This is a genomic window from Staphylococcus saccharolyticus, from assembly GCF_900458815.1.
In the GTDB taxonomy this organism is placed as follows: Bacteria; Bacillota; Bacilli; order Staphylococcales; family Staphylococcaceae; genus Staphylococcus; species Staphylococcus saccharolyticus.
On sequence record NZ_UHDZ01000001.1, the window covers coordinates 1 to 57,671 of the forward strand.

At 33.0% G+C, this 57,671-nt stretch carries 41 protein-coding genes, 2 tRNA genes, 7 pseudogenes, 1 riboswitch and 1 other annotated feature (1 of these 52 running past the window's edge); of the genes and pseudogenes, 34 read left to right on the forward strand and 16 right to left on the reverse strand.

Going from position 1 to position 57,671, the window contains the following annotated elements; all coding sequences use genetic code 11:
* Positions 1–12 precede the first annotated feature (12 nt).
* From dnaA to gyrA, 6 genes are all read left to right on the forward strand, one after another.
* Positions 13–1,368, forward strand: coding sequence for a chromosomal replication initiator protein DnaA (gene dnaA, locus DYE57_RS00005; RefSeq protein WP_115314095.1), 1,356 nt, complete (start codon positions 13–15; stop codon positions 1,366–1,368).
* Positions 1,369–1,678: 310 nt separating this feature from the next.
* Positions 1,679–2,812 carry a DNA polymerase III subunit beta gene (dnaN, locus tag DYE57_RS00010; RefSeq protein WP_115312431.1) on the forward strand — a complete coding sequence of 378 codons (1,134 nt, stop codon included), beginning with the start codon at positions 1,679–1,681 and terminating at the stop codon, positions 2,810–2,812.
* 357 nt (positions 2,813–3,169) lie between these two features.
* Complete coding sequence (gene yaaA, locus DYE57_RS00015) at positions 3,170–3,415, forward strand: S4 domain-containing protein YaaA (RefSeq protein WP_115312432.1); 246 nt, start codon at positions 3,170–3,172, stop codon at positions 3,413–3,415.
* Entirely contained in the window at positions 3,412–4,527 is a 1,116-nt protein-coding gene (gene recF / locus DYE57_RS00020) for a DNA replication/repair protein RecF (RefSeq protein WP_115312433.1), read from the forward strand. The genes yaaA and recF overlap by 4 nt, the downstream gene beginning before the upstream one ends.
* A gap of 10 nt (positions 4,528–4,537) precedes the next feature.
* A complete protein-coding gene (gene gyrB / locus DYE57_RS00025) occupies positions 4,538–6,463 on the forward strand; it encodes a DNA topoisomerase (ATP-hydrolyzing) subunit B (protein WP_115312434.1) in 1,926 nt (641 codons plus the stop codon).
* A 35-nt stretch (positions 6,464–6,498) separates the two neighbouring features.
* The gene (gene gyrA / locus DYE57_RS00030) at positions 6,499–9,102 is read left to right on the forward strand and encodes a DNA gyrase subunit A (protein WP_115312435.1); all 2,604 of its coding nucleotides are present in this window, start codon (positions 6,499–6,501) and stop codon (positions 9,100–9,102) included.
* Positions 9,103–9,260: 158 nt separating this feature from the next.
* Here the strand turns inward: gyrA and DYE57_RS00035 are convergent, their stop codons facing one another.
* Positions 9,261–10,076: an NAD(P)H-hydrate dehydratase gene (locus tag DYE57_RS00035; RefSeq protein ID WP_115312436.1), complete on the reverse strand. Its 816-nt coding sequence runs from the start codon at positions 10,074–10,076 to the stop codon at positions 9,261–9,263.
* A gap of 348 nt (positions 10,077–10,424) precedes the next feature.
* On the opposite strand from DYE57_RS00035, the pseudogene hutH reads away from it, so the two are divergent.
* A pseudogene (gene hutH, locus DYE57_RS00040) lies at positions 10,425–11,927 on the forward strand (histidine ammonia-lyase).
* An 83-nt stretch (positions 11,928–12,010) separates the two neighbouring features.
* Positions 12,011–12,225: a binding site (T-box leader), on the forward strand.
* A gap of 84 nt (positions 12,226–12,309) precedes the next feature.
* On the forward strand, positions 12,310–13,596 hold the full coding sequence (serS, locus tag DYE57_RS00045) for a serine--tRNA ligase (protein WP_115312437.1): 1,287 nt from the start codon (positions 12,310–12,312) through the stop codon (positions 13,594–13,596).
* A gap of 564 nt (positions 13,597–14,160) precedes the next feature.
* Here the strand turns inward: serS and sph are convergent.
* A complete protein-coding gene (sph, locus tag DYE57_RS00050) occupies positions 14,161–15,141 on the reverse strand; it encodes a sphingomyelin phosphodiesterase (RefSeq protein ID WP_115312438.1) in 981 nt (326 codons plus the stop codon).
* 418 nt (positions 15,142–15,559) lie between these two features.
* On the opposite strand from sph, the gene DYE57_RS00055 reads away from it, so the two are divergent.
* The 19 genes and pseudogenes from DYE57_RS00055 (at position 15,560) to DYE57_RS00145 (ending at position 33,984) form a co-directional block, all read left to right on the forward strand.
* Positions 15,560–16,252 (forward strand): AzlC family ABC transporter permease, encoded by a 693-nt coding sequence (locus tag DYE57_RS00055; RefSeq protein WP_115312439.1) that lies wholly within the window; start codon positions 15,560–15,562, stop codon positions 16,250–16,252.
* Positions 16,249–16,582 (forward strand): annotated as a pseudogene (locus DYE57_RS00060) (AzlD domain-containing protein). Before DYE57_RS00055 ends, DYE57_RS00060 begins: the two are co-directional and overlap by 4 nt.
* Positions 16,583–16,708: 126 nt before the next feature.
* A riboswitch (SAM riboswitch) is annotated at positions 16,709–16,812 on the forward strand.
* 66 nt (positions 16,813–16,878) lie between these two features.
* A complete protein-coding gene (gene metX, locus DYE57_RS00065) occupies positions 16,879–17,847 on the forward strand; it encodes a homoserine O-acetyltransferase MetX (RefSeq protein WP_115314096.1) in 969 nt (322 codons plus the stop codon).
* A 117-nt stretch (positions 17,848–17,964) separates the two neighbouring features.
* Positions 17,965–18,891, forward strand: a complete 927-nt coding sequence (locus tag DYE57_RS00070; RefSeq protein ID WP_115312440.1) for a YybS family protein — start codon at positions 17,965–17,967, stop codon at positions 18,889–18,891.
* A gap of 28 nt (positions 18,892–18,919) precedes the next feature.
* Positions 18,920–20,887, forward strand: coding sequence for a DHH family phosphoesterase (locus DYE57_RS00075; protein ID WP_115312441.1), 1,968 nt, complete (start codon positions 18,920–18,922; stop codon positions 20,885–20,887).
* Positions 20,884–21,330: a 50S ribosomal protein L9 gene (gene rplI / locus DYE57_RS00080; protein ID WP_115312442.1), complete on the forward strand. Its 447-nt coding sequence runs from the start codon at positions 20,884–20,886 to the stop codon at positions 21,328–21,330. Before DYE57_RS00075 ends, rplI begins: the two co-directional genes overlap by 4 nt.
* Positions 21,331–21,493: 163 nt before the next feature.
* Positions 21,494–22,894 carry a replicative DNA helicase gene (gene dnaB, locus DYE57_RS00085; protein ID WP_115312443.1) on the forward strand — a complete coding sequence of 467 codons (1,401 nt, stop codon included), beginning with the start codon at positions 21,494–21,496 and terminating at the stop codon, positions 22,892–22,894.
* Positions 22,895–23,171: 277 nt separating this feature from the next.
* Positions 23,172–24,455: an adenylosuccinate synthase gene (locus tag DYE57_RS00090; RefSeq protein WP_115312444.1), complete on the forward strand. Its 1,284-nt coding sequence runs from the start codon at positions 23,172–23,174 to the stop codon at positions 24,453–24,455.
* A 440-nt stretch (positions 24,456–24,895) separates the two neighbouring features.
* A tRNA-Glu gene (locus tag DYE57_RS00095) sits at positions 24,896–24,970 on the forward strand.
* Between the two features lie 5 nt (positions 24,971–24,975).
* Positions 24,976–25,048 (forward strand) — tRNA-Asp (locus tag DYE57_RS00100).
* A 510-nt stretch (positions 25,049–25,558) separates the two neighbouring features.
* Positions 25,559–26,260: a response regulator YycF gene (gene yycF, locus DYE57_RS00105; protein ID WP_002434481.1), complete on the forward strand. Its 702-nt coding sequence runs from the start codon at positions 25,559–25,561 to the stop codon at positions 26,258–26,260.
* A gap of 12 nt (positions 26,261–26,272) precedes the next feature.
* Positions 26,273–28,105, forward strand: coding sequence for a cell wall metabolism sensor histidine kinase WalK (gene walK / locus DYE57_RS00110; protein ID WP_115312445.1), 1,833 nt, complete (start codon positions 26,273–26,275; stop codon positions 28,103–28,105).
* The gene (gene yycH, locus DYE57_RS00115; protein ID WP_165417849.1) at positions 28,098–29,435 is read left to right on the forward strand and encodes a two-component system activity regulator YycH; all 1,338 of its coding nucleotides are present in this window, start codon (positions 28,098–28,100) and stop codon (positions 29,433–29,435) included. Before walK ends, yycH begins: the two co-directional genes overlap by 8 nt.
* Positions 29,436–30,224, forward strand: a complete 789-nt coding sequence (locus DYE57_RS00120; protein WP_115312447.1) for a two-component system regulatory protein YycI — start codon at positions 29,436–29,438, stop codon at positions 30,222–30,224.
* Between the two features lie 608 nt (positions 30,225–30,832).
* Complete coding sequence (locus DYE57_RS00125) at positions 30,833–31,633, forward strand: MBL fold metallo-hydrolase (RefSeq protein ID WP_115312448.1); 801 nt, start codon at positions 30,833–30,835, stop codon at positions 31,631–31,633.
* A 400-nt stretch (positions 31,634–32,033) separates the two neighbouring features.
* Positions 32,034–32,513, forward strand: coding sequence for a 23S rRNA (pseudouridine(1915)-N(3))-methyltransferase RlmH (rlmH, locus tag DYE57_RS00130; RefSeq protein ID WP_115312449.1), 480 nt, complete (start codon positions 32,034–32,036; stop codon positions 32,511–32,513).
* Between the two features lie 106 nt (positions 32,514–32,619).
* A complete protein-coding gene (locus DYE57_RS00135; RefSeq protein ID WP_115312450.1) occupies positions 32,620–32,757 on the forward strand; it encodes a restriction endonuclease subunit R in 138 nt (45 codons plus the stop codon).
* Positions 32,750–33,388, forward strand: a complete 639-nt coding sequence (locus DYE57_RS00140) for a restriction endonuclease subunit S (RefSeq protein ID WP_115312451.1) — start codon at positions 32,750–32,752, stop codon at positions 33,386–33,388. Before DYE57_RS00135 ends, DYE57_RS00140 begins: the two co-directional genes overlap by 8 nt.
* Before the next feature lie 41 nt (positions 33,389–33,429).
* The gene (locus DYE57_RS00145) at positions 33,430–33,984 is read left to right on the forward strand and encodes a restriction endonuclease subunit S (protein ID WP_115312452.1); all 555 of its coding nucleotides are present in this window, start codon (positions 33,430–33,432) and stop codon (positions 33,982–33,984) included.
* 89 nt (positions 33,985–34,073) lie between these two features.
* Here DYE57_RS00145 and DYE57_RS00150 read toward each other — a convergent pair whose 3' ends face one another.
* The 7 genes and pseudogenes from DYE57_RS00150 to ccrA all read right to left on the reverse strand — a co-directional run bounded on the left by DYE57_RS00150 (position 34,074) and on the right by ccrA (position 39,508).
* Positions 34,074–34,481, reverse strand: coding sequence for a DUF2992 family protein (locus DYE57_RS00150; protein ID WP_115312453.1), 408 nt, complete (start codon positions 34,479–34,481; stop codon positions 34,074–34,076).
* A 260-nt stretch (positions 34,482–34,741) separates the two neighbouring features.
* A complete protein-coding gene (locus DYE57_RS00155) occupies positions 34,742–34,963 on the reverse strand; it encodes a hypothetical protein (protein WP_115312454.1) in 222 nt (73 codons plus the stop codon).
* Between the two features lie 14 nt (positions 34,964–34,977).
* Complete coding sequence (locus tag DYE57_RS00160; RefSeq protein WP_115312455.1) at positions 34,978–35,478, reverse strand: DUF1643 domain-containing protein; 501 nt, start codon at positions 35,476–35,478, stop codon at positions 34,978–34,980.
* A 15-nt stretch (positions 35,479–35,493) separates the two neighbouring features.
* A complete protein-coding gene (locus tag DYE57_RS00165; RefSeq protein WP_115312456.1) occupies positions 35,494–35,805 on the reverse strand; it encodes a DUF960 family protein in 312 nt (103 codons plus the stop codon).
* An 86-nt stretch (positions 35,806–35,891) separates the two neighbouring features.
* The gene (locus tag DYE57_RS00170; protein ID WP_115312457.1) at positions 35,892–36,242 is read right to left on the reverse strand and encodes an SAUGI family uracil-DNA glycosylase inhibitor; all 351 of its coding nucleotides are present in this window, start codon (positions 36,240–36,242) and stop codon (positions 35,892–35,894) included.
* A gap of 521 nt (positions 36,243–36,763) precedes the next feature.
* Complete coding sequence (locus DYE57_RS00175) at positions 36,764–38,152, reverse strand: recombinase family protein (protein WP_115312458.1); 1,389 nt, start codon at positions 38,150–38,152, stop codon at positions 36,764–36,766.
* Positions 38,149–39,508, reverse strand: a pseudogene (ccrA, locus tag DYE57_RS00180) (cassette chromosome recombinase CcrA). Before ccrA ends, DYE57_RS00175 begins: the two are co-directional and overlap by 4 nt.
* Positions 39,509–39,676: 168 nt before the next feature.
* On the opposite strand from ccrA, the gene DYE57_RS11755 reads away from it, so the two are divergent.
* Positions 39,677–39,814 carry a hypothetical protein gene (locus DYE57_RS11755; RefSeq protein WP_165417820.1) on the forward strand — a complete coding sequence of 46 codons (138 nt, stop codon included), beginning with the start codon at positions 39,677–39,679 and terminating at the stop codon, positions 39,812–39,814.
* Positions 39,815–39,995: 181 nt separating this feature from the next.
* Here the strand turns inward: DYE57_RS11755 and DYE57_RS00185 are convergent, their stop codons facing one another.
* The 4 genes and pseudogenes from DYE57_RS00185 to DYE57_RS00200 form a co-directional block, all read right to left on the reverse strand.
* Positions 39,996–40,514, reverse strand: a complete 519-nt coding sequence (locus DYE57_RS00185; protein ID WP_115312459.1) for a type 1 glutamine amidotransferase domain-containing protein — start codon at positions 40,512–40,514, stop codon at positions 39,996–39,998.
* A 155-nt stretch (positions 40,515–40,669) separates the two neighbouring features.
* Positions 40,670–41,821 carry a zinc-dependent alcohol dehydrogenase gene (locus DYE57_RS00190; protein ID WP_115312460.1) on the reverse strand — a complete coding sequence of 384 codons (1,152 nt, stop codon included), beginning with the start codon at positions 41,819–41,821 and terminating at the stop codon, positions 40,670–40,672.
* A gap of 1,152 nt (positions 41,822–42,973) precedes the next feature.
* Positions 42,974–43,333: a hypothetical protein gene (locus DYE57_RS00195; protein ID WP_115312461.1), complete on the reverse strand. Its 360-nt coding sequence runs from the start codon at positions 43,331–43,333 to the stop codon at positions 42,974–42,976.
* A 447-nt stretch (positions 43,334–43,780) separates the two neighbouring features.
* A pseudogene (locus DYE57_RS00200) lies at positions 43,781–44,466 on the reverse strand (transposase); the annotation flags it as partial.
* 90 nt (positions 44,467–44,556) lie between these two features.
* Between DYE57_RS00200 and DYE57_RS00205 the strand changes: the two are divergent.
* Positions 44,557–47,271 (forward strand): annotated as a pseudogene (locus DYE57_RS00205) (type I restriction endonuclease subunit R).
* A 153-nt stretch (positions 47,272–47,424) separates the two neighbouring features.
* Here the strand turns inward: DYE57_RS00205 and DYE57_RS00210 are convergent.
* A complete protein-coding gene (locus tag DYE57_RS00210) occupies positions 47,425–48,405 on the reverse strand; it encodes a tRNA dihydrouridine synthase (protein WP_115312462.1) in 981 nt (326 codons plus the stop codon).
* A 210-nt stretch (positions 48,406–48,615) separates the two neighbouring features.
* On the opposite strand from DYE57_RS00210, the gene lqo reads away from it, so the two are divergent.
* Positions 48,616–50,100, forward strand: a complete 1,485-nt coding sequence (gene lqo, locus DYE57_RS00215) for an L-lactate dehydrogenase (quinone) (RefSeq protein ID WP_165417848.1) — start codon at positions 48,616–48,618, stop codon at positions 50,098–50,100.
* A 544-nt stretch (positions 50,101–50,644) separates the two neighbouring features.
* Here lqo and DYE57_RS00220 read toward each other — a convergent pair.
* Positions 50,645–51,137, reverse strand: a pseudogene (locus DYE57_RS00220) (isoprenylcysteine carboxylmethyltransferase family protein).
* Positions 51,138–51,707: 570 nt separating this feature from the next.
* Between DYE57_RS00220 and DYE57_RS12660 the strand changes: the two are divergent.
* The 4 genes and pseudogenes from DYE57_RS12660 (at position 51,708) to DYE57_RS00235 (ending at position 56,740) form a co-directional block, all read left to right on the forward strand.
* Positions 51,708–54,806 (forward strand): annotated as a pseudogene (locus DYE57_RS12660) (CDP-glycerol glycerophosphotransferase family protein).
* A gap of 328 nt (positions 54,807–55,134) precedes the next feature.
* Positions 55,135–55,986, forward strand: a complete 852-nt coding sequence (locus DYE57_RS00230) for a trypsin-like serine peptidase (RefSeq protein ID WP_115312464.1) — start codon at positions 55,135–55,137, stop codon at positions 55,984–55,986.
* A 34-nt stretch (positions 55,987–56,020) separates the two neighbouring features.
* Positions 56,021–56,176: a hypothetical protein gene (locus tag DYE57_RS11760; RefSeq protein WP_165417847.1), complete on the forward strand. Its 156-nt coding sequence runs from the start codon at positions 56,021–56,023 to the stop codon at positions 56,174–56,176.
* A gap of 411 nt (positions 56,177–56,587) precedes the next feature.
* Complete coding sequence (locus tag DYE57_RS00235; RefSeq protein WP_115312465.1) at positions 56,588–56,740, forward strand: beta-class phenol-soluble modulin; 153 nt, start codon at positions 56,588–56,590, stop codon at positions 56,738–56,740.
* A 115-nt stretch (positions 56,741–56,855) separates the two neighbouring features.
* On the opposite strand, the gene deoB is transcribed toward DYE57_RS00235, so the two are convergent.
* On the reverse strand, positions 56,856–57,671 hold the 3' portion of the coding sequence (gene deoB / locus DYE57_RS00240; protein WP_115312466.1) for a phosphopentomutase. The gene runs 363 nt beyond the window's last position; only the last 816 of its 1,179 coding nucleotides appear in the window; its start codon lies off the right edge, out of view — the gene reads right to left on this strand; its stop codon occupies positions 56,856–56,858.

The window sequence follows — 57,671 nt, forward strand, 5'->3', positions numbered from 1 at the left end:
ATGGAGTTATTTATGACAGAGAAGGAAATTTGGGATAACGTTTTAGAAATCGCCCAAGAAAGAATTTCACATACCAGCTATCATACATTTATAAAAGATACGCAACTCTATTCACTTAAAAATGACGAAGCCATTATATTAGTAAGTCTGCCTTTTAATGCGAGTTGGCTCAATCAGAGATACTCAGAAATTATGCAGGCTATTATATATGACGTCATCGGTTACGAAGTGAAACCACATTTTATTTCGGAAGATGAACTTGCAAGATATAACAATGATACAACTAAAGAAACTCTAGAACCTCAAACACATACTTCCTCCATTGAAGATAATGATTGGGGTAAAGAACAATTTAATATCCACAATACATTTGATACATTTGTAATTGGTCCAGGCAACCGCTTCCCACATGCTGCTAGTTTAGCAGTAGCTGAAGCACCAGCTGAAGCATACAATCCATTATTTATTTATGGAGGCGTAGGTTTAGGAAAAACTCATCTTATGCATGCGATAGGTCATCATGTGCTTAGTAATAAACCAAATGCTAAAGTGATATACACTTCAAGTGAAAAGTTTACAAATGAATTCATTAAATCAATTCGTAATAATGAAACCGAAGCTTTTCGTGAGAAGTATCGTAATATTGATGTTTTACTTATTGATGATATTCAGTTCATCCAAAATAAAGAACAAACACAAGAAGAATTCTTCCATACTTTTAATGAATTGCATCAAAATAATAAACAAATTGTTATCTCTAGTGATCGACCTCCTAAAGAAATTGCTAAACTAGAAGATCGTTTACGTTCTCGTTTTGAATGGGGATTAATCGTTGATATTACACCACCAGACTATGAAACCAGAATGGCTATTCTACAAAAGAAAATTGAAGAAGAAAATCTTGATATTCCACCTGAAGCTTTGAATTATATTGCTAACCAAATTCAATCAAACATTCGAGAGCTAGAAGGAGCATTAACAAGACTTTTAGCTTATTCCAAACTTCAAGGTAAACCTATTACTACGGAATTAGCAGCTGAAGCATTGAAAGATATCATTCAAGCACCTAAATCTAAAAAGATTACAATTCAAGATATTCAAAAGGTTGTTGGACAATACTACAGTGTAAGAATTGAAGATTTTAGCGCGAAAAAGCGTACTAAATCCATTGCTTATCCACGCCAAATAGCAATGTATTTATCAAGAGAGCTTACTGATTTTTCACTACCAAAAATCGGTGAAGAATTCGGAGGGCGTGATCATACAACTGTTATCCATGCACATGAAAAAATTGTTAATGATATTAAAGCTGATCCAACATTTAAGCAAGAAGTTGAAGATTTAGAAAAAGAAATTAGAAATCAATAGTGGGAAATAATTATATCTAAATAAACACAGTTAATTAGCAGATTTAAAAAGCGTATTAATGGGAATAATTACAATGGAAATTGTATTAGTTATTTTCTTAAAATGTAAAAGACGACTTAACTTATAAACCGAGTAATTGTGGATAATGTTTAAAAGTAATACACAACATACACATTTTATCCACATGTGTATAACTTTATTTTTACAAGCTTTTTAAGACTTATCCACCAATCCACAACGCTTACTACTATTACTATGAATTTAAAACCTATATAATTATATATAAACGACTGGAAGGAGTTTAAATTTAATGATGGAATTCACAATTAAACGAGATTATTTTATCAATCAACTTAACAACACATTAAAAGCAATTTCCCCAAGAACAACATTACCAATTTTAACGGGTATCAAAATTGATGCTAAAGAGAATGAAGTGATTTTAACTGGATCAGATTCTGAAATCTCAATAGAAATCACAATTCCTAAACAAGTTGATGGAGAAGATATCGTTGAAATCGAAGAAATAGGATCAGTTGTACTTTCTGGTCGTTTCTTTGTAGATATAATTAAAAAATTACCTGGTAAAGATGTTAAATTATCTACAAATGAACAATTCCAAACGCTTATTACATCAGGTCATTCAGAATTTAATTTAAGTGGTTTAGATCCAGATCAATATCCATTATTACCAGAAGTTTCAAGGGATGATGCAATTCAATTATCAGTGAAAGTTCTTAAGAATATCATTGCGCAAACAAATTTCGCAGTGTCCACCTCAGAAACACGCCCAGTACTTACGGGTGTAAACTGGTTTATACAAGATAATAAATTAATATGCACAGCTACCGATTCACACCGCTTGGCTTTAAGAAAGTTACAACTAGAAGATGAATCTGAAAATAAAAATGTCATCATTCCTGGTAAAGCTCTATCTGAATTAAATAAAATTATGAGTGACAATGATGAAGAAATTGATATTTTCTTCGCATCTAACCAAGTGCTATTTAAAATAGGAAACGTTAACTTTATTTCACGTTTACTTGAAGGTCATTATCCTGATACAACACGCTTATTCCCAGAAAATTATGAAATTAAATTAGGAATTAGTAATGATGATTTCTATCATGCCATTGATCGTGCATCTTTATTAGCACGCGAAGGTGGTAATAATGTTATTAAATTAAGTACAGGTAATGAGCTAGTAGAATTATCTTCAACATCACCTGAGATTGGTACGGTGAAAGAAGAAGTAACTGTAAATGATGTTGAAGGTGGAAATCTAAAAATATCATTCAACTCAAAATACATGATGGATGCACTAAAAGCTATTGATAATGATGATGTTGAAGTGGAATTCTTTGGCACAATGAAACCATTTATTTTAAAACCTAAAGACGATGATTCAGTAACGCAATTGATTTTGCCAATCAGAACTTACTAGTTGATAGTTAATATTTTTAATAAATTTTAGTTAAATATTCTAATAAAAAAGAGACTGTCTAAATGGCAATCTCTTTTTGTTATTTTAAATTTCATTTTAAAGTCAGTAAGCACTTGTTTTAGAAACAAAAATAAAATTTTGGTAGGAATTTATCCTAACTAGGAAAATTGAGCAAAATGCCCCTCTAAATTTAAATATCATTGATATCATGAAGAATGAGCCAATAATATTTATAAAATTTAGAGCAGTTTTTGATAAAATAAAATATATATCAAAGTAAACGATTTCATTCTTTATTTTAAATGAAATTCAAAGTAAAAAACGGTATAATATACTAATGACACATAAAGAAACGGAGTGATAATTTTGGTTCAAGAAGTTGTTGTTGAAGGAAACATAACTTTAGATCAATTTCTTAAAACTGAGAGCATTATAGAATCTGGGGGACAAGCAAAATGGTTTCTACAAGATTTCGAAGTTTTAATTAATGGAGAACGAGAAACACGTCGTGGCAAAAAATTAGAACATAATGACCGAATTGATATTACAGATATACCTGAAGATACGGGTTCTTTTTTAATCATCCATCAAGGTGAACAATGAAACTCAATACACTCCAATTAGAGAACTATCGTAACTATGAACAAGTTACACTAGATTGTCATCCTGAAGTGAATATTCTTATTGGTGAGAATGCGCAAGGAAAGACAAATTTACTTGAATCAATTTATACATTAGCACTCGCTAAAAGTCATCGTACCTCCAATGATAAGGAACTCATACGTTTTAACTCTGATTATGCTAAAATAGAAGGTGAGCTAAGTTATAGACATGGTACGATGCCACTTACAGTGTTTGTAACTAAAAAAGGTAAACAAGTTAAAGTGAATCATCTTGAGCAGAGTAGACTAACTCAATATATAGGACATTTAAATGTAGTGCTTTTTGCACCGGAGGATTTAAATATTGTTAAAGGTTCTCCGCAGATACGACGTCGTTTCATAGATATGGAGTTAGGACAAATCTCAGCCGTTTACTTAAATGATTTAGCTCAATACCAGCGTATTCTTAAACAAAAGAATAATTATTTAAAGCAATTACAAATTGGACAAAAGAGCGATACAACAATGTTAGAAGTTTTGAATCAACAATTTGCTGAATATGCTTTAAAGGTAACGTTACGTCGAGAGCATTTTATCAAAAAATTAGAAGAACTCGCTCAACCGATTCATTCAGGTATAACTAATGAACGCGAGACATTAGCATTAAAATATTTAGCAAGTTTAAAGTTGAATAGTGATGAGAAGGATGAAAATTCTTTACTCGAAGAAGTCTTAACGTTGTTAAATGAAAATCTACAAAGAGAAAAAGAGAGAGGCGTGTGTCTTTATGGTCCGCATCGTGACGATTTAGGATTTAACGTTGATGGCATGGATGTACAAATATATGGATCTCAAGGTCAACAACGTACGACTGCTTTATCTATTAAGCTAGCAGAAATTGAATTGATGAATATTGAAGTTGGAGAATATCCAATCTTGCTTTTAGATGATGTGCTAAGTGAACTAGATGATTCACGTCAAACACATTTATTGAGTACGATTCAACGTAAGGTACAAACATTTGTAACAACGACATCTGTTGAAGGTATAGATCATGAAATTATGACTAATGCAAGGGTATACCGCATTAGTCAAGGTGAAATACTAAAGTAACGAGAAAGTGATGGTGAATACATTGTCAGATGTAAACAACACAGAAAATTATGGTGCTGGACAGATACAAGTTTTAGAGGGTCTTGAAGCAGTACGTAAAAGACCAGGTATGTATATTGGTTCAACTTCCGAAAGAGGTTTGCACCACTTAGTATGGGAAATTGTTGATAATAGTATTGACGAGGCATTAGCCGGTTATGCTAATCATATAGAGGTCGTAATTGAGAAAGACAATTGGATAAAAGTTACTGACAATGGCCGTGGAATTCCTGTTGATATTCAAGAAAAGATGGGACGTCCTGCTGTCGAGGTTATCTTAACTATACTCCATGCCGGAGGTAAATTCGGAGGTGGCGGATACAAAGTATCTGGGGGTCTTCATGGTGTTGGTTCTTCGGTAGTTAACGCACTTTCACAAGATCTTGAGGTTTATGTACACCGAAATGGTAAGATTCACCATCAAGCTTACAAACAAGGTGTACCGCAATTTGATCTTAAAGTAATCGGAGATACAGATAAAACAGGCACAGCGATACGTTTTAAAGCTGACTCAGAAATCTTTACAGAAACAATTGTCTATAATTATGAAACCTTACAAAAACGTATACGTGAACTTGCTTTCTTGAATAAAGGCATTCAAATTACTTTAAAAGATGAACGTGATGAAGAAGTACGTGAAGACTCTTATCATTATGAGGGCGGTATTAAATCTTATGTAGATTTATTAAATGAGAATAAAGAACCTCTACATGAGGAGCCTATCTACATACATCAATCTAAAGATGATATCGAAGTTGAAATTGCACTTCAATACAATAGTGGCTACGCAACAAACTTATTAACTTATGCTAACAATATTCATACCTACGAAGGCGGGACACATGAAGATGGCTTTAAACGTGCTTTAACACGTGTTCTTAATAGCTATGGTATCCAAAGTAAGATTATCAAAGAAGATAAATTATCTGGTGAAGATACACGTGAAGGATTAACAGCAATTGTATCTATCAAACATGGCGACCCACAATTCGAAGGACAAACTAAGACTAAATTAGGTAACTCTGAGGTACGTCAAGTTGTAGATAGATTATTTTCTGAGCATTTTGAACGTTTCTTATACGAGAATCCACCCGTTGGTCGCATTATTGTAGAAAAAGGGATTATGGCATCTCGTGCACGTGTGGCTGCTAAAAAGGCACGTGAAGTAACACGTCGTAAATCAGCATTGGATGTTTCAAGCTTACCAGGTAAATTAGCTGATTGTTCTAGTAAAAATCCTGAAGAAAGTGAGATTTTCTTAGTAGAGGGTGACTCTGCCGGGGGGTCTACAAAATCGGGTCGTGATTCAAGAACGCAAGCAATATTACCTTTAAGAGGGAAAATCTTAAACGTGGAAAAAGCACGTCTTGATCGTATATTAAATAACAATGAAATTCGTCAAATGATTACGGCGTTTGGTACAGGTATTGGTGGCGAATTTGATATTACTGAAGCACGTTATCATAAAATTGTAATTATGACAGATGCTGATGTAGATGGCGCACATATTCGTACGTTGTTACTGACATTCTTCTATCGTTTTATGAGACCATTGATTGAAGCGGGTTATGTATACATTGCTCAACCGCCTTTATACAAACTTACTCAAGGTAAACAAAAATATTATGTCTTTAACGATAGAGAGTTAGACAAACTTAAACAAGAATTAAATCCGACACCTAAATGGTCAATCTCTCGTTACAAAGGTCTTGGAGAAATGAATGCGGATCAGTTATGGGAGACAACAATGAATCCTGAATACCGTTCAATGTTACAAGTAAGACTTGAAGATGCGATTGATGCAGATCAAACATTTGAAATGTTAATGGGTGACGTTGTAGAAAATCGTAGACAATTTATCGAGGATAATGCAGTTTACGCTAACCTAGATTTCTAAGCATTATGAACTGAACATTTGAAGGAGGACTCTTGATGGCTGAATTACCTCAATCAAGAATTAATGAACGAAATATAACCAGTGAAATGCGTGAATCATTCTTAGACTATGCCATGAGTGTTATTGTTTCTCGTGCATTACCTGATGTTAGAGATGGATTAAAGCCAGTACATCGTCGTATCCTGTATGGTTTAAATGAACAAGGTATGACGCCTGACAAACCTTATAAGAAATCGGCACGTATTGTTGGGGACGTCATGGGTAAATATCACCCTCATGGTGACTCTTCAATCTATGAAGCAATGGTAAGAATGGCTCAAGATTTTAGTTATCGTTATCCACTTGTTGATGGGCAAGGTAACTTTGGTTCAATGGATGGTGATGGTGCCGCAGCTATGCGTTATACCGAAGCCCGTATGACTAAAATTACTTTAGAACTTTTACGTGATATTAACAAAGATACAATTGATTTTATTGACAACTATGATGGTAATGAAAGAGAGCCGTCAGTTTTACCTGCACGTTTCCCTAACTTATTAGTAAATGGTGCCGCAGGAATTGCCGTTGGTATGGCTACTAATATTCCTCCTCACAATTTAACTGAAGTCATTGATGGAGTACTTAGTTTAAGTAAGAATCCTAATATTAAAATTAATGAATTGATGGAAGATATTCAAGGTCCTGATTTTCCTACGGCAGGTTTAATTCTAGGGAAAAGTGGTATTCGTCGTGCTTATGAAACAGGTCGCGGTTCAATTCAAATGCGTTCACGTGCTGAAATAGAAGAACGTGGTGGTGGACGTCAACGTATTATAGTTACTGAAATACCTTTCCAAGTTAATAAAGCACGAATGATAGAAAAGATTGCGGAACTTGTAAGAGATAAAAAAATTGAAGGTATTACAGATTTACGTGATGAAACAAGTTTACGTACAGGTGTTAGAATAGTTATTGATATACGAAAAGATGCAAATGCGAGTGTTATATTAAACAATTTATATAAACAAACACCATTGCAAACGTCATTCGGTGTGAATATGATTGCATTGGTGAATGGTAGGCCTAAGTTAATTAACTTAAAAGAAGCACTCATTCACTATTTAGAGCATCAAAAAACAGTTGTAAGACGTCGTACTGAATATAATTTAAGAAAAGCTAAAGACCGTGCGCATATATTAGAAGGTCTACGTATTGCCCTTGATCATATCGATGAAATTATTACTACAATTCGTGAATCAGAAACAGATAAAATTGCGATGGAAAGCTTACAAGAGAAATTTAAACTTTCTGAACGACAAGCTCAAGCAATTTTAGATATGCGTTTAAGACGTTTAACAGGCTTAGAACGAGATAAGATTGAATCTGAATATAAAGAGCTTCTTGAATATATTAAAGAGTTGGAAGAAATTTTAGCTGATGAGGAAGTTCTACTTCAATTAGTTCGAGATGAACTCTCTGAAATTAAAGAACGTTTTGGAGATGAACGTCGTACTGAAATTCAATTAGGTGGCTTAGATGATCTTGAAGATGAAGATTTAATTCCTGAAGAACAAATTGTCATAACATTAAGTCATAATAATTATATTAAACGCTTACCAGTATCTACATATCGTTCTCAAAACCGTGGTGGTCGTGGCGTACAAGGTATGAATACATTGGAAGAAGACTTTGTAAGTCAATTAGTAACGCTAAGTACACATGATCATGTTCTCTTCTTTACCAATAAAGGTCGTGTCTACAAACTCAAAGGTTACGAAGTACCTGAACTTTCACGACAATCTAAAGGTATTCCCGTTGTTAATGCGATAGAACTTGAGAACGATGAGAATATTAGTACGATGATTGCCGTTAAAGATCTTGAAAGTGAAGATGATTACCTTGTATTTGCGACAAAACGAGGTATCGTAAAACGTTCATCATTAAGTAACTTTTCTCGTATCAATAGAAATGGTAAAATAGCGATTAATTTCAAAGAAGATGACGAATTAATTGCGGTACGTTTAACTAATGGTAATGAAGATATTTTAATTGGTACAGCGCATGCATCACTTATTAGATTCCCAGAATCTACATTGCGTCCTTTAGGTCGAACTGCAGCAGGTGTTAAGGGTATCACACTACGCGAAGGTGATATCGTAGTAGGTCTTGATGTTGCACTTGCAGAAAGTGAAGATGAAGTCTTAGTTGTTACTGAAAATGGTTATGGTAAACGTACACCAGTAAGTGAGTATCGATTATCTAATCGTGGTGGTAAAGGTATTAAGACAGCTACAATCACAGAACGTAATGGAAATATCGTTTGTATTACAACCGTTACTGGCGAAGAAGACTTAATGGTTGTAACTAACTCGGGTGTCATTATTCGAATTGATGTTCATGACATTTCTCAAAATGGACGTGCTGCTCAAGGTGTCCGTCTAATGAAACTAGGCGATGGTCAATTTGTTTCAACAGTTGCTAAGGTTAAAGAAGAAGAGCTACAAGATGAAGATAGTGATGAACAATCTTCTAATGAAGAAACAACGGTAAATGTAGAAACAAGTGATAATGATGGTCACATTGATTTAAGACAAGACTTCATGGATCGTGTGAATGAAGATATCGAAAGTGCATCTGATAATGAAAATAGTGATGAATAACATATAATATAAAAAGCAAGTTCTGACATCATAAGGTGTGAGAACTTGTTTTTTTAGACTTACCTATTTTCTAAGGATGTCTAAATTATTTAAAGAAACACACGCTTAACATGCTTTAAAATGAAAAAAGCTATGCTAGGCATGTTTTTTAATAACTATTAACCTTCTAATTCTTTCATTACATATGGAATCTCACTGATTAATCGAGAAGGTGGTACTACATACATTTTATCAGAAAGTTTTTCACCAATGTAGCTATGCATGTATGTAGCACTTGTCACTGCATCTTTAAAATTATCAAATTGTCCAACGAAACTTGTAATCATACCAGCAAGTGTATCCCCCATACCACCAGTAGCCATCGCAGGTGTACCAATAGGTAGTTTGTAGACTTCATCATTATTAAAGTAGATTTCTGTACCATGCTTTTTTAGTACAACGGTAGCACCTAAACGCTCAACCGCTTCAAGATTGTGCTCATAAGTTTGTTCTTCAATTGAAATGCTACTTAAACGTTCCCATTCTTTCTGATGTGGTGTGAAAACAACACGACACGTTGGAATTTGAGGTTTCAACTTACTAAATATAGTGATGGCATCCCCATCAACAATTAAGTTTTGATGTGGCTGTATATTTTGAAGTAAAAATGTAATGGCATTATTACCTTTAAAATCGATACCTAGACCTGGTCCAATTAGAATACTATCAGTCGCTTCAATCATTTTTGTTAGCATTTTCGTATCATTAATATCAATAACCATTGCTTCAGGACAACGAGAGTGTAACGCAGCATGATTATTAGGATGAGTTGCTACAGTAATTAAACCACTGCCACTATAAACGCAAGCACGTGCAGCAAGCATAATCGCGCCACCCATATTAGCAGAACCACCAATTAATAAGATTTTGCCATAATCACCTTTATGCGTTTCATCTTTTCTTATAGGAATGTTAACTGAGTTTAACGTTTCCATAATACTTAACCTCCCTAAAAAGTAATGTTTTAAATAGTTGTAAAAGTTATTAGATTAAAAGCTAAAACTCGCATGAGGAGTTTTTGTTTTAACTATATTTAAATAAACAGTCATTTTACTTACTTTGAGTCTTCTCTTATATAAATACAATAGAAAATACTATACCTGTAAATGACTTTCGTCAATAGTTTATTCAAACTCTTTATATTGAGATGACTAAGTTACTTATTTTATCCGTCAAATCCTATATTATATATACTTTAATTCATTAAAATAGCACATTAATAATATATTATTAAATTTTAAAAATATATTATTATTAAAATTTCATATAAAGGGATTGTTTCAATGATATTATTTTTAGATAGGGAGTCATTAACGATTAAAGAGATTAAGAAACTTTTAAATCAAGATTTACATATTGATATTAGAGAAGAAGCACTTGAGTGCGTAAGGAATAGTTGTCAAGTTGTTGAACGTATTATTGAAAAAAAGGAAACGATGTATGGTATCACTACAGGCTTCGGTTTATTTAGTGATGTTCGCATTGATTCAGGACAATATAATGAATTACAAGTCAACCTAATACGTTCGCATGCATGTAGTATAGGGGAGCCATTTTCAGAAGAAGTTGCATTAGTCATGATGATATTACGCCTAAACACATTGTTGAAGGGTCACTCTGGGGTAACACTAGAATTAGTAGAACAATTGAAATACTTTATTAATGAACGCATCATCCCAGTCATTCCTCAACAAGGTTCTTTAGGGGCATACGGAGATCTTGCATCCTTATCTCATCTGGCACTCGGACTTATAGGAGAAGGTGATGTTTATTATGACAGTCAACAACTAACAAGCTTTGATGTCTTAGATAAATTAGGACGTAAGCCACTAAAATTACAAGCTAAAGAAGGGTTAGCGCTTATCGATGGTACCCAAGCGATGACAGCGCAAGGAGTGATTAATTGTATTGAAGCAGAAGACCTGGCGTATCAGGCAGAATGATTGCCTCGCTAACGCATCAATCACTTAACGGCATAATTGATGCGTATGATGAATGCGTGCATAAAGATAAGAAACTTTCAAGAACAAATTGAAGTAGCACAACGTATGCGACAATGACTTAAAGATTCTCAATTAACGACACATCAAGCTGAGTTACGTGTTCAGGATGCATATACCTTACGTTGTATACCGCAAATTCATGGCGCAAGCTTTCAAGTTTTTAATGATGTTAAAGAGAAGTTAGAATTTGAAATGAACGCTGCCAATGATAATCCGCTTATCTTTGATGAGGGAGATAAAACATTCGTTATTTCTGGTGGGAACTTCCATTGTCGATCAATAGCATTTACATTAGATCATCTAAAACTCGGTGTAAGTGAATTAGCAAATGTGTCTAAACGGTGTCTAGAACGTTTAGTTAATCCACAGTTAAATGGTGATTTACCTGCATTTTTAAATCCAGAGCCTGTATTACAGAGTGGTGCAATGATTATGCAGTATGCAGCAGCTAGTCTTGTTTCGGAAAATAAAACCCTTATACATCCCGCAAGTGTGGACTCCATTCCGTCTTCAGCAAATCAAGAAGACCATGTGTCAATGGGAACTATCGCTTCAAGACACGGGTATCAAATGATTGAGAATACAAGACGTATGATTGCCATGGAGTATATTGTCGTATTACAAGCTGTTGAAGAAAAAGGTATCAATCAACTTTCACCAAAAACCTATGAAAAATATATTGAATACCGTAAAATTGTACCTTCAATCACAAAAGATCGACAATTCCATAAAGATATTGAAGTGGTCTCTCAATATTTAAAAGCCCATGCATATTATGAATGAAATTTAAATATGAAAGAATGGTTGCAATTTTAAAATAACTTGAAATGTTATAATGACTTTGCTATATTAAAATTAACTTAATAAAACATTGTTCGTAGGCTAAGTAACATGGATGACACGGTTTCAGAGAGCTTGTGGTGAGTGAGAACAAGTAATCGACATTAATGCGAATCTACCTACTATATAAGAACAATCGGCAATAACCGTTATTTTAGTTAAGTGCAATTTAGAGTAAATATTCTAATTATTTATTTTAAATTGTTAAATAGGGTGGCAACGCGTAGACCACGTCCCTTGTCGGGGATGTGGTCTTTTTTTATTATTTTTTTCACGTGAGTTACCCATATTATATATATTTCATTTGGGAAAGGATGAAGGTTACATGTTAGACATTCGTTTATTTAGAAATGAACCTGAGAAAGTTAAGAGCAAAATTGAATTAAGAGGCGACGATCCTAAAGTTGTTGACCAAGTTTTAGAATTAGATGAACAACGCCGTGAATTGATCAGTAAAACTGAAGAAAGGAAGGCGAAAAGAAATAAAGTGAGTGAAGAAATCGCTCAAAAAAAACGTAACAAAGAAAATGCTGATGATGTTATTGCAGAAATGCGTAACTTAGGTGACGAAATTAAAGACATCGATACTCAACTTAATGACGTTGATAATAAAATAAGAGACATTTTAATTCGTATCCCTAACTTAATTAATGATGACGTACCTCAAGGTGCTTCTGATGAAGAAAATGTTGAATTAAAAAAATGGGGCACCCCTCGTGAATTTGACTTCGAACCAAAAGCACACTGGAATTTAGTTGAAGAATTAAAAATGGCAGACTTTGAACGTGCTGCGAAAATATCAGGTGCTCGTTTCGTATACCTTACTAAAGATGGTGCATTATTAGAACGTGCCTTAATGAACTACATGTTAACTAAACATACAACGCAACATGGTTACACTGAAATGATGACACCTCAATTAGTTAATGCTGATACAATGTTTGGTACAGGCCAATTACCTAAATTCGAAGAAGATTTATTTAAAGTTGAAAAAGAAGGTCTATACACGATTCCAACTGCTGAAGTACCTTTAACAAACTTCTACAGAGATGAAATTATTCAACCAGGTGTACTTCCAGAATTATTTACAGCTCAAACTGCATGTTTCCGTAGTGAAGCAGGATCAGCTGGTAGAGATACAAGAGGATTAATTCGTTTACACCAATTTGATAAAGTTGAAATGGTTCGTATTGTAGAGCCTGAAGATTCTTGGAATGCTTTAGAAGAAATGACACAAAATGCTGAAGCTATCTTAGAAGAGTTAGGCTTACCTTATCGTCGTGTAATCTTATGTACTCGTGACATTGGTTTCAGTGCTAGTAAAACATATGACTTAGAAGTTTGGTTACCAAGTTACAATGATTATAAAGAAATTAGTTCTTGTTCAAACTGTACTGATTTCCAAGCACGTCGTGCAAATATTCGCTTCAAACGTGATACTTCTTCTAAACTGGAATTAGTACATACATTAAATGGTAGTGGTTTAGCTGTTGGTCGTACATTCGCAGCTATCGTTGAAAACTATCAAAACGAGGATGGCACAATCACAATTCCTGAAGCATTAGTACCATTCATGGGTGGTAAAACTAAAATTGAAAAACCAATTAAATAATGTGATTTAAATACACAAGTGAGTAGATTGGAATCTTTAAGATTCTTGTCTACTCTTTTTATTTAGAGGAATAGATCTTATCAAACAATAAGTTATACCACCTATTTAAGTTTAGAAAAGTTATTAGAATTTGAGACATGTTAGTTTTTGTAAAAGAAAGTCTAGAGTAATTCTTGAAATTCTGTATGTTTTAAAACGTTGTTAGGAAAGAAATATAATTGAGATGTTTGTCTAACCGAATACAAACGGTAGTCTAAAACAAATGTATAATCTTAATAGTTACAACACGACAGTATTTATTTTTTAGCCATGTGACAATTTGAGTCTATTAAAATGTCTAGGTGTTGGAAATACTTTTTTTAATTATAAGCGTGATTGCTATGATGCTACTTTTTAGAATAGTACTGCCTTCATAATGTAGCATTATAATATTTACAATGATAAATGCATGTTTAAGTATATTGAAAGTAAAAAAGGAGATATATTAAGAAATCAATGTTTGATTTCATTATAGCTCCCTTTTTAAGCAATGATATTTAAAAATCTATTTTACATATACTAATGTTAATTTGATGCATATGCAGAAAGTGGATAATGATCTGAATAGTCGTTATATTTGTAAGTTTTACCCCAAGATTTTACTGACCATTCTGGTGACTTCACTTTGTGTGTATAATTATGCCATGAGCTTGGTTGCGCATGGTCTCGATCTAATAAAATATAATCTAAATGTTGAGGATCTAATTTAGGATAATTATATTTTGCAATACTGTTGCTTCGTGTATCCCAACTATATTCGTTACCTTCAAATTGTGTAGGTAATGAAATATTCAAGTTATCAGGCATTTGCTTGAACTCATCTGACCCTTTAATAACATTTAAATCACCGCCGATATATACAGGTTCATTTTTAGGAATATTTTTATCTTTAATAAATTGTTTAATTTCATTCATTTGACTCTGTCTAATAGTTTGATCTTTTCCTTTAAGACATGTTGGATCTTCAGCTTGAAGGTGAGTACCGATAATATGTTGATATTTACCATTTTTATTAATTTTAATGTACGCAAAGCCTTTATTACTTAGCTTGTCAGCGCCACAACCATTTTTGTAAATATGTTGTTCTTGTTCAACAATTGGCCATTTACTTACAATACCAACACCACCGCTTACTTTTTTAATTTTTCTATAAGAACCAGATGTTTTTTGCCAACCTTCTGTGCCTTTACCAACAATAGGTGTTTGATAAGGATATTGTGATTGTAAGTTTGTTAAAAGTCGATTTGATGCTTTTTTATCAAATAATTCATTAAAAATTACGACATCTTGACCTTGTATATAATCAGCTTTTGAAATTAAATCAGCGCGCTGAGATTGTCCCCAATTGGGATATATTGCTGTAGGTAAGAAATAAACGTTATGTGTAGTAATTTTAAGGCTGTTTTCAGGACTGCGTTCACTTGCATATGTAACTGTCAAAAATACTAAGAATAAACTACTTAATATGCATAAAGTAGTTAAGATACATTTACGTTGCCAATTCAATTTTATTACACCTCATTTCATTTGATGGTGTGATTATATCAAACAAAATTAAGTTGTTTTTGAAAATTACTATATCTAAATAAAATTTTAATAATAAATTAAAAATTTAAGGATGATTTTTTAAAATTGAATGTATTCAATAGAAAGTGTCATTTTTATATTGATTCAAAATTTTATATTTAAAAATTTTTTAGTTTAACAGGATAGGGGATATGAAAAACGAAATTGACTTTAAATATTCAGAAGGAAGTCTAAAAAAAGAAACAAAATTCTGAAATCTTAAAATGATCATTATAATGGCTTTTTATACATCTGCTTGTCTGACCTCACACATACCGATTTATAATAATATTGAATGTCATTATGAAATATATTAGACTAACTTTATTATTTTACAAGGGAGAATGGGGCTGATGAAATGACTCACCTTACTTTTAAACAAGGTGTGAGGGAGTGTATTCCTACATTATTTGGATATGCAGGCGTAGGATTATCCTTTGGAATTGTTGCAGCCTCACAAAAGTTCAGCCTTCTAGAAATTATGTTACTATGTCTCATTATTTACGCAGGTGCAGCTCAATTTATCGTTTGTACGTTAATGATGGCAGGTACACCTACATCAGCAATCGTGCTTACGACACTTATCGTTAACTCTCGAATGTTTCTACTAAGTATGACCTTAGCGCCTAATTATAAAAAGTATGGATTCTGGAATAGGGTAGGGCTTGGGACATTATTAACAGATGAAACTTTTGGAGTAGCAATAATGCCATACGTTAAAGGCGAAAAGATTAATGATCGATGGCTTCATGGATTAAATATTACTGCCTACCTATTTTGGACTGTTTCTTGTGTGGCTGGTGCACTTTTCGGCAAATATATTACAAATCCAGATGCCCTTGGTCTCGACTTTGCCATCACTGCAATGTTTATTTTCTTAGGTATATCTCAATTTGAAACAATTAAAAAATCTAGGTTTCGAATATACACTGTATTAATTGTATGCGTTATTGTAATGATGCTTCTTTTAAGTTTAGTCATGCACTCATATGTCGCAATATTAATAGCCGCAACAGTAGCTGCAACATTAGGGGTGGTGATGGAAAGATGATGACTGATTTACATACATTGATACTCATCATTTTATGTGGAATTGTGACGTTACTCGTTCAAATTATTCCATTTGTCATGATATCTAAAGTAAACTTGCCAGCAACCGTAATTAAGTGGCTTTCTTATATTCCTATCACGCTATTTACCGCGCTTATCATTGATGGGGTAATTCAACAATATAATCATACATTTGGATACACGCTTAATTTGTCATATGTTATTGCAATCATACATACCAACTGTAATTCTCGCCATTTTTACACGCAGTCTCACTGTGACAATAATCAGAGGTATCACTATAATCGCTTGTTTACGTTTAGTCTTTTAACCTTTGAAAATAACAGCAAATCATTGAAGTTGTAGAAAAAGTTAGTTAATATTAAAATAATTAGAAAATTTAGACTATTCAAGCCAGAAACTAATATCTACATCACTATAAAACTAAATTGATGAAATCTTATTTTGAGAAGCTGAGGGAACTGGCCCAGGGATGGTTCAGCAACTGACTAATGATGATAGCACGGTGCTACAACCAACGAGTAACTCGAATGATAATTACTAGATTGCTTCTTACTTATTCATCTGAGTAGGAAGCTTTATTAGTAAGAGGGGGTAGTGATAATGATGACCAATTATAAAGTACATACGTTAGAATTAGGTGCATTTACAACTGAATCAGGTGAAATCATCAACAATTTAAAACTACGTTATGTGCATGTAGGATACACAGGTCAACCTCTAGTAGTTGTTTGTCATGCGTTAACCGGCAATCATTTAACATATGGAACAGATAATCATCATGGTTGGTGGTGTGAAATTATTGATGGTGGCTACATTCCATGTCATGACTATCAATTTCTGACTTTTAATGTCATAGGAAGTCCATTTGGATCGAGTTCCAAAAAGATTGATCCTAAATTTCCAGAGCAACTAACTTTACGCGATAACGTTAAAGCAATAAAGAAAGGCATTCAAGCACTTGGCTATAGAAAGATTAATATTCTTATAGGAGGAAGTCTTGGAGGTATGCAAGTCATGGAAATGCTATATAATAATAAATTTCAAGTCGATAAAGCTATTATCCTTGCTGCCACAGATAAAATGTCATCTTATAGTCGAGCTTTTAATGAAATAGCACGCCAAGCTATTCACCTTGGTGGGAAAGAAGGTTTGAGTATCGCTCGTCAACTTGGCTTCTTAACGTATCGCTCCTCTAAAAGCTATGATCAAAGTTTTACACCTGATGAGGTTGTAAGTTATCAGCAACATCAAGGTAATAAATTTAAAGAATACTTCGATTTAAATTGTTATTTAACACTACTAGACGTCTTAGATAGTCACAATATTGATCGAGGAAGAGATGATGTAGATAAAGTCTTTCAATTTTTAGAAACCAAGGTGTTAACAATGTGCTTTATTGATGATTTACTCTATCCAGATGATCAAGTGAGAGCTGTCGGTGAAAGATTTAAATATCATCGTCATTTCTTTGTGCCTGACAATGTCGGACACGATGGTTTTTTACTTAACTTTAATGATTGGGCACCTAATTTGTATCATTTCTTAAATTTGAAGCAATTCCGACGAAAATAATTAAGGAGGAACACAGTTGCAAAGCGAGTGCTACTAGTTTATTGCTATGCATTAAAAGTAGCACTTTATTGTTAAATTTTGTTAAAGAGGTTAAAATAGAAATCATAGTCAAAAAGTATGGGAGTGGCGTGTGTGTTTTCAAAAATACAACCTAAAGCAACTATTTTAGCAATTATTTCATTAGTGATAGTCGCTTTAGTAACACATGTATTACCTGTTCTCGGCTTAATTTTATGTTTAATTGCAACGATTCCAGGAGTAGTAATTTGGAACTGTTCTATACAATCATTTGGAATTAGTGCATTAGTAACAGTTATTTTAACAACGTTATTAGGTAATACATTTGTCTTAAGTACGATGGTTTTACTATTAATTTTAAGTGCAATCACCGGACAATTACTTAAGGAAAAAGCATCAAAAGAAAGAATTTTATATGTTTCAACGACATCACTAAGTTTAATTTCACTTATTGGATGGATGTTATTACAAACATTCGAAAAAATTCCGAAAGCAGCCGTATTAATTAAGCCATTCAAAGATGAAATACATGATGTCATTTTATCTAGTGGATTAGATTCAAACTATAGACAGATTCTTGAGGAAAGTTTCCGACAAATGACGGTCCAACTCCCTAGTTATCTAATTATAGTCATTTTCCTTTTTATCTTAATTAATCTGATTATTACATTTCCAATCTTACGAAAATTTAAAGTAGCAACACCTATATTTAAACCTTTATTCGCATGGCAAATGAGCCGTACTTTATTATGGGTTTATCTTATAGTTCTTATATGTGTGATGTTTGCAAATGAACCAAGTATATTTCAAAGCATCGTTTTAAACTTTGAAGTTGTGTTATCATTAGTGATGTACATCCAAGGTTTAAGCGTCATTCATTTCTTTGGGAAAGCCAAAAAATGGCCAAGCTTCTTAACGATTATGTTAATGGTAGTGGGAACGCTCATTTCACCAGCAACTCATATCGTTGGTTTACTTGGAGTTATTGATTTATGTATTAATTTAAAACGAATGATAAAAAAATGATTATTAAATAGTGATTAGAGGTGGAAGAATGAACCGTCAATCCACTAAAAAAGCTTTGCTCATACCATTTATATTATTGGTACTCACTGCCATTGCGTTAGTCATCGTGTGGTTAATTTTTAACCAAATCGTCGCAGGTATTGCATCGGCAATTCTCCTCGTAATGATTATCGTTAGTGGCGTGTTAATGAGACAAGCGTTTCTCAAAATGGATAATTATGTGGATGATTTAAGTGGTCATATCTCGACAAGTAGTAATAAAGCAATCAAGCACTTGCCAATCGGGATGATAGTGTTAGATGAAGATAATCATATTGAGTGGATGAACCAGTTCGTGTCAGAACATATTGAAACAAATGTGATTTCTGAAAATGTTAATGAAGTCTTCCCTAACATATTAAAACAATTAGAGAAAGTTCAAGAAGTAGAAATAGAAAATAACAACTATTATTATCACGTTCGTTATTCAGAACATGAACATTGTTTATACTTCTTCGATATAACTGAAACTGTACATACTTATGAGTTGTATGAAGATTCTAAACCAATCATCGCAACGTTATTCTTAGATAACTACGATGAAATCACGCAAAATATGAACGATACACAACGTTCAGAAATTAATTCAATGGTGACACGTGTCATCAGTCGCTGGGCTCAAGAGTATAACATTTATTTCAAGCGTTATAATTCTGATCAGTTTGTCGCATATCTCAATCAAAAGATTTTAGAGGAACTTGAAGACTCTAACTTCGATATTTTAAGTCAATTAAGAGAGAAAAGTGTGGGTTATCGTGCACAATTAACACTAAGTATTGGTGTGGGTGAAGGTACTGAGAACCTTATTGATCTCGGTGATTTGTCACAATCTGGTTTAGACTTAGCGTTAGGTCGTGGTGGTGACCAAGTCGCAATTAAGAATATGAATGGTAACGTGAGATTCTATGGTGGTAAAACGGACCCTATGGAAAAGCGTACACGTGTACGTGCCCGTGTTATTTCTCATGCTTTGAAAGATATTCTTACTGAAGGCGACAAAGTCATTATTATGGGACATCAACGACCTGATTTGGATGCTGTTGGTGCAGCAATTGGGGTATCACGCTTTGCATCAATGAACAACCTAGAAGCCTTTATCGTTCTTAATGATTCTGATATCGATCCAACATTACGTCGAGTAATGGATGAAATTGATAAGAAACCTGAATTAAAAGAACGTTTCGTTACATCTGATGAGGCTTGGGATATGATGACATCTAAGACAACGGTTGTTGTCGTCGATACACATAAACCTGAAATGGTCTTAGATGAAAATGTTTTAAATAAAGCAAACCGTAAAGTGGTTATCGATCATCACAGACGTGGTGAAAGCTTTATTTCCAACCCATTATTGGTTTATATGGAACCATATGCAAGCTCAACTGCTGAGCTCGTAACAGAATTATTAGAATATCAACCAACTGAACAAAGACTCACGCGTTTAGAATCTACAGTGATGTATGCAGGTATTATAGTAGATACTAGAAACTTCACATTAAGAACAGGTTCAAGAACATTTGATGCAGCAAGCTATCTACGTGCGCATGGTGCAGACACAATATTAACTCAGCATTTCTTAAAAGATGATGTTGATACGTATATCAATCGTTCAGAATTGATGCGCACAGTTAAGATACAAGATCAAGGCGTAGCTATTGCACATGGTTCGGATGACAAAATCTATCATCCAGTTACGGTTGCACAAGCTGCTGATGAGTTGTTAAGTTTAGAAGGTATCGAAGCATCTTATGTCGTAGCTAAACGTGAAGATAACCTTATTGGTATCTCTGCACGTTCATTAGGTTCTATTAATGTTCAATTAACGATGGAAGCTTTAGGTGGTGGGGGTCACCTCACAAATGCTGCGACGCAAATTAAAGATGTCACAATAGATGAAGCTATTGAACAATTACAACAAGCAATTACAGAACAAATGAGTAGGAGTGAAGACGCATGAAAGTAATTTTCACACAAGACGTTAAGGGTAAAGGTAAAAAAGGCGAAGTTAAAGATGTGCCAGTAGGTTATGCAAATAACTTCTTACTAAAAAACAATTATGCTGTAGAGGCAACTCCTGGTAACTTAAAACAATTAGAACAACAAAATAAACGTGCAGCAGCAGATAGACAACAAGAAATAGATGATGCTAAAGCACTTAAAGAACGATTAGCTAACATTGAAGTTGAAGTATCAGCTAAAACAGGTGAAGGTGGCAAATTATTTGGTTCTGTTAGTACGAAACAAATTGCCGAAGCATTAAAAAAGCAACATGATATTAAAATCGACAAACGTAAAATGGATTTACCACAAGGTATTCGTGCTTTAGGTTATACAAACGTACCTGTTAAATTAGATAAAGAAGTTGAAGGTACAATTAGAGTTCATACAGTAGAACAATAATTTGTAACAAATAGAATGCAAGCAGATGATGACTGAATCCATCAACATCTGTTCAATATTAGAATGATTGACAAATAATGATATGAATATCATAAGTGTTTGTAACGTGATACAGTAAAAGTGATTAAAAAAGATGGATTGAAATAAGAGGTGTAAGTAAATCATGGATGGAATGTATGAGCAAAATCGAATGCCACATAGCAATGAAGCTGAACAATCTGTCTTAGGTGCCATTATTATAGATCCAGAACTCATTAACACAACTCAGGAAGTACTGCTTCCTGAGTCGTTTTATAGAGGTGCTCACCAACATATTTTCCGAGCAATGATGCATCTCAATGAAGACAACAAAGATATTGATGTTGTTACATTGATGGATCAGTTATCTAGTGAAGGAAATTTAAGCGAAGCTGGTGGTCCTCAATATCTTGCAGAACTATCGACAAGTGTTCCAACAACGCGTAATGTTCAATATTACACGGATATCGTATTTAAACATGCGCTCAAACGTAAATTGATTCAAACTGCCGATAGCATCGCGAATGATGGCTATAATGATGAATTAGAATTAGATACAATTTTAAGTGATGCCGAACGACGTATTCTTGAACTATCCTCTACACGCGAGAGTGATGGTTTTAAAGATATTAGAGATGTTCTAGGACAAGTATATGAAACTGCTGAAGAGCTCGATCAAAATAGTGGTCAAACACCTGGGATACCAACGGGTTATCGAGATCTTGACCAAATGACTGCAGGTTTCAACCGCAATGATTTAATTATTTTAGCGGCAAGGCCATCAGTAGGTAAGACTGCCTTCGCGCTTAATATTGCGCAAAAGGTAGCCACACATGAAGATATGTTTACCATAGGCATCTTCTCACTTGAGATGGGTGCTGATCAACTTGCTACACGTATGATTTGTAGTTCAGGTAACGTAGATTCTAACCGCTTAAGAACGGGTACAATGACAGAAGAAGACTGGAATCGCTTTACAATTGCAGTTGGTAAACTGTCTCGAACTAAAATATTCATAGACGATACACCAGGGATTCGTATTACCGATTTACGGTCTAAATGTCGACGTTTGAAACAAGAACATGGTCTCGACATGATAGTGATTGACTACCTCCAATTGATACAAGGAAGCGGTTCACGTCTTTCTGATAATCGTCAACAAGAAGTTTCTGAGATTTCACGTACCTTAAAGGCAATTGCACGTGAGTTAGAATGTTCAGTTATTGCACTGAGTCAGTTATCACGTGGTGTGGAACAACGTCAGGACAAACGTCCGATGATGAGTGATATTCGTGAATCTGGGTCAATTGAACAAGATGCTGATATCGTTGCCTTTTTATATCGTGATGATTATTATAATCGTGGTGAAGGTGATGAGGATGACGATGATGCAGGTTTTGAACCACAAACGAATGATGATAATGGAGAAATTGAAATCATCATTGCTAAACAACGTAATGGTCCAACTGGTACAGTGAAGCTTCACTTTATGAAACAATACAATAAATTTACCGACATTGATTATGCTCATGCAGAAATGTCATAAAAAATATTTTACGTACAATAAGCTGTAAATTTTGTTTATTGTACGGTTTTTATTTTGATTTCATCTTTGGAAAATATTTGAAGTATGTGTATGAATTTTGAAGAAAAGCGCTTTGAAATACTGTTATAATAATGTTTATAAGATCAAAAAATTAAAATCCTCTTCAAAAAATGATAAGCAATTCGACTATTTTTAATGTTCGATTTTTATTTGCAAATTCATAGGCATATTGGTAGAATATCTAATGGTTAATTGAGAAAAACTTGGAGGTGCTCTTATGTCATCAATCGTAGTAGTTGGGACACAATGGGGAGACGAAGGTAAAGGTAAAATCACAGACTTTTTAGCAGAACAAGCAGATGTGATTGCAAGATTTTCAGGCGGTAACAACGCAGGACACACCATTCAATTTGGTGGAGAAACATACAAGTTACACTTAGTACCATCAGGTACTTTTTATAAAGACAAATTAGCAGTCATCGGTAATGGTGTAGTATTAGATCCAGTCGCATTATTGAAAGAATTAGATGGATTAAATGAACGAGGTATTTCAACTGACAATTTACGCATCTCAAACCGTGCACAAGTCATTTTACCTTATCACCTAGCTCAAGACGAATATGAAGAACGTCGTCGTGGAGATAATAAAATCGGTACGACGAAAAAAGGTATCGGCCCGGCATACGTAGATAAAGCACAACGTATCGGTATTCGTATGGCGGACTTATTAGAAAAGGAAACATTCGAACGCCGACTCAAAGAAAATATTGAATATAAAAACGCATACTTTAAAGGTATGTTTAATGAAACTTGCCCAGCATTTGATGAAATCTTTGACGAATACTATGCAGCTGGTCAACGTTTAAAAGACTATGTGACAGATACAGCTAAAATTTTAGACGATGCAAATGTTGCTGATGAAAAGGTATTATTCGAAGGTGCACAAGGTGTGATGTTAGACATCGACCACGGTACATATCCATTCGTAACATCAAGTAACCCAGTGGCTGGTAACGTCACTGTTGGTACAGGTGTAGGTCCTACATCAGTGTCTAAAGTGATTGGTGTATGTAAATCGTATACATCTCGTGTTGGTGACGGTCCATTCCCTACTGAGCTCTTTGATGAAGACGGCCATCACATCAGAGAAGTTGGTCATGAATATGGTACAACAACTGGACGTCCACGCCGTGTAGGTTGGTTTGACTCAGTCGTATTACGTCATTCACGTCGTGTAAGTGGTATCACAGATCTTTCTATCAACTCAATCGATGTCTTAACAGGATTAGATACAGTTAAGATTTGTACTGCTTACGAATTAGATGGTGAAAAAATCACTGAATACCCAGCAAACCTAGATCAATTAAGACGTTGTAAACCTATCTTCGAAGAACTTCCAGGTTGGACTGAAGACATTACAGGTTGTCGTAGTTTAGAAGAACTTCCTGAAAATGCACGTAACTACTTAGAACGCATTTCAGAATTATGTGGCGTACACATTTCAATCTTCTCAGTTGGTCCTGACCGTGAACAAACAAACTTATTAGAACAACTGTGGTAAAGTAAGGCATGAGACAGGAAGCGAGACAGACATCTAACATGCTAATAGCTTTGATTTCATAGTCTCACACCGATAAAGAAGCGTAGATTTGTAAAAAGCTTAATCAAGCACAGTTTCAATTTAGTCATTGATTGTTAATATGTATGGGGAAAATGAGATAATCATTGTCTTATGCAAACTATCCTAAGAATCGCTTGTAATCCTTTAACAACTAGACCGATTTGTTTCTCAATAACAAATCGGTCTTTTTCACTGTTTATAGTTATAGAAGAAAAAGGTTCATTATTTATAATGAAGTACTATTAAACCATAATCATAGCAGGACTTCTAATGCTAAATTGCTTATACATTAACGCATTAAAAATATTGTTAAATTTATGTAAAAAATATCTTGTCATGAAAAGACGAGCTATGCTATAATCTATTTTGTGCTTAAGAACGGCTCCTTGGTCAAGCGGTTAAGACACTGCCCTTTCACGGCGGTAACACGGGTTCGAGTCCCGTAGGAGTCACCATGTTAGGTCCCGTAGTGTAGCGGTTAACACGCTTGCCTGTCACGCAGGAGATCGCGGGTTCGAGTCCCGTCGGGACCGTAATGCCTACCCAATAGGGTAGGCATTTTTTATGTTTACATTTACGCACTTTCACTGCAATGTAAGTTGATTCAACCCTGCACGCATCAATACGATCCCGATCACGAACATCTCACTTTCAACTAATCTCCACAACACTGCAATAAAAACTTAACATTCTGCATAATAATATACATTTCCAATATTAAAATCCTACTCATATACGTATTGCACCGATATTTTATATTACAAAATAATGAAAAAGTCTATTATCAAAAGCTTAAGACTATTTGCGAATATACAACTTATTTTGTAAAACAGTATTTAGGTGGTAAACTTATAAATAATATTATTCTATAATTTTTAATACTAAAATAGAATTAACCGTTCATAAATGGTAAATTATATACTAGATAGCTATGTGCTATGTATAGATTGAAACGACATTTAAAAGGGACAGAAACTCAAATATAGCTCATACAATACAACCGAACGGAAGGACTACACTTTGAGAAAAGAGGTTTATAATATATGGCTAGAAAAGTTGTTGTAGTTGACGATGAAAAACCAATTGCTGATATTTTGGAGTTCAATTTAAAGAAAGAAGGATATGAAGTCTTTTGCGCATATGATGGTAATGACGCAGTAGATTTAATCTATGAAGAAGAACCAGATATTGTCTTATTAGACATCATGTTACCAGGTAGAGACGGCATGGAAGTGTGTCGTGAAGTACGTAAAAAATTTGAAATGCCAATTATTATGTTAACAGCTAAAGACTCAGAAATTGATAAAGTATTAGGTCTAGAATTAGGAGCAGATGATTACGTGACGAAACCATTTAGTACACGTGAATTGATTGCACGTGTTAAAGCAAACTTACGTCGTCATTATTCTCAACCAGCACAAGAAGTCAGTGGTGCTACCAATGAAATTACAATCAAAGATATTGTTATTTATCCAGATGCATACTCAATTAAAAAGCGTGGGGAAGATATCGAATTAACGCATCGTGAATTCGAACTATTCCATTACCTTTCTAAACATATGGGTCAAGTCATGACACGTGAACATTTATTACAAACAGTGTGGGGTTATGATTATTTCGGTGACGTACGTACAGTAGATGTAACGATTCGTCGTTTGCGAGAAAAAATTGAAGACGATCCTTCGCATCCTGAATATATTGTGACACGTAGAGGCGTTGGATATTTCCTCCAACAACACGATTAGAGGGAGTACCTTATGAAGTGGCTTAAACAATTACAATCCCTTCACACTAAACTCGTTATTGTTTATGTATTACTCATCATTATTGGTATGCAAATCATTGGTTTGTATTTTACCAATAGTTTAGAAAAAGAATTACTCGATAACTTCAAAAAGAATATAACGCAATACGCAAAGCAATTAGATGTCAATATAGAAAAGGTATATAAAGATAATGACAAAGGTACGGTGAACGCTCAAAAGGATATTCAAAACCTTTTGAGTGAATATGCCAACCGCCAAGAAATTGGGGAAATACGTTTTATTGATAAAGACCAAATCATCGTGGCAACAACCAAGCAGTCTAACCACGGTCTTATTAATCAAAAAGCAAACGATGGCTCCATCCAAAAGGCATTATCGCTAGGACAAACCAATAACCACCTGGTCCTCAAAGACTATGGTAACGGTAAAGAACGTGTCTGGGTTTATAACATACCAGTTAAAGTCGATAAACAGACAATCGGTGATATTTACATAGAATCGAAAATTAACGATGTATATAATCAGTTAAACAATATCAACCAAATATTTATCGTAGGTACAGCGATATCTCTATTCATCACGGTAATTCTAGGGTTCTTCATCGCCCGAACGATTACGAAGCCAATTACCGACATGCGTAACCAAACCGTCGAGATGTCTAAAGGGAACTATACGCAACGCGTGAAGATTTACGGTAATGACGAAATCGGTGAGCTCGCACTTGCCTTCAACAATCTGTCTAAACGTGTTCAAGAAGCCCAAGCGAATACTGAAAGTGAGAAACGACGCTTAGTTTCTGTTATCACGCACATGAGTGACGGTATCCTTGCCACAGACCGTCGTGGACGCGTGCGTATCGCTAACGATATGGCACTTAAGATGCTTGGTCTGGCGAAAGAGGATGTTATCGGTTATTACATGCTTGGCGTACTTAATTTGGAAAATGAATTCTCATTAGATGAAATCCAAGAAAATAATGATTCCTTCCTATTAGATATTAATGAAGAAGAGCGAATTATTGCACGTGTTAACTTTAGTACGATTGTGCAAGAAACTGGTTTCGTCACAGGTTACATTGCCGTATTACATGATGTTACAGAACAACAACAAGTTGAGCGTGAACGTCGTGAATTCGTTGCCAATGTTTCACACGAATTACGTACACCACTGACATCTATGAACAGTTACATTGAAGCCCTTGAAGAAGGCGCTTGGCAAGATAAAGAACTTGCGCCATCCTTCTTATCAGTAACAAGAGAAGAAACAGAACGTATGATTCGACTAGTGAATGACTTGCTACAATTATCTAAAATGGATAACGAATCAGATCAAATTATAAAAGAAATTATCGACTTCAATATGTTTATCAACAAAATCATCAATCGTCATGAAATGGCAGCGAAAGATACAACATTTGTACGTGAAATTCCACAACAAACAATCTTTGCTGAAATTGATCCAGATAAGATGACGCAAGTATTTGATAACGTCATTACCAACGCGATGAAATATTCACGTGGCGATAAACGTGTCGAGTTTCATGTGAAACAAAATGCACTTTACAATAGAATGACCATTCGTATAAAAGATAATGGTATTGGTATTCCAATTAATAAAGTAGATAAAATCTTTGATAGATTCTACCGTGTCGACAAGGCACGTACACGTAAGATGGGTGGTACAGGACTCGGTCTAGCGATTTCTAAAGAGATTGTCGAAGCACATAATGGACGTATTTGGGCTAACAGCGTAGAAGGACAAGGTACCTCAATCTTTATTACACTTCCTTGCGAAATCATTGAAGAAGGTGATTGGGATGAATAATAAAGAACATATTAAATCGATTATCCTAGCCCTACTCGTCATGATGAGTATTGTCTTAACATATATGGTCTGGAACTTCTCTCCAGACCTTTCAAATGTCGATAATTCAGATAATAGTAAAAGTAATGAACCTAAACCACTGACAAAGCCCATGACAGCGAAAATGGAAAGCACGATTACACCGTTTCAAATCATACATGCTAAAGATGATAAACCGCATGGGACAGTGTCATCAGGTAAGACCTTAGACACCATGATTGAACCACTAAAGAATCAAGAAGTAAAATCCGTTTCTCATCTAAAAAGAAATCATAATCTCGTCATACCAGAACTCAGCAATGACTTTATCGTACTTGACTTTACTTATGATTTACCGTTAACAACATATCTAAGCCAAGTACTTAATATTGATGCGAAAGTGCCAAGTCACTTTAACTTCAATCGTTTACTTATCGATCAAGATAATAACAATCACGTTGTACTTTACGCAATTAGTAAAGACCGTCACGAAGTCGTGAAATTAAAAACAACGATGAAAGGTAAAAATATTGATAAAGCACTTAAAACTATCGACCCCGATATGCAGCCATATACTGAAATTATTACGAATAAAGACACCATCGATAAAGCCACACATGTCTTTGCGCCAAGTAAACCTAAAGACTTAAAGACTTATCGCATGGTCTACAATACGATTAGTGTTGAACGCATGAATTCAATCTTATTTAACGATTCAACTATTGTTCGTAGCTCTCAAAGCGGTACAACAACTTACAACAACAACACGGGCGTAGCCAACTATGATGATAAAAACGAAATGTATCATTATAAAAACTTGTCAGAAGATGTCAAGAGCTCAAGTAATATGGAAGAGACCATTCCAGGTACTTATGAATACATTAATGGTCATGGTGGTTTCTTAAATGAAGACTATCGCTTATTCAGCACGGATAACAAGACAGGTAAATTAATATACCAACGTTTCCTAAACGGTTACCCAACATTCAATAATCAGAATTTAAATGAAATCCAAGTGACGTGGGGCGATAAAGGTGTGTTCGATTATAAACGATCACTACTTAAGACAGACGTCACACTGAACAGTGAAGAATCAAAGTCAGTACCGACGGCAGAATACGTTCGTTCATCACTTGCTAACGATTCTAATATTGATTTTGAAAAGGTCACAAATATGGTTATTGGTTATGACATGAGTGATAAATATAACAATGATGATATTGAAGTACAACGTAATAGTGAATTAATACCACGCTGGTATGTTGAATACGACGGTAATTGGTATGCCTATAAATATGGGAGGCTTGAATAAATGAACTGGAAATCCACGAAGACATTATTCATTTTCGTTTTTATTCTGGTAAACATCTTTTTGGTCATTATCTACATTGATAAAGTGAATAAATCACAAATAAACGATGCTGAAAAGACTAACGAAGTTAACTTTCAACAAGAAGAAATCGACGTACCTAAAGACGTGTTGAACCAGAATGTTAAAGATACAGAGCTTGCGCAAATAACAGCACGCTCTAAAGATTTCTCAAGCTATGCTAAAGAACATTCAAGCCTCAATACATCGGATTCAGATAAAACACTCGAAGGCGATATTGATAAGACAGTTAAAGTAAGTGATAAGAATCTCAATGATATTAAAGACTATATTGCTAAAAATATCTTTGACGGCAAGGAATATCAGCTCAGTGACTTAACATCACATAAAGTGACGTATGAACAGACCTATAGAGGCTATCCCATTATGAATAATAGTAAAGCACGTCTGACATTTAATTTAATTAATGGCAAAGCAACAAGCTATAAACAAACAGCAATGGATCAAATAGAAATTGCAGAAGGGTCAAATAGTACGAAAAAACAAGTTATCACACCGCGTAAAGCTGTCGAAGCACTGTACTTTAATAGATATCTCAAAAAACGAGACCAAGTCCTAGACGTACGCCTAGGCTACTACTCAGTTGTGAACGAAACTAACGTACAACTACTACAACCCAACTGGGAGATCAAAGTTAAACATAAAGGCAAAGACAAAGTCCAAACTTACTATGTCGAAGCCACAAACAAAAACCCAAAAGTTATATACTAGGCGCTGAAGTGAGCGTTTAGGTTTTGAGCAGAACCGAAAAGTGTGCAAAACTGATTTGTAGTTTTGAAGAGACTTTGAGAGTTTCTACCGAAAAACCTACTCACTGAAGCTCGTTTACTAAGGTGTAAAAAAAGTGGTAAGGTCGCGAGCAATAAGGAGCACTGAGTGAAAATCATTCCTCAAATTCTAGAGAGGTGCGTATAATTGTCGTACGATTTGCTTTAAGTAGCCCGATTATCATTTCAGCAACATTAAATATTACCATATTTAACGACCACCCTCTCTTGGATGGTCGTTTCTTTATGGCATGATGAAGCGGATAATCATTCAAATTATGACACTTCTGCAACGTATAAATGGACGATTGGCACTGAGTCTTTAAAATTGGTATAGTATAATATAAAGGAATTTTAGAGGACGTTTTGTTTCGAGAATTGAAAAATTGTAGCACCTTATCTCGAAACTTTAAATCATCTACACAAATCCACGTGCAAAACTCCGAAACTGAGTTAGAGCGAACTCAGTTTCAAGACGTAACACGAAATCCAACGCACGTTATTAACCCACACCCCTAATGAACTAAATAAAGATTGTACATATGAGAAAGGATGAGTCGCTTGATACGTATGAGTGTATTAGCAAGTGGTAGTACAGGTAACGCCACTTACGTAGAAAGTGAGAAAGGTAGACTACTTGTCGATGTAGGTTTAACTGGTAAGAAAATGGAAGAGTTATTCAGCCAAATCGACAGAAATATTAAGGATTTAAATGGTATATTAGTGACACACGAACACATCGACCATATTAAAGGTCTTGGTGTCTTAGCACGTAAATATAAACTTCCAATATATGCGAATGAGAATACATGGAAAGCGATAGAGAATAAAGATAGTCGTATTCCAATGGATCAGAAATTCATTTTTAATCCATATGAAACGAAATTTCTTGCAGGATTCGATATAGAATCATTTAACGTGTCACATGACGCGATTGATCCACAATTCTACATCTTCCATAATAACTATAAGAAATTCACAATGATTACTGACACAGGCTACGTCTCAGACCGTATGAAGGGTATGATTCAAGGTAGTGATGTCTTTATGTTTGAAAGTAATCACGATGTCGATATGTTACGCATGTGTCGTTATCCATGGAAGACGAAACAACGTATTTTAAGTGATATGGGTCACGTATCCAATGAAGACGCAGGTCTCGCAATGAGTGATGTCATTACAGGTAATACGAAACGTATATACCTCTCTCATTTATCTCAAGACAATAATATGAAAGACCTCGCACGCATGAGTGTTGGTCAAGTGCTCAATGAACACGATATAGACACAGAGAAAGAAGTATTGCTCTGCGATACCGATAAAGCACAAGCCACACCGATTTATACATTATAATTGAATAGAGGTAAGACAAACGACCTACTTGAGTATTGCGCATAAGTAGGTTACTTTTTTGGAAAATAGTCTTGTAGAAAAGTAGGAACATTTAATCTACATATGGAGTAAGTGAGTCTTAAAAAGACCCAATACAAGGATTAAATGTAAAAAATAAAGTTAAGCCAACCGTAAAGTTATCCACTGAAAAGTCACAGTTATCCAGAATTGAGTACAATACCCACATTATTCACAAACTTATCCACAAAACAGCAAGTTTTCCACATCATATGTGTATAAATCCGAAAAAATGCTAAGAAACTATAAAAATAATTGTTATAATTAAGAGGGAATAGTGTGTATAAGTGAATAATTTGTTGATAACTTAGATAAAATAATACATATCATCATGGAGGATCAAATGAAAATTACAATCCTGTCAGTAGGAAAACTAAAAGAAAAATATTGGAAGCAAGCCATTGCAGAATATGAAAAACGACTAGGTCCTTATACAAAAATTGAATTAATAGAAGTAACAGATGAAAAAGCACCAGAAAATATGAGTGAAAAAGAAATAGAACAAGTAAAAGAAAAAGAAGGACAACGATTACTCGCTAAAATTAAATCACAATCAACAGTGATAACATTAGAAATTAAAGGTAAACAACTGTCATCAGAACAACTCTCCAAAGAACTCCAAACACGCATGACACAAGGACAAAGCGACTTTACATTTGTCATAGGTGGATCTAATGGCTTACATCAAGACGTCTTACAACGCAGCAACTACGCTTTATCATTTAGCAACATGACCTTCCCACACCAAATGATGCGCGTCATACTTATCGAACAGATTTATCGAGCATTTAAAATTATGTGCGGTGAAGCATATCATAAGTGATGCGGTTTTTTATTAATTTATTGACTAAAAGTAAAGTATACAATATTAATTAATACCAAACTTTGATATATTTAAGAAAAGATTAAATTTTAGGATGAATAAATGAATGGCATATCAAAAGATATACGCATTAGAAATACTTCAACAACTTGTGGAATTAGGCTATGAAAGAATAAATATACATAATATTGAATCAGAAATTAATGAATGTCTAAAAGAACTAGGAGCGTTAAAACATGTCTGAACAAATAAATACTCCAAAACTAAGATTCCCAGAGTTTAATTATATATGGACTATTACATCTTTAGGTAATTTAGGTATTTTCAAAAAAAGTTATTCTTTATCTAGAGCTTATGAAGATGAAGGTACATATCATCATATTCATTATGGAGACATACATAGTAAATTCCCTTCAATATTAAATGTTACTAATTTAATACCTTCAATTAGCGAATATAAAGACTATGAAGAAGTTAATAAAGGTGATTTAATTTTTGAGGATGCCTCTGAAGATTATAAGGATTTAGGAAAAAGTATATTGATAAATTTTGATCAAGCAAAAATAATATCAGGTCTTCATACACATTTGTTTCGACCTAACAGCTCAATTGATCCAAAATTTTTACTCTATAATACTAAAACAAATAATTATCTAAAATTTATTCGAAAGCAAGGTACAGGTATTTCTGTATTAGGTATTTCTAAAACAAATCTATCCAAATATAAGCTTTATATTCCATCAATTACTGAACAAAATAAAATTAGTAATTTCTTTAGCAAACTCGACCGCCAGATTGAGTTAGAAGAAAAGAAATTAGAATTGTTAGAGCAACAAAAGAAAGGATATATGCAAAAGATTTTTTTCAAGAGTTAAGATTTAAGGATGAAAATGGAAATAATTATCCTGATTGGGAAATGAAGAAGTTAAGCAATATTGCTGATATTATAGGTGGAGGAACACCGAGTACTAAAAAAAGTGAATATTGGGATGGCGATATAAATTGGTTTTCGCCAGTTGAAATAGGAGATCAGGAATTTGTAAGTACTAGTCAAAGAAGAATAACTGAAAAAGGACTAGAAAAAAGTTCAGCAAAGATGCTTCCAAGAGGCACAGTGTTATTTACTTCAAGAGCAGGCATAGGAAAAACAGCTATACTTTCTAAAGAAGCGACTACTAATCAAGGATTTCAATCAATAGTGCCAAAAGAGAACGATTTAGATTCATATTTTTTATATTCAATGACGAGTATTTTAAAAAGAAATGCTGAAAAAGTAGGAGCAGGATCAACATTTTCTGAAGTGTCAAAAAAACAAATGGAACAAATAAAGTTATTAATTCCAATATTAAAGGAACAAAAACAAATAGGACGATTGTTTCAGATGATTAATAGAAAGATTAATAAGCAGTTACATAAAATTGAATTATTAAAACATCGTAAGAAAGGTTTACTACAAAAAATGTTCATTTGATACTGATAAAAGCCTATTATGTTAATTGAAAATAGCAAAAAATAGTAATAAGAGCATCCCTCACCGCAAAGTGAAGGATGCTCTTAAATTTAATGACCTTTATGTTTTTCTTTAGCCTTTATCACTTTAATTTTTCGCTTTCTTTTTTTATCTGCTTCTTTTTGGAGCTTGTTTTTCGTTTTAGATAATTTCTTCTTAAGCTCTTGTTCTTTTTTTAAAGCCTGTTGAGATTGTGTTGTTATCGGATATTTCTTTTGATCTTTTGCAACTTTACGCTGTAATTTTTTAGGATTAATTTTATTCTTAGGCTTCTTACTTTTGGTTGACACTTTACTAGTATTAATCAACTTTAATAAGTGTTGGTTAATAAACTTAAAAATAGTTTCACTATCAGGTTCTGATCCAAACGTATACTTTGCAAAAGTGGATTTTTGTTGCTGCTTGTATTCAACTAACCCTACAAAAAATTGACCATCATGAAAAATCGTGAGTTTCATGTTGTCCCTCCTCTTGATTTCTATGAAATGAAGGACGACCTGAGGAGGAAGGTTACTGACAAATACTACATTTGCATTGGGACTACCAACCCAATTGTGTTTTTACATTTCACATCTATATATTTGCAGATATAAGTGTATCTTCCAAAATAGAATATATTTTAGAACTAGCTACTAATATTTTTTAGAAAAAAAGATATAAGAGTATCCTTCATCGTTAAGTGAAGGATGCTCTATTTTTATTAGAAGTAGTATAGTGTTCATTTTGATAGGTAATGATTTATGATATCTTGGAAATCATTGTTAAGTAAGGTTGTGATAGCGTCGTCATTCATAAAATCTTCATAGATTTTATCAAGAATTTCTTCATCTTCAATTGCTGTGAAATGACGTACTAAACCTTTTACTATTGAAACGTAATCTTGCGATGCTAAACAATTAGCAACCGTTCGCCAGTCTGATTGTGTGGTTTCATGGTTCATAGATACTCCTCCTTTTATTTCAACGTCCATTTTTGACGTGCTTTAGGGTTAAGCGGATGCATGATTTCATTTGTGGCTGGATTAATGAGTTTTTTGACTTTCTTTTTATGAGGTTTTAACATTTCCATCACTTGTGTTACACGTTCGACGACAACTAGCCGCTTCGCATAAGCACCATAAGCTAGAATCAGTGTGTCACTTTCACTAATCGCTTTCATCAAGTGAATGTCTGTGTGTTTGTCGTAAGGTTCTTTGATATGTTTGAGATTTTCAGGCGTTTTATTCGAAAATAGATTCACAAGGTATACAGCGCCATATTGTTCAGAGTTGGCTAATTGGTTAAGAATAAGAACCGTAGTAAGATCGAGTGATAGTACACCATCTAAATGAGGATACATTGTTATAACTGTACATGCTGATTTCTTTTCATCCCAAGTCTTTTTGAGCAAGTAGCGGTGTTGTTCATCATCGCTAAAAATCGCTTCTGTGTGTATCGTACTTTTTATTGTATTCATATGTAGTCACTTCCTTTAGTATTCTTCTGGTAAAAGCATCACATAATAAAAAGCGTCTACGTCATCTTCACGAATAACATAGACTTTCTTAGGTAATGTATTTTGATTTTTTACATAGTTTGTATAGTGATATTCCACTTTGTATGCGGGTTGTTCTTGTTCATGTGTGACTGAGAGTATATTATTATCTTCTTGCAATATAAATATGTGTAAGTAATCTGTGTGCTTTTGATTGTCCCGTTCTTTTACCATATTCCAAAGTAAGATTTGAAGGTCTAGAGATAGATCTTCACTACCCCCTCTTGTAATGTATCGATTAATTTTCATTCTATCTTACCTCATCTTGAATTTCTTTCATAATGATAATTACTTGGCTAATAATCGTAACTGATATTTGTGCCACTTTGATCCAATTATTCATGGTCATTCCCTCCTTTTTTTAGTAAATGACGTTCATCGATAAGTATACTTTTAGTATCAGTGAGGTACAGAAAATCCATATCAAAATGATCCAGATAATCAATACTGATGAGTTGGTTATTGGCGTACATAAGAAATGGATAGATACTTAGCTCATGTAGCTCATCGTTATAGTAGGTATAGGTTTCAAGTGTGAGATGAGTAATAGGAGAATGCTCTACAAAACGAGTAGGGAGAATATTTTCTGCTGCTTCTTCTAACGCTTCACGTTCCCATGTTTCGTTATTAGAAAGTTGAAATAAGCGCGTCATATATTGTTTGAGTTCTTGAGTAATGGTTTTCATATAATTGCCTCCTAGATAGTGTGATAGTGATGTAGTTGGTATACATCATTGAGATAATATATATTTGATTTATCGTTTATTACGAATCCCGGTAGGAATAAGAGAAAATTCCATATAAAAACCCGTGATAAATGTTGGTGTGACAAGGAAATCCCGGAATCCCACTCATTTTGACGAACAATCAACTAATTATTTATACGTATTTATGATGAGTGTATCTCTCTAATTCCTTATATATATAATTTATTTATAAAAAGTAACGGGGTTTTGGGATTGTGCTTGCACAATCCTTCTGCTTCTTCGAATCTGCAAATCCCATTCCTTTCCCGTTAAAAAATCATTGTGGGATGTTCTTTAGCAATTTCAATATAAGCTTCGTGTAGTTATGAAAATAATTACGACAATGACTGTTTCATTAGATAAGTGTTATTGAAATTGATAAAGAGAATTCTTGATAATAGTTAGATAAAATAAGTGAAAGAAGATAGGGGAAATTACTGTTATAACAATGGTTCTATTAGCTAAATAGTAAGATATAATGTTTGGGGCAAAAATAAAGACGAAGTGCTAAAGGGCACTTCGTCAAGGGTATGATTATCAAATAATTGTTTAATAATATTATTATTCAGTTTGAGTGTAACATAGAACTGTTTCTTATGATGTTTATCTTTTCGGATATCAATACGATCGATGACCGTTAGATACAATGATTTCAACTGTGATTTCTCTAATTTATTAATGTCTTTGAATATTGCTTGTAGTACGTTAGCTATAATTTCTGCATCATAAGAAGGAGTTTCAGCTTGTTTGTCTTGTTCTAATTGACCAATTTGGTCTTTAAGTTGATTCAATTCAGCTTGATAATTAAGTATCGTTGGTTTTAATATACTATCTAAGTCAGGGTTATCTTGAATGGTTTTCGTCAATGTATTCATTTTCGATTTCACATCTTCGTAGTGTGATTGTTTATAAGCGATGTCATGATTCAAAGACGATTTATCTATTTGGCTTCGTTTATTTACCTTTTCAACCAATTGTTTCAATGCGTTTTTACTTTTGATCACTTCTAATATCCGATTCATAACATACTTCTCCAATATATCTGCTCTAACGCTATTGGCCGAACAAACTTTTGATCCTTTATTACGGAAATTACTACATGAATAGTATCTGATTCTCTTCTTAGTCCCATTTTTTAACGTATTAGTCGTATTGCTTGCAGCCATTGCTGCGCCACATTTTGGGCACTTTACAATCCCAGTCAGTAGGATTTGTCCCTTTACCGTGAACTTGTGGTTTAATGCGTTCGCTATCTTACGATAACCGTGACCTTTGGCATAGGATTCAAAGATATATTTGACGATATTCGCTTCATGTTGATTGATTATTAACTCTTTTTTACTGTCAGGTATTTTATCATAGCCTAGAGGTAAATTACCTTGGTAATATCCTTCAATCGTTCGTTGCCTTTGACCATTATATACGTTTTCTACAATCGTATTTCTTTCAAACTCAGAGAAACTGGCAAGAATTTGAAGCATTAACTTACCTGTAGACGTGGCAATTTCTATTTTTTCAGTTAGACTAAAAAATTCCACATTAAGTTTATATAATCTTTCAACAATACTTAATAAATCTGAGGTGTTTCTGGCTAAGCGATTGGTTTTGTACACCATAATACAGTCTAATTTATCTTCTTTCGCATCTTTCAACATACGTTGTAATTCAGGACGTTGAGTTGTTTTACCGGATATGCCACGGTCGGTATATTCATCAACGACTTTATAACCTTGAAATTGACAATATTTTTTGAGCTGATTTAACTGACCTTGAATACTATAGCCATCGGTCTGCATTTCAGTTGATACACGTGTATATAATCCAATACGTTTTTTCTTTAAATCTTTCACAAGCTTCCATTCCTTTCATGAGATATTAAGTGTGACTGTTCAACAATATTGATTTGACTATGTTTCAAGTAGATTCCTTGTAATTGTTTAGTTTGAGTTATCGTAATGTCATCAATCAAAGGGGCTATATCTTCTAATGTCAATTTATTTTTAGTTATATGATTGATTGTCTTAGTCATTTGATTAGGTAAATAAGTGGGGGAAGGGGAATGTGTTTCGCTTTCATTACTAGTAGATAGTCGTTTAAATGTTTCTACATCAATATGATTTTGAGCTAGTTTTTCGATAAGCTCTTCTTGTGTTAGCTGTGTTTATTTATATTTTATTTGTCGCTGATTTAGTGTTTGTAGTATTTTCTTATTTAAGCGATTATAAAACGATTCATTTTCAAAATACGCTTTACAAGTATTGAGAACGTCTGCTTCAATCGTTTGTGCATTTATACCATTAAACGAACAGGTGTGATAAGCTTCATTCATGTTTTTAGGGCAGACGTAGTGAATGTTTTTCTTTTTTAATCGTCAAGTTAGTTAATGTTGATTGACAGTAAGGACATTTGATTCGTCGCTTTAGCTTATTTCTAGAATTGGATCGATTGTATTGCTTATGAATACGACGCTCTTGTGCTTCTTCAAACGTATCAACATCAATAATAGGCGGAACCATATCATTAAACGTTCCATACTGATTGATGACACGACCACAATAGTTAGGATTCAAGAGAATGTTTCTAACTTGGTAGGGCTTACGAGAAATAAATTCCACATCTTTATCTAGATTTTGAGAAATTTTCTTATAACCTAGGCCTTGTAAATACCAACGATAAACAGCTTTGACTGTAGGTGCTTCTTCTGCATTTACAATAAAGTGACCTTTATTATAACGATAGCCAAACGGCGCATGTGTTGTAATCAATTTACCTTGCTAGGCTTTCTCTCTAATACTATTTTGTGTTTGTTCGCTGATGTTATTCGATTCCAATTCCGCTAGGCTCATGAGTATGTTCAAGCGAAAGTAATCAAATTCTTTAGCTAAATCAAAATAGCCATCGTTAACACTGATAATTGTGACATGATACTTTTTACAAATTTCAAAAAGTTGTATAGCGTTTTTCAAATTACGATGAAGTCGATTCAGACAATAACAACATAACACTTTACAATTTCCAGAAGTAATGATCTCTACCATCTTTTGATAGCCCGAACGTTTTGTATTTCGTCCGCTTCTCTTATCATCATAAAATTGTACGTTAGTCCATCCATATTGCTTAGCAGTGTCCATAATGAGTGCTTTTTGAGTAGCTAAGCTTTGTTGTTTTAGTGTACTTTGACGTACGTAACCAATAGCTTCGACCATAGTATTCACCTCCACGAAGATAATATATATTTATGAAAGAATTCAAATAAAGGTCCAACGTGTCATCAACACGTTGGACCGCAATCTTAGTTATCATGACTTAACTCTTTAATAACTAAGTCAGTTAATACTTCAATTAAATCATTCATGATATTTACCTCACTATCCATGCATGGTAAATATGTTAAAGCGGAAGTTGAAGGTATAAGTGATTTTCATAAGCGTGTAAAAGAAGGATTTGCTGCTAATGATGTGTTATTTCAATTAAGGTTAGAGATGAGTGTACATGAAAATAAGTATGATTAACTACTAATTTATACAAATAGATATTGTAATATGCATTTGAATTGAAAAATATTTTAGTAAAACGCATCATTAACCAATACGCAGAATACATTAATAAACAAAAAAGATGTGTACTATGAAAAATATTTATTAAATGATATAAAGCAGGCATACATAAATAGTACAACTTTATATTTTAAACTTATGCTTGTAATTGTTTGATAATTTCTCTATTGAAATTGTCTAGATCATCTGGTGTACGGCTTGTTACGATATTATTATCAACTACAACTGATTCATCAACAACATTTGCCCCTGCATTAGATAAATCTTTACGTACATTGATAACACCAGTTATTGTACGCCCATTTAAATCGTCGGTATCAACTAGTAAAAGTGGACCATGACAAATCGCAAATGTTAGTATATTATTTTGAGTAAAATACTTAGTAAATGTACCATAGCGGCCTTCTTCATCACCACGTAAATGGTCAGGTGAAAATCCACCAGGAATTAATAAAGCATCATAATTTTCTGGCTTAGCATCTGCGATATTAACATCTACTGTTACTTTTTCACCATGTTTGCCGACAACTTCATGGTTAGCAGTATCACCAATAACTTCAGTCTCAAACCCAGCATTTTCTAATGCCTCTTTTGGACTAGTTAATTCTATATCTTCAAATTCATCTGCTAAAATGATTGCTACTTTTTTAGTCATAACAGAAATTTCCTCCTAAATTATAATTTTAAATCTATATACTACATACACTAAAAAAAGGAAATTAAACACAAAATACTAATTAACTTATTTATTTAATCATCGGAATAATTTCAAAATTTTATATTCATATTTCTTTTTAATTTATATATTTATCATTGTGGTTTTAAAATGACTTTAATATTGTTGTCTTTTTTCTGATCGAAAATATCATAAGCTTGTTTTGCATCTTCTAAAGGCATAGTATGCGTTATAATTTCTGTTGGATCAAACACTTCATTTTTAATCATTTCATATAATTTTGGCATTTGATGAATAACTGGCGCTTGACCACTTTTTACTTGAACATCTCTATTAAAAATTAAATCTATTGGAAAATTATCTGCAGGTGTACCATAAATACCCGTTAATTGAATGGTACCAAATTTTCTTACTGATTCTGCTGCTGTAATAATTGGACTAATATTACCGCGTTGTGCTGAGTTTGAACTAATCTCTAAATCATCTTGAGCTACTTGTCCATCCATTCCCACACAATCTATAACAACATCTGCGCCACCCTTTGTTGTTTCATGAAGTAATTTTCCGATATTATCTTCTTTAGAAAAATTATATACTTCAGCGCCGTTGAATTTTTTCGCATGGTTTAATCTGTGCTCTACATTATCAATGGCAATCACACGTTCAGCACCTTTTAACTTAGCAAATTTTTGTGCCATTAAACCGATTGGACCACAACCTAGAACAATAACAGTATCACCAGATTTTACGCCCGCATGTTCAACACTCCAATAAGCTGTTGGGACAACATCAGATAAAAATAATACTTGTTCGTCTTTTAAATCACTATCTGGAACTTTGAATGAAGAGAAGTCAGCAAATGGGACTCTTAAATACTCTGCTTGTCCTCCCCAGTGGTTCCCGTGCATGGCACCAAAACCGAAAAGTCCACCATTGTTCATTTTCCAACTTGCTGGGGATGGATTAGAATTATCACATTGAGACTCCATATGGTTATTACAATAGAAGCAATCGCCACAACCAATGTTAAAAGGTATAACTACTCTATCGCCTTTTTTTAAAGTCTTAACGTCTTTTCCTACTTCTTCTACAATTCCCATTGGCTCATGTCCAATAACAAAACCAGGATCCATAAATAAGTCGCCTTGATGATAAAGATGTAAATCAGAACCACATATACCTGAAGCTGTTATTTTAATAATTGCATCTGTTGATTCTTCTATCGTTGGATCTTTCACTTCACGAACTTCCATATTTTTATGACCTTGATAAGTAACTGCTTTCATTAATATCGCCCTCCTTCAGTCAATCTACCCCTTCTAGCACGTTATAAACCCAGAATATTAATAGACTATTTTTAGATTAAGTAGATATGTTCATATTCGAGACTGTTTTAGTATAATGGTTAATAATTTATTAAAGACTATAATAGATTTTAGTTTTGTGTATGAAATATTGAATAGAAATTTTCATGCAGATAAGAGAAAGAACAGTGATTATTCTTAATAAGGCAGCTTATTTCATCAATCGATTTTACGTTGGTGAGCTGTTTGAAAATCTTCTAAAAATAGTAATGAACAAATTAAGATATATATATTTGAAGGCAGATAATAATAAAGTTAAATAACTTTTTTTAGTATTTATAAAACCGCATCATTAATCGATACGCAGAAGCGTACCATAAATAAAGCTAAAAATTAAGTTGTAAGAATTTTAATTTAAACTTAATTAATGAAAGTTTGTTTAGAAAGTTTCAGAGTGAAGTAGATTAATCGAAAATATAATGTCTACAATAAAATGTAAGTTAATTAAAAGAATTACTAATATCATTGCTTTGGAACATGAAATGTAAAAACTTATAACCTATATCCAACAATATAGAATGCTATAATTTGATGGCAGAATGACAATATCAATCGCTTTAAAATGAGGTTAGGAGATGACTTACATTATTAATTGATATCATCAAATATTCATATAAATAAGAGTGAGAATAAAAATTACTATGTAAAAAGCGATGGTAAGGGTTAAAAAAGATGACTAGAACGTATAATGTGAATAAATATGTCATTCAGAAAAACTATAATAATCTTAAATTACATAGACTAAGGTTGTATAAATTTAATACAAAAGATGGAAAGGTCATAAACATTAGCAAATCAACTTTTGTAAAATGGAGTAACTTTGATTGAGAAAATACAAAAAGATGAAGTATTTACGTGTGTGTTTAGAAGGACTCAAAATACTTATTATGCAGGCCAGTTACTCTCTCTACGTATTAACAAGAAGGGTTTAATAACAACTTTGATGTTTCAAGAAATGTCATTAGAAACGTTAAAGTTAGTATCGTAGATTATAAATAAAATAATCGGTTATGGATTAAGTTGAGTAAAAAAAGGGAGTATAGGACTCCCTTAATAAGTTGGTATATAAGTGATTTACTTTTTCAATAATATTTTAATTCCTCTGATAATATTTAAGATATACAATATTAAAGCAATTAAAAAGAATATAATAGCAATGACTAAAGCAATAATAAATATTAATAATTGATGATTCAAAGGCTTATCAAATATTTCTTTTGAAAAAATAATAGCCGCTCTACCTATAAAAAAACTAATCCAAGTCAAAGCATGATTAACTAGTGCTTTTTTACCATGTCTTGACGTTGGTTCATCAGCGAGTATACATACCAATAAAGGTAAAATGACAGGTGCAAAAAAGATACTTAAATAACTCAGTGCTGATAAAACATAACTATTGTCATTTTTATTCATATTACTGTTTATATTTTCCATTCTTTTCACCTTCCTTATTTCTCTTTACTTATTATAAAAACATCAATCATAGACTATTACAACAGTTAACAAGTAAACTTACAACAGTGTAAGTAATACATTGAAAAAATGTTATTTGTATATTTCTTCTAGACAAATAAATTAATATTTTTTACTTAAGGTTTTACATGAATAAATGCATAAATAAGTGGTAAAATAAACTAGACTCATTTAAATAGTATTTCTTATAAAATCACCTCGATAGATTATAGATTAGTGAGGTTTGTTGAAAATTATTTAATAATCCATATAAAAGAAGTAGAAAGACTAGCTACAACTATTAGATGATATAACATTATGTAATATAATGTTATAGAATTAATGAAAGAAAGATGATTTAGATAAACATGTATTAATCGAAAAGATTAGAGTAGCTGTCTTGGGAAAATACAAGGAGTTCATTATTCATCCATTTATCACATGGTCTTCTTTCATTTTCGTAAATGTCGCATCATAATCTGTTTTAGAATAGCTATTTCTATCTTGAAGAATTGATTTTTGTGTTTCATGCTTATACTTTCGCTCAGAGTAATGACTAAATTTCTTTCTGTATTTTTTGATTCGAGTTCGCTTGTGATGTGTTTGTTTTCTTAACTGCGTACATTCCTCATTGTCGATGCGATAATTTAAATCTTCGACTTCTTTATCTAAATGAGTACCAATTAAATCTATATCTTCTGTTGTTAATTCATAATCATTATCTTCTTTAATCTCAGGTATGATTTTATTTTTTGCTAATTCACGATAGAGTGCTTTAGAATCTTTATTCATTTTTGATTCATGGTTATGAATGCTCTTTTTCAATACAAATGTATATCGATTGGCATTTGCCTCAACTTTTGTACCACCAATAAAAATAGCTTTATCATCTATAAGATTTTGTTTCAAACACTGACTATGAAATTAAATAAATAAAGATTCTAATAAAGCATCTACTTGGGGATTTCCTCTAAAGCGATGAATCGTTTTAGAGGAAGGTGTTTGATTTTGTGAAAGCCACATCATCGTACACTATCACTAAGTAATTTTTCTATTTTACGACCAGAAAATACAGATTGTGTGTAGGCATATAAAATAATCTTCAACATCATTCTTTATTTAAATAATAAAGTGTTATCCAATATTAAGTACACGAAATATTGGATATATTTATAGAGAGAATAATTGTTAAGGTGGATGAGAGGATGGCTTACCAAAGTGAATATGCGTTAGAGAATGAGCTACTTCGACAATTGGATGGATTAGGGTATGAACGGGTGAATGTGCATAATGTGGAGCAACTGCATGATAACTTTCGTCAAATCATTAATGAGCGACACATGGATAAATTAGAAGGACGTCCGCTGACTGATCGTGAATTCGAAAGGTTAATACAGATATTAACGGTAAGTCTGTCTTTGATAGTGCGATGCAATTACGTGATAAATATGTCCTTCAAAGAGATGATGATTCGATTGTTTACATAGAACTTATGAATTTAAAGCAATGGTGTCAAAATAAGTTTCAAGTCACAAATCAAGTGACTGTGAACGATAATATAAAAGTCGTTATGATGTAACCTTACTTATTAATGGTTTACCTTTAGTACAAATTGAACTCAATCGTAGCGGTGTTGCCATCACTGAAGCATTTAACCAAATCGAACGCTATCGTCGCCAGAACCATACAGGCTTATTCCATTATATCCAACTATTCGTAGTCAGTAATAAAATGGAAACAAGGTATTATGCCAATAGTGACCGTGAAATATTTAAAGGTCAAATGTTTTACTGGAGCAATCAACAAAACGAACGCATCAACTATCTCAAAGAATTTACCGAAAATTTCCTAGAACCTTGCCATATCGCTAAAATGATCAGTCGCTATATGGTTGTAAACGAAACAGATAAAATATTAATGGCACTAAGACCTTACCAAGTCTATGCCGTCGAAGCCATTATCAATCGAGCGTTAGATACAAACAATAATGGTTATATTTGGCATATAACAGGAAGCGGAAAGACCTTAACCTCTTTCAAAGCGAGTCAACTATTATCACAAGAAGAAAATATTAAAAAAAGTCATCTTTCTCGTAGACCGTAAAGATTTGGATAATCAAACATTGGCAGAATTCAATAAATTCCAAGAAGATTCTGTAGATTTAACAGATAATACGCGGAAGTTACTTAAACAACTCGCTGACCCAACTCTACCTTTAATTGTCACAACAATTCAAAAGATGGCTAATGCAGTGAAGTCTAAGATGCTATTATGGATACGTATAAACAAGATAAAGGGATTTTTATTGTTGACGAATGTCATCTTACACAATTTGGGGACATGCACTGTTTAATTAAACAACATTTCCAAAATGCGCAATACTTTGGCTTTACTGGCACGCCACGTTTTGAAGAGAATAAAAGCCAAGATGGTCGAGCGACTGCAGATATATTTGATACATGCCTCCATCATTATCTGATTAAAGATGCGATTAGAGATCACAATGTTCTTGGGTTTTCAGTAGAATATTATCAAACATTTAATGCGCATGAAACGATGGATGAGGCATATATCGAGAAGATTAATAATTCTGAAATTTGGATGGCTGATGAGCGAATTTAAGCAGTGAGTTGATATATCGCTTCAAATTATCATAAAAAGACGGACAACGGCAATTATACTGCGATGTTCGCCGTTCAAAGTATCCCAATGGCAATCAAGTATTATGATACTTTCCAGAGATTAAAAGCTGAAGGTGTGCACGACCTCAATATCACGACAATATTTACGTATCAAGCGAATGAAGATACACACGAAGATGAGCATTATGAACATTCACGCAAAGTGCTTGACCGTATAATGAGTGACTATAATGTTACATTTAAAATGAACTATGACACTGACAATTTTGAAGGGTATTTTTCAGATGTATCCAAACGCATGAAAGAAGTGGTTCGTGATGAGAAGATAGACATTCTTATCGTTGTGAATATGTTCCTGACTGGCTTTGATAGTAAAAAGCTGAATACACTATATGTAGACAAAAACTTAAAGCATCATGATTTAATTCAAGCTTATTCTAGAACGAATCGTGTAGAAAAAGAACGTAAACATTATGGTAATATCGTATGTTATCGTGATTTAAAACAACAAACAGGTGAAGCGATAGAAATCTTTTCACAAACAGATAATACAGATACCGTTCTTAGCTTGTTATTATGAGGAATACTTACGTGATTTTAAAGCGATTTTAAATGAAGTATGCCGTTTAGCACCTACACCGTTAGATGTGGACCGACTTGAAACGGAAGATTTGAAAAAGAATTTCTTTATATTACTCCGCGATTTATCCAATATTTTAATTAAGTTAAAGACATTTGATGAATTCCAATTTACTAAAATGAACTAGGCATTGATGAACAGACATATGAAGACTATAAAGGGAAATTTTTAAACATTTATGAGGAAGTAAAAAGAGACAATCAAGGCGATGAAGACGAGGGCGTGTCTGTATTAGATGACATTGATTTCAAAGTAGAATTAATGCGTAATGACCTTATAAATGTGAAATATATTATGGATTTAATCAGTCAAATTAATTTATCTGATAAGAAAGCGAGTGATGAAAAACGTCATCAAATTCACAAATTATTAGATAAAGCAGATGATCAACAATTACGTTTGAGAGCGGATTTAATACGTGAATTTATCGATCAAGTGGGTACCTTCTTTGAGAGAAGATTCAGATATCAACGAAGCGTATTATGAATTTGAAAATAATGAAAAGATTAAAGAAATTGGTGTGTTTGCTGAACAAAAGGCATTTTCTGCAAACCTATTAAATGAAGCGTAAACGTAAAACAGATCAAATTATACAATTTATAGAAGATACAGTTGAAAAGTATGGAACAATGGAATAAATATCCTTGTATTTTATATTTAATACAAGGATATTTTATTGTATGATACATGCGTAGTAATAAAAAAATACAAAAGAAGGTGAGCGCCATTTCTCAATTACTTACGTTTCATAACGGTTCACTCATTATTTATTATACTTATCACTCACATGCTTATGCTTCTGAGCGTGCATCCATATGTGCTTCAAATGCATCGAGTAGTTCTCTTACTTCGGCAATGGATTGGGTATTCATTAATTGATGGCGAAGTTCGCTAGCGCCTCTGATGCCACGTACGTAGATTTTGAAGAATCTGCGTAAACTTTTGAACTGTCGTGCTTCATCTTTATCATATTTTTCAAATAAAGAGAGATGTAAGCGTAATAAACCTAATAATTCTTTACTTGAATGTTCGCGTGGTTCCTTTTCAAATGCGAATGGATTGTGGAAGATACCTCTACCAATCATAATGCCGTCGATACCATATTTATTTGCGAGTTCTAGACCAGTTTGTCTATCGGGGATATTGCCATTGATGGTTAACAGTGTATTTGGTGCAATCTCATCACGTAATGTCTTGATAGCTTCGATTAATTCCCAATGTGCGTCTACTTTACTCATCTCTTTACGGGTACGTAGATGAATGGATAAATTTGCGATATTTTGTTCGAAGACGTGTTTTAACCAGTCTCGCCATTCATCAACATCGTGATAACCTAAACGTGTTTTAACACTGACTGGTAGACCACCCGCTTTAGAGGCTTGAATGATTTCGGCTGCCGTTTCAGGTCGTAGAATCAAGCCGGACCCTTTACCTTTTTTCGCAACATTTGCGACAGGACAACCCATATTCAAATCGATACCTTTAAAGCCTATGTCCGCTAAACAGATACTCATTTCTCGGAATTGATCTGGTTTATCGCCCCAGATATGCGATACCATTGGCTGTTCATCGTCACTAAAAGTTAAGCGTCCGCGCGCACTATGAATACCTTCAGGGTGGCAGTAACTCTCAGTATTCGTAAATTCAGTAAAAAATACATCCGGTCTCGCAGCTTCATTTACAACATGCCGAAAGACAATGTCTGTCACGTCTTCCATAGGTGCCAAAATAAAAAATGGACGTGGCAATGTACTCCAAAAATTTTCTTTCATGATTTATTTAAACCTTCTTTATTATAATATTATAATAATCTCGAATTTTTACGCATGATGATATTACCACAAAAGGAACATAGCTGACCACAACTTTTAAAAGAAATCATCGAGAGGTTTTTAAATGTATAAACGTTTACGAAATGTTTATAGTGGTAAAGTACATATATGAGCTAAACTAACATAAAAGATTAAGAAAGGAACATGTATATGAGTGAAGCAAATCATAAAAATATCGTTGTTGTAGGTGCTGGTATTATTGGTACCTCAGTAGCGACGATGCTTTCAAAAGTAAGCCCTAACTGGCATATAGATATGTTTGAAAGACTAGAAGGCGCTGGCATTGAAAGTTCTAATGAAAAAAACAATGCTGGAACAGGACATGCTGCATTATGTGAATTAAACTATACAGTTGAACAAGATGATGGTTCAATCGATGCGTCTAAAGCGCAAGAAATTAACGAGCAATTTGAATTGTCTAGACAATTTTGGGGCAATTTAGTTAAAAATGGTGATATTTCTAATCCTGAAGAATTTATTCAACCACTACCACATATTAGTTTCGTAATGGGTCCAACAAACGTTAACTTTTTAAGAAAACGTTATGAAACACTTAGAACTATTCCTATGTTTGATACGATTGAATATACAAAAGATATGGAAACAATGAGAAAATGGATGCCGTTAATGATGCAAAATCGTGAACTAGGTCATCAAATGGCAGCAAGTAAAATTGATGAAGGTACAGATGTGAACTATGGTGAGTTAACTCGTAAATTAGCATATTACTTAGAACTACAATCAAATGTTTCATTAAAATACAATCATGATGTCGTAGATTTAACTCAAAGAGAAGACGGTAAATGGCAAGTGGTTGTAGAAAATCGAGAAACAAAAGAAAAAGTGACTAAAATCGCTGATAAAGTATTTGTTGGTGCAGGTGGTTATTCTATTCCGTTATTACAAAAATCTGGCGTTAAACAAAGAGAACATCTTGGTGGTTTCCCAATCAGTGGTCAATTCTTAAGATGTACAAATCCAGATATTATTAACCAACATGCTGCTAAAGTTTACAGTAAAGAACCTCAAGGTAAGCCGCCAATGACAGTGCCTCACCTTGATACTCGTTATATTAATGGCAAACAAACATTATTATTTGGCCCATATGCCAATATAGGTCCTAAATTCCTAAAATATGGTTCAAATTTAGATTTATTTGAATCAATCAAACCATACAACGTTACAACAATGTTGGCTTCGGCAGTTAAAAATATACCTTTAATTAAATATTCAATTGATCAAATGATCAAAACTAAAGAAGGTTGTATGAACTATTTAAGAACATTTATTCCTGATGCTAATGATGAAGATTGGGAACTTTACACTGCTGGTAAACGTGTTCAAGTTATTAAAGATAGTGACCAACACGGTAAAGGTTTCGTAGTATTTGGTACAGAAGTTGTAAATTCTGACGACCACTCTATGATTGCTTTATTAGGTGAATCACCAGGAGCTTCAACATCATTATCAGTTGTCCTTGAAGTTCTAGAGAAAAACTTCGCCGATGATAGAGAAGTGTGGGAACCTGTTGTTAAAGAAATGGTACCAACTTACGGTCGTTCATTAATTAATGACGAACAATTAATGAGAGAAACTCGTCGTGAAACTTCTAAAAACTTACATTTAAATAGATAAGCACTTTTTAAAAAATGGAGTTTCATGTCATGAAATGATGACATGATGTATGAGAGTTAGCGTGATGAGTAAAGACATAAAATAAACAATGTAAGTTAATCTTAAAAACGGATATTATCCATGGATTTCACTTAATTTCTTTAAACTTATAGCAATATCATCTTGATTAATATAAGAGTATGAAAACCTATTATAATTTTTAAAATCACTTTCATAATTCTCCCCAGGTTGAATGAATATAGTCTTTGTCTTGAAAAATATAATAATGTATCACTAATAGAAATTAGAGGCACACTTTTTTAGAGCGCTGTATGTCTTACGTCAGACAACCTTCATACTTACCTATATGTGTTAAAGCTCTATCATCAAAACTTAACATTAGTTTGCAAACTGTTTTTCCCGAAACTTTCCCGTAAACTTATCACCGGCATCATCTATGTCTCTTCAAAAACACCTACAATCACGTATGTTTAAATACCCCACTTTTTAAAATTCTGCTTTAAAGATGTGGTGACCTGAATATCGTGATTGTAGGCTTTTTATTTTATATACTCATTAATTTCTCTTCTTGGCGAATACGTACAATTAAGAAATAAGCATATGGAATCAATAAGAGTGTTGTGTATGTAGCGTGTGTTAATAGCAATACGCCGATTAACTCGGGAATGATATTTAAGAAATAGTTTGGATGTTTCGTCACTTTATATAATCCTGACTTGATAATAGGATAATTTGGTAATATAAATAATTTCAATATCCAAATACGACCTAGTGTCTTAATGACTGTAAATAGCATGATATAAGCGATGATCAATATGATTAAGCCAATGTGCTATTAAAGAAGTTAAATGTATCCTTATGAATGCTTCTACAGCTGCACTAATGTAAATCAATCCGTGAGTTATGGCTAGAAATTTTGAATTTTTAATGCCGTATTCCACGGTGCCATCTGCCTTTAGCTGTTTTGCATGTTGCATAGATATCTTTAAGCTGATTAATCGAATACAGAAAAAGATAAGTAAGATAGTTAAAATCATTATGTCCTCCGTTATTTTGCTCATATAATACAAAATATTTTATAGAGAAAATGTTTCAAATGCTATTAACTATTTATTAATTTTAGCGCCAGCTTGTAAATCTGCTATCACTTAACACATGTGGTTCAGTTTTTAAGATATTTTAATACCTTTAGCAATATTTTGGGATTCAGAAAATGAGTAATCTTAGTTTTAGTACTTAACAAATCATGATGTCATGAAATGTTCTGTAAGGTTTATAACTAAATATTTTACACAAATAAACAGTTTTTAAATCAAAGATATGGGTGGCATAAAATAAAAATATAATTGAATAAATTTGAAGAAATGTACATATGTAAGCCAAAGGTTTGATATAATGTAATTATTATTTATTAATGTTAATAAATAATTAAAAATTAATATAGAAAAACAATATAACGTGTAAGCAGATTGATAGCTCATAGAGTCATTATAATAATAAGCATTATACCCTAAATCACTAATTCATCTGACTAATGATTTTTAAAATTTCAAATATAGACGAAGAGTATTGAGACAAAATAAAATACGAAAGGTATTGAGTTAAACATGAGGAATAAAAAGATATGGATATTTAATGCTACTAATGATATTGTTGGTAATCCTAAGTGGTTGTTCATGTATGTAAATAAATATAGGAAAGATATCGATGCATATTGGATGTGTGATAATATTCATGTGGTAAATTACGTTAGAAGTTTAGGATTCAATGATGAATTATACCATTCTAAAAAGAGTGAAAAGATTAAAAGCGTGGCAGGTGTATTTGTCGTACATCAAGTGAAAGAACATATCCCTGTAAAATTTAAAAATGAAGTCGTTATACTTAATTTATGGCATGGTGTCGGTATCAAACCTATAGAGTGTTTGTTGATTCACCAGCAATTAGATATCGTACGTATCAAAAATATATTAAATATAATGAAATGTACCACAATAACCAATTATTTTTGGCCACTTCACCACTCATGGAAAACCATTTTACTAAGATGCTTAATTTGGACGAAGATCAAATCATCCGAGCAGGTTATCCAGCAAATATGTTTAATAAAGACGAGTTTAGTTCTTTTGATTATCATATTAAACAATATAAAGGCTTAAATGCAGAAACTAAAGTTGTCCTATATGCTCTGACTTTCAGGGATTATAAGATGAATGATTTCTTTGGTGAAGCTATACCCGATATGGCGAAACTACTTGAAATCTTAAAGAAAAATAACATTTTATTAATCGTGAAAATGCATTATTTAGTTAAAAACGATGTGAATTACCTCACTGCTAAAAAATTATATGCGAACCATCCAAATATTTTGTTTTGGGATAATAAGAAAGACATTTATGAAATATTCGACCAAATAGATATAGGGATTATAGATTATTCATCTATTTATTACGATATGTTAGCTTCAGGAGTTAAAAAGTTCATTAGAAATATATTGAAAATAGAACTTTAGTATATGATTACAAAGAAAAGACTTGTGGTCGTATTGCTTCAAACTTTGATGAATTGTTAAAAGCTTTAGATCAAGTAGACACTATAGAGATTGATGAAGAGAAATGTAAGTAAATTTCAAATGAATTTTGGCAATATGACCAAGACAATAAAAATGGTTTTGAAACAATTATAGATACAACTTTAAAATTTAGTATTAAAAAGAAATAATTACCTAAGTTATATAGCTTTGATATTTTTGATACGTTGATACAACGAAAAACATTAATACCAGATGGTATTTTCTTTTATGTTAAAGATAAGTTATTAAGAATGAATACCGATTTACCGCAATATGTAATACAAAATTATTCACGTGTTAGAATTCAAGCAGAAAACTATGTTAGAGATTATTATAAAAAGTCTGAATTTATTCATGATGAAAAAAGAATCGAAATAAGATTTAAAGATATCATTAACAGAATTAAAAATATTCACGAGCTAACGGATGACCAAGCACAACTTCTATATGATTTAGAAATTGAGGCAGAATTAGTAAATGTAGAAGCCAAAAACGATAAGATGAAAGTGCTGTATGACTTGTTAAACAAGTATCAAGATGTCATTTTAATCAGTGATATGTATTTTCCTAAAGAAGTAATCTTAGAAATGTTAAATAAAGTAGATCCTAGATTAACTGAATTACCATTTTATTTATCAAGTGATATAGGTAATCAAAAATCAACGAGTATGTTATATTTAGATGTCTTTGGAGATTTAAAGTACAACTATTCAGAATGGATTCATTATGGGGATAATAAACATGCAGATTTTAATGTTCCTAAAAAGTTAAATATTAAACCTATTCATCATACATTAACTAAATTTAATGGGTACGAAAGTCGTATTTTAAATAGGAATAAGAACTATGATACCTTCCTACTTACAACTCAAATGGCAAGCGTGAAAATGATAAAAGTAGATTAAATTACTATATATACGGTTATATTAGTAGTTACTTCATACCATATGTAAGCTGGTCTATCAAAAAAAGCAATTAAAGAAAATATTAAGACGCTTTATTTTATATCAAGAGACGGTGAGTTACTTAAGAAAATTGCTGATGAAATAATATCTGTGAAAGGGTACAATATCAAAACTAAGTATATATGGGTCTCGTAAAGCCTGGAGAATTCCATCATTTATTAATGATGTTGATAATGAGTTCTTTTCACCTTTCGGCAACTTTACAGGGCTAACAAACTTTGATAGTGCTTTACATGCATTACATATTAACGAACAAGAATTTGACGAGATTTTTCCTCAGTTAAAACATATTAAAGGACGTTCTGAATTCACTAAAAGTACAAAAGAATTAATTAGAGTTTCCGCTCAAAATAATAATAAGTATAAAAAGTTATTATTAGAAAAAGCTCATGAAGAACGTAAAATTGTGAACGACTATTTAATTCAAGAAATTGATTTTAGTGAGAAATTTGCGTTTGTCGAATATTGGGGAAGAGGCTACACGCAAGATTGCTTAGATAGACTCTTGAATGATATTAGTGATCAAACGATTAATACGATTTTCTTCTATGCGAGAAGTATCTATCCAACAGTAGAAACATCAATCAGATATAACTATACTAGTAAAATGACTTTATTAATATTTATTGAATCTATATTTGCCAATATTCCATATCAAAGCATTCCAGGATATCGTAGAAATAGTAACGTAGTTGAACCAATTATTAATTTTAAGAGGTACAATAAGAAATTATATGATGCAATAAATCAGGTATTGCCATCATTCATACAAGAATTTTATGGTAAAAATTATATAGATGAAGATGAAATTGAGCGCAACTTCTATGATTTTGGTGTTGATTATTTTAAAAACAAACCTGAAGATGACTTTATTGTTGAATTCTTTGCACCACTCAAGGATTCAGTCATATTGTACGAACCAGAAAGAGAATACGCACCTGCCATCAGTTATAAAATGGCTTCTCAGAAGCTATTAGGAAGAAAAGTTCCGTTGAAAACTAAAAACAAAAGAATGTCATTAAAAAGGTCGCCTATGGGAGTTCAAAAAGCATATCAATTTCACAATAAATATTTAAAAAAACAGAAAGTCAAAAATCAAACGACGCCTTCTCAATAATAAAGTGATCAAGACAATAAAAAAGATAAAAAACTTTTTTAAATTAATTTGAGTCATTCATAGTGAGAGTGATAGCTATGAGTTTTATTTATTGTGATGCTATCCGAGGTCATAGAAATCTTGTCAATTTGTCATCTTCGTAGCTATGATGAGTTGATGTTAGGTATCAAAATATATTTAAAAATATAAGAAACATCTTTTTTAGTTTATATGTAAATCACTCTATTCAAAATATAAATAAATATGTAAAATGTATATTGGGCTGAGGCACAAATTTTTTAATTACAAAAATTTGAGAATAATATCAATAAAACCAACTTGAATTAACCTTATTGTTTAATCTATCTTTAAGTTTAAAAAATTAAAAGGGATGAATGATAATGAAATTTAAAAAGGCGATAGTATCAGTATTAGCAACAACTATTCTAGTACCATCAATGATAATATTTGATACGCATCAGCATGCAAAAGCAGTAGGAAACTATTATTATAATGGTATGGAAAACCATAATGCGAGCGCTGCATATAATAAAGCGAAAAAAGTTGATAATAGTCAGATTGTCATCAAACGTTATAACTACGCATACAGAAATAAATACAAGGCAGTTGGTAGAGTATCGAATATGGATGGCTGGAAAGGTCCTGGAAAAGATAGTATGGGTACAGGATTCATGGTTGGCAACCATACATTTGTGACTAATGCACATGTTGTAGATAAGAAAAATGGACAGAGAACGAGTCCTAGTAAAATAAAATTTCAATTAAACAGAGATGGCAAGAAGATTCCTTATACATTCCAAGCTAAGAAGATATATAAAGTACCTTCATACGATATGGTTGTCGTTGAAACAAAAGAAAATATGGTTAAAAAAGCTAACGTGCAATCTTTGAAACTTGCGAGTAATCAACAAATAAAGAGTTTGAAATTTAATAATAAGTTATATTCACTAGGCTATCCAGTGATGAATGGGAACAATACATATGCATATTGGAATAAGTTACGTTTCTTACAAGAATCATCAAACAAATCAGAACTCGTGACAAAAGATAAATTTAGGGCCGGTGATTCAGGATCTCCTATGGTAGACAGTAAATACGTCGTGTATGGAATTCGTACCTATGGATATAATTTAGGAGGTAGTTCTAATCATCCTTACGTCAAACAAGAAGTTGCAGGTGGAGAATCATTATACAGTAATCCAAGAGCATTTATCCTCAAGCATAATAAATAAAAGTAATTATTATTGATGACTCTATGATTACTAAATGATTAAAGATCGTGGCTTTACACGTCTGTTTCCGTATAGCTTTGTCAATAAAGCTAAGGAAATATATCGTTTTAAGAATCCTGATTGTTTTCATACTACGGTAATCAAAGATGAACAAGGCAATATTTTATTAAAAGCAGAGCGAACAGCATGACATTACAAAAAGTCTAAAAAACACATAAACGTGTAGAATAAAATGAAATTAAAATAAGCAATAATAGTAAGTATGCAGACGAATGATAGTTAGCTTTATATATAAAGCGTGGATTACGTATCAAACCTTAGATAAGCAATAAATAATACAAATAAAAGCATGCAACTTAGCATTACGGTAGTTGCATGCTTATTTCTTTATCCTATCTCATTTGTTTTATCGTTTTAAGAGGCCTGTTATTGAACGAACTCTACCTAATGACACGCTAAAATGTATATTTAAACAGTATATTTATAAAACGATTTCAATTGCGCGTAATTATATTTACTAAATTTTAATATTGAGTTTAATTTGTATTAAAGAGGACATGTTAAATTGTACATAGTCGCTAATGGGAGGAGGGAATAAAACATGGAACATATTTCAAAATTAGGCGAAGCTATTGCGAACACTGTATCAGCAGCTCAAAATGAAGATGGTGCTGAATTAGCAAAAAGTATTGTTAACATCGTAGCTAATGCTGGTGGAATCATTGAAGATATCGCTCATGCATTAGGTTACTAAGATTTTAATGTACATAAATAATAAGCAAATCAACTATTATGGAGGCAAGGACCTTTAAGGTAACTTGCCTCTTTTTTCTTCTTAAATCTGCAATAAATTAACGCATGACTCACACTTACTTGAAGTCACTTAAGTAACTATGACCATATTTTGGTGCTTTAACACCAAAGTTCTCAGCAATAGTGGCACCGATTGAACTGAAAGTTGTGTCTTCATTTAATTTGTGTGCATGATTTTTAAATTTTGGACTATACATTAAGACAGGTATATATTCACGTGTATGGTCTGTTCCTGGGGCGGTTGGATCATTACCGTGGTCGGCGGTAATAATGACTAAATCATCCTCTTGTAAATGCTCTATCAGTTCTGGTAAACGATTATCAAAGTCCTTAATCGCTTGAGCATAGCCTGCTTTATCACGTCGATGTCCGTATAATGCATCAAAATCAACGAGATTTAAGAAACTTATACCTGTGAAGTCACGTTGAACCACCTTAATTAATTGATCCATACCATCTATATTGTTTTTCGTACGAATCATCTCAGTGACGCCCTCTCCATCATAAATATCATTGATTTTACCGATAGCTATGACATCGTAATGATTGTCCTTTAATTCATTCATCACAGTACGACCAAATGGTTTCAAAGCATAGTCATGGCGATTTGAAGTTCGAGTAAAATGACCAGGTTCACCTACATAAGGTCGAGCAATAATGCGTCCAATTAAATATCTGGGATCTTTTGTTAATTCACGAACCTTTTCACAAATATCATATAACTCTTCTAATGGAATGACATCTTCGTGTGCAGCGATTTGTAAGACAGGATCGGCACTTGTATAAACAATTAATTCTCCTGTTTTCATTTGATGTTCGCCCCACTCATCAATAATCTGAGTGCCTGAAGCGGGGCGATTTGCTACCACTTT

Excerpts from the sequence above, each read along its gene's own strand:
- DYE57_RS00135 (WP_115312450.1), top strand. The coding sequence starts at position 32,620 with ATGGCATATCAAAAGATATACGCATTAGAAATACTTCAACAACTTGTG.
- DYE57_RS00210 (WP_115312462.1), bottom strand. The coding sequence starts at position 48,405 with ATGAAAGAAAATTTTTGGAGTACATTGCCACGTCCATTTTTTATTTTG.
- DYE57_RS00075 (WP_115312441.1), top strand. The coding sequence starts at position 18,920 with ATGAACCGTCAATCCACTAAAAAAGCTTTGCTCATACCATTTATATTA.
- lqo (WP_165417848.1), top strand. The coding sequence starts at position 48,616 with ATGAGTGAAGCAAATCATAAAAATATCGTTGTTGTAGGTGCTGGTATT.
- yycF (WP_002434481.1), top strand. The coding sequence starts at position 25,559 with ATGGCTAGAAAAGTTGTTGTAGTTGACGATGAAAAACCAATTGCTGAT.
- DYE57_RS00190 (WP_115312460.1), bottom strand. The coding sequence starts at position 41,821 with ATGAAAGCAGTTACTTATCAAGGTCATAAAAATATGGAAGTTCGTGAA.
- metX (WP_115314096.1), top strand. The coding sequence starts at position 16,879 with ATGACCAATTATAAAGTACATACGTTAGAATTAGGTGCATTTACAACT.
- DYE57_RS00070 (WP_115312440.1), top strand. The coding sequence starts at position 17,965 with ATGGGAGTGGCGTGTGTGTTTTCAAAAATACAACCTAAAGCAACTATT.
- DYE57_RS00185 (WP_115312459.1), bottom strand. The coding sequence starts at position 40,514 with ATGACTAAAAAAGTAGCAATCATTTTAGCAGATGAATTTGAAGATATA.
- yycH (WP_165417849.1), top strand. The coding sequence starts at position 28,098 with ATGAATAATAAAGAACATATTAAATCGATTATCCTAGCCCTACTCGTC.
- dnaB (WP_115312443.1), top strand. The coding sequence starts at position 21,494 with ATGGATGGAATGTATGAGCAAAATCGAATGCCACATAGCAATGAAGCT.
- recF (WP_115312433.1), top strand. The coding sequence starts at position 3,412 with ATGAAACTCAATACACTCCAATTAGAGAACTATCGTAACTATGAACAA.
- gyrB (WP_115312434.1), top strand. The coding sequence starts at position 4,538 with ATGGTGAATACATTGTCAGATGTAAACAACACAGAAAATTATGGTGCT.
- DYE57_RS00140 (WP_115312451.1), top strand. The coding sequence starts at position 32,750 with ATGTCTGAACAAATAAATACTCCAAAACTAAGATTCCCAGAGTTTAAT.
- DYE57_RS00125 (WP_115312448.1), top strand. The coding sequence starts at position 30,833 with ATGAGTCGCTTGATACGTATGAGTGTATTAGCAAGTGGTAGTACAGGT.
- walK (WP_115312445.1), top strand. The coding sequence starts at position 26,273 with ATGAAGTGGCTTAAACAATTACAATCCCTTCACACTAAACTCGTTATT.
- gyrA (WP_115312435.1), top strand. The coding sequence starts at position 6,499 with ATGGCTGAATTACCTCAATCAAGAATTAATGAACGAAATATAACCAGT.
- DYE57_RS00145 (WP_115312452.1), top strand. The coding sequence starts at position 33,430 with ATGAAGAAGTTAAGCAATATTGCTGATATTATAGGTGGAGGAACACCG.
- DYE57_RS00165 (WP_115312456.1), bottom strand. The coding sequence starts at position 35,805 with ATGAAAATTAATCGATACATTACAAGAGGGGGTAGTGAAGATCTATCT.
- DYE57_RS11760 (WP_165417847.1), top strand. The coding sequence starts at position 56,021 with ATGATTAAAGATCGTGGCTTTACACGTCTGTTTCCGTATAGCTTTGTC.
- serS (WP_115312437.1), top strand. The coding sequence starts at position 12,310 with ATGTTAGACATTCGTTTATTTAGAAATGAACCTGAGAAAGTTAAGAGC.
- DYE57_RS00160 (WP_115312455.1), bottom strand. The coding sequence starts at position 35,478 with ATGAATACAATAAAAAGTACGATACACACAGAAGCGATTTTTAGCGAT.
- DYE57_RS00195 (WP_115312461.1), bottom strand. The coding sequence starts at position 43,333 with ATGGAAAATATAAACAGTAATATGAATAAAAATGACAATAGTTATGTT.
- DYE57_RS00150 (WP_115312453.1), bottom strand. The coding sequence starts at position 34,481 with ATGAAACTCACGATTTTTCATGATGGTCAATTTTTTGTAGGGTTAGTT.
- DYE57_RS00090 (WP_115312444.1), top strand. The coding sequence starts at position 23,172 with ATGTCATCAATCGTAGTAGTTGGGACACAATGGGGAGACGAAGGTAAA.
- DYE57_RS00120 (WP_115312447.1), top strand. The coding sequence starts at position 29,436 with ATGAACTGGAAATCCACGAAGACATTATTCATTTTCGTTTTTATTCTG.
- DYE57_RS00155 (WP_115312454.1), bottom strand. The coding sequence starts at position 34,963 with ATGAACCATGAAACCACACAATCAGACTGGCGAACGGTTGCTAATTGT.
- dnaA (WP_115314095.1), top strand. The coding sequence starts at position 13 with ATGACAGAGAAGGAAATTTGGGATAACGTTTTAGAAATCGCCCAAGAA.
- DYE57_RS00230 (WP_115312464.1), top strand. The coding sequence starts at position 55,135 with ATGAAATTTAAAAAGGCGATAGTATCAGTATTAGCAACAACTATTCTA.
- rlmH (WP_115312449.1), top strand. The coding sequence starts at position 32,034 with ATGAAAATTACAATCCTGTCAGTAGGAAAACTAAAAGAAAAATATTGG.
- dnaN (WP_115312431.1), top strand. The coding sequence starts at position 1,679 with ATGATGGAATTCACAATTAAACGAGATTATTTTATCAATCAACTTAAC.
- DYE57_RS00035 (WP_115312436.1), bottom strand. The coding sequence starts at position 10,076 with ATGGAAACGTTAAACTCAGTTAACATTCCTATAAGAAAAGATGAAACG.
- DYE57_RS00235 (WP_115312465.1), top strand. The coding sequence starts at position 56,588 with ATGGAACATATTTCAAAATTAGGCGAAGCTATTGCGAACACTGTATCA.
- DYE57_RS00055 (WP_115312439.1), top strand. The coding sequence starts at position 15,560 with ATGACTCACCTTACTTTTAAACAAGGTGTGAGGGAGTGTATTCCTACA.
- DYE57_RS00170 (WP_115312457.1), bottom strand. The coding sequence starts at position 36,242 with ATGAAAACCATTACTCAAGAACTCAAACAATATATGACGCGCTTATTT.
- DYE57_RS11755 (WP_165417820.1), top strand. The coding sequence starts at position 39,677 with ATGCATGGTAAATATGTTAAAGCGGAAGTTGAAGGTATAAGTGATTTT.
- rplI (WP_115312442.1), top strand. The coding sequence starts at position 20,884 with ATGAAAGTAATTTTCACACAAGACGTTAAGGGTAAAGGTAAAAAAGGC.